Genomic DNA, 57,671 nt, shown 5'->3' with positions numbered 1-57,671 from the left:
ACGTTACTTGGTTTCTTTTATCGGTGGATTTCTAGTTTTATTTGGAGCAAGGTTGGCAGGGGGCTGTACCAGTGGACATATGATGAGCGGGATGATGCAGACTTCCTTGAGCGGTTATCTTTTCACGTTAGGCGCTTTCGCAACAGCAATTCCACTGGCAATCTTAATGTATGGCCGCAAATAAATGGAGGTATTTATGGATATATTACTTGCAATAATACTTGGTACACTATTTGGTTTTGTACTACATCGAATTGGTGCAGCCAACCCACAAAATATCATTAATATGCTGAGGTTGAAAGATTTTCATCTAATGAAAACAATTATATGGGGCATCTCGCTCAGCAGTGCTCTCCTTTTTTTGGGACTAACACTCGGTATCATTGATCCCACTCACCTGTCAGTTAAGTCCAGCTACTGGGGCGTCATAATTGGCGGTGGTATTCTTGGTCTTGGTTTTGCGATCGCTGGGTATTGCCCTGGTACCGGCCTTGCTGGTTTAGGGGATGGAAGAAAGGACGCAAGGTACTTTGTAGTCGGAGGACTATTCGGAGCCTTTGTTTATATGCTCGTTTTCGCAGGATTAAAAAACACTTTTTTAATGCAAAAAATAGCAGGAGGGAAAGCAACGCTTGCTGCGACAGGTAACCCGTCATTCATATCGTTAATTGAAAGTGTTCCAGGAGTAATTGTTGCTCTGGCTATTTCACTAATATTTTTTATATTTGCGTGGAAACTTCCTAATAAAACGGACAATGATAGCTAACCAACCAAGGTCACGATAACCTGTTGCGGGTTCAAGAAGGCCTGGCAACAATCTCCGTGTTATAGAGTCTGTGGCCAAACACCATTTTGACTACCAGATTAAGTAAGGTTTGGGCAGAGACTCTATAACCAAATTCGTCTTTTTGTTGTCCTGCACACCCACCATGTGTGTAGGACAAGAGCCTTGTGCGGTAACCGAAAAAATAAGACGATAATACAATAGGTTATTTTTGCGCTATTTTCTGACAACGAGCGAGCATACGGCGAAGGGTATCTTTGGATATTTTTAGCTCGCGGCAGGTGGCCATTTTGCGGCCATTATTTCTGGCCAGCGCATCTAAAACTGCCTGGCACTTAATTTCTTCTAATGTTCTGGGTGCATTTTCAGCCCGCTTTGATTGGTCTTGCAGATGTTCAGGCAAGTGCTCGACTTGAATAAATCCCCCAGGACAAAGAATAAAGGCATATTCAAGAATATTTTCCAACTCCCTGATATTGCCGGGAAATTTATAACGCATCAAAATAGCTAAAACATCTTCAGAAACACCCTGAATGTCCTTATCTTGAATAACATTAAACCGACGGATAAAATGGTTTATAAGTAAAGGTAAATCTTCCGGCCTCTCCCGCAAAGGAGGCAGCCTTAACTGGACAATATTTAAGCGATAATACAAATCCTGCCGGAAAGCCCCACTCTCGACCATCTGCTCCAGGTCTTTATTGGTAGCCGCAATTACCCTGGCATCAACCTTTATGCTTTCAGTCCCTCCCAGTGGTTCTATGGTCTTTTCCTGGAGAAAGCGCAGGAGCTTAACCTGCAGCGGAAGGGGTAAATCTCCGATTTCATCTAAAAAAATCGTTCCATCATGAGCCAGAACTAAACGACCCGGTTTATCTTTTTTAGCATCAGTAAAGGCACCTGCTTTGTACCCAAATAGTTCTGATTCCAGCAAATTTTCAGGTAAAGCCCCACAATTTACCGTGATCATGGGCCCATTTTTGCGTGTACTCAAATTGTGGATTGCCCTGGCAAAAAGTTCCTTGCCTGTGCCTGACTCGCCAGTAATAAGCACAGTAGAATTACTGCGGGCAACTTGCGGCAAAACGCGAAATATCTTAGCCAGGGCCTGACTTTTACCCACAATATCTTCAAAAGTGTACTTTTCCTCCACCTGCTGACGAAAAATATGGATGGCGGTCAGATCTCTGAATGTCTCTACCCCTCCAATTATCTCGCCCTTTTTATTATGCAGTGGTGCGGCACTGATGCTGATTGGAATCTTTTGTCCATCTGAACGAATAATAAAAATTGACTTGTTTGTGATATTCTTATTGTGCTTTAAGCAGTGCTTTAAGGCACACTGACCATCACAAATACTGGAACGAAACACCTCCCAGCATTTATGCCCCAGGGCATCTTCAGCCCGGATGCCTGTGATCTTAGTTGCAGCCGCATTAAAAAAGGTAATATTCCAGTCCAAATCAACAGTAAAAACCCCGTCAGCAATGCTGTCTAGGATTGCATCCAATGAAATATCTTTAGGAAGAGACATAAAAGTTAACGTTTCTTCTTTTTGTCCACCTCTTGTCTCAACCAATCGTACCACTTATCCAATCCTTCTCCTGTTCTGGCTGACACAGGGAAAATTTCAATATCTTTATTTAAACTTCTGGCAATATTACTGGCTCTCTCCAGACTAAAATCAACATAGGGCAGGAGATCAACTTTATTTAAGAGCATAACCTTGGATTCCGCAAAAATAAGCGGATATTTCTCAGGCTTATCATCACCTTCAGCCACGCTTAAAATGGTCACCTTGTAATCTTCACCCACACTAAACTCAGCAGGACAAACCAGATTACCCACATTTTCAATAAACAAAATATCTACACCATCCAAGTCCATTTTGTTTACTGCTTCCAAAACCATGGAACTGTCCAAGTGGCAGCCTCCATCAGTATTGATTTGCAGAGCCTGGGCCCCGGTAGCCGCTACTCTCTGGGCATCATTGTTGGTTTGAACATCTCCCTCGATGACAGCCATTTTAAACTCACCTTTTAAATCTGTTAAAGTTTTTTCCAACAGAGTGGTCTTGCCAGCGCCAGGCGAGCTCATTAAATTTAAGGCTAAAATTCTCCTCTGCAAAAAGGTTCGGCTTAACTCTTGGGCTATCAGTTCATTGGCCTCCAATATATTACGCACAACAGGGATTTGCATATTTTTCTCCTTTAATTTTTTAAATTTTACTACTCTGCTTCGATCTCTTCTATGTATAACTCCTTCCCGGAAATTATTTCATGCCCAAACTCTGTCTCGCAAAACGGGCAGGTCATAATCAGCAAATCGTCTTCTTGCGGACTAAACTCTTTACTGCAATTACGACATTTAGCACGCAATGGGACCTCTTCTGTTTCCAACTTTGCCCCTTCCATCCTCGTTCCAACTGTCATAACCTGAAAAGCTGTCTCCAGGGCCTCGGGCACAATGGCTGAAATCTGTCCATACTTTACCTTTACCTTTATCAATTTGGTCACATTATGTTTGTCCATTTCTTCTTTGATAATATCAACCAGGCTCTGAGCAATAGACATTTCATGCATTAACTAACTCCATTTAGATGATATTTGCGTAAATATTGACGTCTTTGCACGAAGTTTTCCTCACCCGTTTTGAACTCAGATTTAAAGCGGGTGCAAGTCAAAAATAATTTTTTTAGCAAAATTACGCCAGGGTAGCAGGACTAAATCCCGCCACTGACCTCACTTTAATCCTAAAAAATAAATTTTGCCTTTTTTATAAAAGAAAGTCTCTTTAATATGTAAATCTGAGCCTCTTGACAATAAGCTCTTTTCTTATCTGAAAATTTCTTGGTTTATAGTATTTTCGCCCAGGCACGACCCAGTCCTAAGGCTTGAAGCCGATATGTTTTTCACGTGTTGGAAGAAAATCATACCGTGCTCAACCAAAATTGTCGACTCCCAAAATATCACTATCAACTGCAATGGTCAAAAAAGCTATAACGTGAAAGATTATCTTTTCCTGACGCCAATGTTGGTGGCCTAAGCGAAAAAATTGCAAGCACAAACAAAGAAACTTGAAGGTGTTCATCTGTAGTCCAACAGAAAAAAATTAATTAGCGATGAGAGTCGCCCTTTGTATCCTTCCTCAACAACTCTACCATCCAGGGCTTCATAATACCATGCTGCATAAAAATTTTTGCATACATCCGTGGGCTTAATTTAGACGTCCACATATCCTTTTGTACTGCAAATCCAATAATTCCTAAATATAACAAAACCAAAATCAAAGGATAAATAATTGGCTTAATTTTATAAATACCAAGAAATGAAAGAGACAGACTGTGATTAGGACATTTTTCCATTGCATTTAGACAAGCTATACATCTTGTATTGTTAAGCAGTTTACTAGTATAAGGAGACAAGCCCATCGGGCATTCTTTATTACATAATTTACAGTTCGTGCAACTATCTTCCTTTTTTAGTCTCAAAAAGGAAAAAATATTAAATATTCCATAAAAAGCACCCAAAGGACAAAGATATCTACACCAAAATCGTGGAATAAAATATGAGAAAACTAATATTCCTACAATCACTCCTAAAGTTATGTTGTGCTTTCCATCAAAAGCATCAATCCAAAATTTATACAAGCTCACATCTTCAGGAAGAACAGTACTTTGATATATCATAGGCATTATCTGGCCTGGCAGGCGGACAATAAAATAAACTAAAGCTACTGTAGTGCCAAATTTGATTAAGTAAAGAAAATTTTCAAGTATAAATTTCAACTTGGGTGGCATGTTTATGTCAGGTACATTTTGGCCCACGATTTTTTCTCGAATAAATGTTAAACTATCTAAAAATGTGCCTACAGGGCATATCCACCCACAAAATCCCTTCATACAAAAAAGAGTAGTAATAATACCAGCTAAAATAAATATCATACCTGCAGGATGAATATGATCTACAAACCCTGTTTTAAACCACATTACTAAGCTGTAAAATCCACCAATTGGACAAAGAATCTCAATTATATCAGATCGTCCATGACCGGTATTAACAAAATAAATATACTTTATAATAGCAACAAACATAATTGCAAAAAATATCGCTCTAATAATAAAACGAGACTTCTTGATCATAAATAACACACCTCAAAAACGATCGCCCTGCAATTCCGCCAGAGGCGGAATTGCAGGGCGATTTAAGATTTAAGTTTTAATTTATTTTCCCGCTTGAGAGAAAATTACATACTTCGACTTTTTGCAGGTTCTTTACACTTCAATAAATGCATACCGAAATTTGTAAAAATCGTAATATAATTATATTTGAAAATTAAACTTTAACTTCCTTATTTTTTAACTCTCTTGTGACATTCTCCACAGGTAATAGGGCCTTTTTTCTCTTTTACATGACAACCTTTACATCGCTCATGGTAGGCCTTCATAAGTGGTGTGCCGCCATCACTGCTCTTTTGTTTATGACAATCCGAGCACTTTTGATCCTCTGATGATTCATCCGGGACAAGTTTGCCATCTCTATATACGTGATGACATACATTACAGTCCTCGATTCCGGCCTTTTCATTGTGGGCATCATGATCAAAAATAACTCCAGGTCTTTGTCTTGGCTGAAAGTCCTGTCCCAGCAAAAGAGGTTCTTCAACCTGTGAAAAGACAGGTCCTACAGAAAATACAATGCCCAGCAAGATAATCGCATAAAAAAAACTCTTTTTTGTCATCATTAACCTCATAATTAGACAGCGTTCGGTTTTTCCATACATTCGTAGATTATATCCCCCAGAAACTTAAGTTCCATACCAAGACCATAATGATGGATGATATCATCAAGCCCACCATGACAATTATGGCAAGGTGCAATAACTACCTTTACTCCGGTTGCCTTGAGTTGCTCAGCCTTGATCCTATTTCCTGTAATTCTGGTCATTTTAAATGGAGGGCCGCAATTGATCACCCCTCCCCCTGCACAACAGCAATAATTATGCTCCCTGTTCGGGTACATCTCTACAAAATCTTTACAGAAAGCCTTGACTACTTCTCTGGCTTTTTCATGCAAACCCATTCCCCGGACAATATTACAGGGGTCATGAAAGGTTACGGGTTCCTCAAATTTTTTGGCCACCTTTAGTTTCCCTTCATTAAGTAGTTCCCAGTAAAATTGAACAGCATGAATAATAGGTATAGGCATATCTTTCCAACCAAGCCAGCGATTTCCAGTATCATATACAGACCTGTAAGCATGACCACACTCACCCATGACTATCCGTTTTACCTTCAAGCGCATTGCAGTTTCAAAATGCAAACGTTTTAGCCTTCCCATGAGTTCGTAATCCCCCGTAAACATGGCCATATCGCTGTTGTCCCAGCCAGGTGTGGCAGGCATTGTCCAATCCACACCAGCCTCGTTCATGATTACTGCCGCCTGATAAATAAGCTGGGTACGAAACTTGGGCTCTGGTCCAATGACCGAGTATAAAACATCCGCTCCTTCCTTTTCTAAAGGGATACGCAAATTGGGAATCTCGTCCCTGGCTTCATCCTCTTGCCATTGGAGGCTATCTATCCATTCGTCATCTTTGACCCACATTTGATTCATGGTTGCCGAGTGACTGTGCGCTGTATCCTGAATATATTGAGGTGTTACTCCCAGGCGATGACAAATACGTCTCATAATGCTTATCATGTAAGCTATATCAATGCCGAATGGACAATACATAGAGCAGCGTTTACAGAGATTGCACTCGGTGTAGGCAATCCTGGCTGCCTTTAATATAGTACCTGTACTTACTTTTCCTTTATGCTTTAAAATCTCCCAGATGGTCTGCTTAACTTTTCCCACAGGAGAATATACAGGGTCTCTGTCATGAGAAAGAAAATAATGACAGGCTTCTGAGCAAAGGCCACAATGTACGCAAGTATTGATATATGCCTCAAGCCTTGCTCCTGTTTCCTTCTTTAAAACCTGGTTTATAACCTTCTCAATTCGCGCAGGAGTAAGTTTTCGAACACCGGCAATCAATCCTTCATCCACAATTTCCCGGCTTTTGTTGCTTGTTTCCTTATTCATAGCGTATTCGTCTCCTATTGTTTGTGTATGTTGTACATTTTTACAGCGGGATAGCTTGGCATCAGTTACTACCAATCCCGGGCATGTCTCACTCCCCCAAATTCAGATCCGGTATATGCCCTGACTAAAGGAGCAAAAACCATGTGTACAAGACGAGTAAAAGGAATGAGAGCCAAAAGTATTTCTCCCGAAAGAATATGCAAAATAAGCATCAATTGATAATCAAACCATTGATGATAAGCCAAAAAGCCAAATACAAATGGAGACGCAACTAAAACCAGTAAAAGATAATCTGAAGGTGAAGTAACAAATTTTACTTCCTTTATAATTATTCTGCGTACAGCAAAAAATAGACAACCAGCAATAACCACTACAGTCATTATGTCTGCGACTTTATCTGGAATAGTCCAAAAACTAATCCCAAAAAATTCTTCCCACAGTATTACGTGAGCAAGTAGAAAAATCGGAGCAACAAGTAAGCTTATGTGAAAAGAGAAGGATACAATAGTCATAATTGGATGCTTGCGCATATTTACTGAACCAAAAGGAATCATCCAATGCAGTATTGACCGTAAAGCGTATTTTAAATTAAAATAATTTAATACTACACCATCTCTTTTTTTTGCAGAGAGCGTTATATTTGCCAACCGGTATAAAATACCTAAAATAAATATTGACCAAGAAACCCAGGCCAAAGGTCCGGTAATAAAATTATAAATTCCGTGCATATCTTCCCCTTATTTTTTGATGTCTTCTACCGGAACAATAATACGGTAATATTTCTCACCCTTAACGGCTCTGATCATTAGCTTCTTGCTGTCCGGGCTGAAAACAGGTTCCCATACAGCATCAAAATCCTCATTGTACTCGATCCCATCAATAGCAATGGTATAACGCTTACCAAGTTCAACCTTAACTGCCACATGCTCACTATCAGGACTAAACACTGGCTTCCAAACCATATCATAGGCCTTATTCCAGACGTGATCATCTACAACAACAAACCATTTTTGACCATTTTTGCCCAAAGCAGCTATTCTCTTGCCGTTCGGACTGTAAACCATATCCGTAACAAGGTCATTAAATCGGCTCTTCCAGGGAATTCCATCCAGGGCCACTGTCCATTGTCCAAATTTAGGAGCTACTATAGCGGCAATTTGTTCCCCGTCAGGGCTGAATTGCTGATGCCAGAGTTGAACAAACTTTGCCTGCCATAAAATTTGTTCATCCAGAGCCAGCCCCCATTTACCGTCAATTCTAACAGGAGCAACGACTGACCTGTTTACAGGATTAAACCTTGGTTCCCACACGCAGGAAAAAGTCTTGGACCAGGGTTGTCCGTCCACTGCTATTGTATAGTCATAAAGTGTTGTTCTCACCTGGGCTGCAACATGCTTTCCCTTGGCATCAAAAGTAGGGGTCCAAGCATTGACAAAATTTCGTTCCCACGGTTTACCATCAACAGCCACAGTAAAGCATCCTTCCTGAAATTTAAAAATCTCTGCCTGTCCCAGAGAGATGGTCTGGACCACGGCAGCAGTCTTTTGTCCATCAGCGCTCAGAATAAACTGGTTGGCATTATCAAACATCTGTTCCCATGGTCTCCCATTTAAGACCACACCATATCGCATATCATTTTGCACTGCTGCGGCTATGCTCCCACTCTCCTCGCTAAACTTTGTGTCCCATATAAAGGAAAATCGCTCCTCCCATGGCGTTCCATCCACACAAATAGTATATTCTCCCATGTCTGAAATCAGCGCAGTTAGCCTTCCGTCAGGAGCATAGCGGAGGTACCATATCCTTTCATAAGTAGTACCCCAGAGATCATTATTTATGCATACATCGAACTCGTAGCTTCCAGTATTTACAACTGCAGCTATCTTTTCGCCATCAGGACTAACCTGCGGTTCCTCTGTCCACTCAAATTGCGCTGACCATTGCCCAAGGTCAGCGACAATTTTTTCCCCTGGTTCCCAATCCCATTCATGCGTCATAAATAGACCTCTTGCTTTTAAAATTTTAGAATTATTTTTAAATAGTACAAAACGAGACAAAGGCTGGTAGCCCTATAATATTTCCTATTGATTTTAAAGGGAAAATTTCTACCTTTCGTACTTTTCCAGACTTTCAGCCATTTCTTCAATAGCCCGGACAAAAGGAGATTCTGGGCAAGAAGAGTAGAGGTTTATAACAGCAGGTTCAAAATCCAAAATTTGCTCTTCTCTAGGTAAAATAACTACTGAGCTAAAATCGGTTTCTTTTTTTCCAAAGTGCGCTAGTAAATCCAGCGCTCGTTGTTTTGTCTTTTCCCCATCGATTCGGTTGAGCACAAGGTGAATATGCTTAATGCCAATGTCTCTGGCTAGGTCTGATGCATGGATGGCCACTGACATAGAGTTAAATGTCGCATCAGTAACTACTAAACATTGTGAAAATCCCTCGGCCAATGCACGCCCAAAATGCTCAACACCTGCCTGGGTATCCATAAGGATCAACTCATCTCGTCTAAGAGATACATGCTTGACCACAGCATCCAACAATGCATTTTCCGGACATAAACAGCCTGTGGCGGGTTTTCTTATTGTCCCCATGACTAGACAACTCAAGTTACTATTAAGGGAGACACCAAACCTATCCACGACATCTTCTACCGGAGGGTTTAATCTTAAAAATCCACCCCAACTTTCACCTGGCCTGGCTCCTGTCTTTTCTTCTATATAATCTGCATTTTGACTTAGTGGTACCAATTCCTTAACTTGGTTTGGCGGATAGCCTAAGGCAAAAGGCAAGTTCATCTGGGGATCTTCATCTACTGCAAGTACTTTATACCCTCGATTAATAAAAGCCTGAGAAAGTAAGGCGGTTGTGGTTGTTTTTCCTGCTCCGCCCTTTCCGGTAACAATTACTTTAAAACCAGAAGTGCCTTTCTCTTTCCTCAAAGATTTAATCTCATCCTTAAACTTTTTACTCACCTTACCTACCCCATAAGATAAAATTTAGGATGCGTCTACAAAAAATTATTTTTTGTAGACGCATCAGGATAATCAAAATTAAATATTCAATGCCTTCCTTTTATCCATAATAATCTCTTCCATTCTCTCAGCTGCCTTCACTGGATCCTCCTCGACAAAGAAATAACCACCAAGAAGATCTTTTATATCTTCTGTTAAAATTTTCACCACAGTCTCACTTCCTGTAATTGGCGGCATGGGCCAAAGATGCACTGGAATTCCAGAAGCAACGAAATATGTTCCTATTGAAACTGCTTTCTCTGCCATCCATTCAGGGGCTGACCCAACTAAAGGTAAATCAGAAATATCAACTTCTAAATAATCAGCAAGCCCACCAGCCAAAGACAGCATACGTGAACAATCAACACAGGAACCCATGTGCAAAACAGGGGGTATATTAAGTGCTTTGCAGACTTCTTTTAAACCTTCACCTGCCAGCTCCTGCGCTTCCAAACGCATCAGCCCCCCCTTGGCACAAGCAATAGCCCAACAGCCAGTGCCAATGACCAGAATATCTTTTTTAACTAACTCCTTAGCAATAGTTATATGATTGTAATCTTGTTTTATTTTTGGATTATTGCACCCAACAATACCAACTACACCTTTAATTTTGCCGCTGACTATTGCATCAACCAGGGGTTTAGGACTACCACCTAAAGCACTGATTATATTTTCAGTGGTGAATCCAACAACTGCTTCAGTTTTATATGCAGGTATTGATACTCTGTCTTTATCACGCTTAGGAAAAGCCTCTATGGCTGTTTTAACAATTTCTTTCGCCACTTCTGTGGCCTTGTCTTCCTCAAATTGAATATGTAGAGAACCTGGAAACTTAGCCTGCTCACTTGTTGAAATAAATTTTGTATGAAAACACTCAACTAAACGTCCCAGGGCAGGGAAAATACATTGTACATCGACAACCACAGCTTCCACTGCTCCAGTCATTACAGCTAGTTCTTGATGTAAAGTATTCCCAGCAGCAGGTATACCCTGACGCATTAATAGTTCGTTCCCGGTACAACACATACCTACAACGTTCACACCTTTAGCCCCATATTTTTGAGCCAACTTCTGCATCTCTTCTGATTGCGCTACTTCTACTATTTTCTCGGATAAAATAGGCTCATGTCCATGGGCAATAACATTGACATAATCCGGATCTATTACACCCAAATTAGCCATAATTTTCTTTACTGTGGGTGTACCAAAAAGGACATCCTGAATTTCGGTCCCAATAAGAGAACCACCCCAACCGTCAGCTAAAGCGGCACGCACACCTTGAATCAAAAGGGATACCGTATCATTATCTACACCCATAGTTGTTCTATGCATGATATCTACGACTTCTCTGTCAATACTGCGTGGCAATACTCCCATTTTCTTGCCTGTGTTTTCAGACAAAAACTTCTCTAAATTTTGCCAACGATCGAGCCTCTTCTTAGGGGCATAAGATAGAAGAAATTGTAGTGGGTCTTCATCTTGCTTACCATAATCCCTCATCGCTACTTCAGCTACCGCCTTGGCCAAAGCTTCAACATCTGCACCAGTATCAAGACCTAGCTTACTTGCAATGTTCCTTAGCTTATTCACATCCTTAATTTGATAATCTTTGTTTTTACCCTCAGCCACTTCTTTAAGGGTACCGGCTAAAGGCCGACCATGATCGGAATGAGCAGCAGAGCCTGCGGCAATAGCCCTGACCAAATTTCTGGCCACGATGATATCCGCTGTTGCCCCGCAAACGCCCTCAGGACTCTTCGGTGTAATCCGGCAAGGCCCCATGACACAATTTTTACAACACACCCCACTTACCCCGAACTTACAGTGAGGGGACTGCGCTTTTAGTCTTTCCCAAACCGTTTCGTAACCTTTCTCTTCTGCCAACTTCAACATTTCCTGTGCGGCCGGATCATAACTCCTTTCGGCATACATCCCCTTTTTTTCCATAACCTGACCTCCTTCTTTTTTTTTGATTTTAATACATAAATCAGGTTCTTACATGAAGGGGGTAAATAGATGAAAAGGATGAAAAGAACTATAGAGTGACAAAAGGAAATATTTGCGGACAAGATGAAACCGGGCCTTCTGGAAAAAATTTTACAAAACGAGCTCAAAACAAAAAAATAAAAAAAGTATCACCTTTTCAACTCACATAAAAAAATCGTGTCTTCAAAGCAATAAAAAAATTGCCACCTTTGCCTAGTCAACCGCACACCTACTAACTACTCACTACTCAACCAAAGTGCAGTCATCGGATGCATCCACCAGCATTTTAAAGGCTTAAAGAATACAAAAGGACTGTTTAGGTGGTTTACAATCATGCATTAGGCACGATTGCAGTGAATGAAATTTGGGGGTTAAGGGCTGAATTTTAGGGTTGGTAAACCATCTTGACGAAACTTGCGGAGAAGCAGAGCCTCGCGTGCCAAAGCTAAATATCCGGGACTATTTGCCATAATAACTATCTATAGTTTAAATTGGACGATTTTTTTTGCAGTTCAAACTTTGAGATTGCTTCGTCGCCTCGCTCACGCTCGCTCCTCGCAATGACAGGAGCGAGTTCGTCATTGCGAGGGCAGCGAAGCTGTCCGTGGCAATCTCACCCATCGGGTGAAAATCGCAAAACGTAGGTATAATTAAAAGACTATTTGTTTACCCAAAATATCCCATTATGCTCTGCCCGCAAGCAAGCTATAGTTGGGTCCAGACATTTGCACCAGCATGAAAGAATCTGGATTGAAAAAATTATGAAAATTTGTCCCCTGGCTACGGTTTGGTCACAGACTCTTAGGCATAAATCATTTTAGCCCGAACATGTTTAAAATAATATTGGTCTTAACCCTGCTTACTGGAAGGTAATAACCAGTTTTCATCAAAATCTGGTATTTATTTTTATCCTTTTCCAATTTTTCTATTTTGTTAACATTGACTATAAAACTTTTATGTATACGAACGAAGTCTTTAGAATCCAACTTTTTCTCAATTTTTCCAAGACTAAGAGGACTTAAATACTTTCTATCCTGATAAAAAATCTCTGTTTGGTTACCTATGGCTTTAAAAAAATCAATCTCTGGAACATCTAAAAGCAAAAAGTTATTGCCATCATATACAGGAAATTTTATTATTTTCTTTTCATCCATTAATATATCTGTCACATTATAAAGCAAAGCAATAAATATATCTCTACATTGACCATGTAGAAGAAATACCTTTATCAAAAAGACTAAATTCTTCTTGTGAGTCTCTTGATATATCTTTATAATATAGCTGTCACTCCTTGTATGGGTAACAGCCTCTTCAGTCATATCCTTTATTTGAGAAAATACTTTCGGGCTGTGTAGATTAGCCAAATTGTAAGATGTATCAGTGCGTTCAAAATCAAAATGAAAAAATTCTTGAATAGTTTTATTCACACAAATTATATTGTAATTCTCATCATAGACAACAATCCCAACGTTAAAGGTACGTTGCAGCATATCTAATGTCAAAGAGAGCATTAAATCTTATCTCCTGAGTTAAAAGAGTCTTTTGTTGCTTTTTAGCAATCCTAAAAAGGGCAAAAGATACCAATGTCCCCTTGAAATCTTGAAATCTGGACTTATGAAAATAGAGTCTGCGAAGGTATAGAACAAGTCTCTGGAACAGACGAAAAAGTGGCTGGTATGTAGTAAATGTAGGTTATATTCTAAATAAATTTTCTACCTAAATTATGCGTTTTTTGCAGTTTAAATTTTGAGATTGCTTTCTCGCTTCGCTAACGCTCGCTCCTCGCAATGACAGGCTAGCGCTAAGTCACTGCGAGGGCAGCGAAGCTGTCTGTGGCAATCTCACCCATTGGGAGAAAAACACCCTTTTAAAATGTCCTTTTATTCCAATATACTTAATATAAAACTCAATTAAAAATCGCACAACTTAGGTTCTATAAAAGCCTCACCTGCCCCCGAAATTTAGTATAATACCTTGAATTCATCACGCCTGTTTTTTGCCCAAGCTGTTTCATTATGACCGGGATCTGCAGGAAATTCTTCTCCATAGCTGACAATCTGCAGCCTATCAGACTCAACCCCCAGGAGAATTAAAAACTCGTAAGCTGCCCTGGCCCGTCTTTCCCCCAGAGCTAAATTATATTCTTCAGTCCCGCGTTCATCACAATGTCCTTCGATAACTAAGCGTAAATTTTTGTACTTCTTTAAAAGCTCTGCTTTTTGCTGTAAAATAGCTCTGGCTTCTGGCTTTAATTCGAATGAGTCAAAATCAAAGTAAATTTTGTTGGCTGAAATTGTTTCTACGGCCTGCTCAATAGCCTTTTTCTTTTCTGCTTCTTCCTTGGCTAACTGTTCTTCTGCCAGTTGCCGCTCTTTTAAGGCTTGTTCACGGGCTTTTCTGGCGGCATTGGCTCGACTTTCTTCTGCGCTAAGTCTGTTTTTTTGTGTACTCTCTACAACGCCATTAGGAGAAACCGAACCAATTTTTTGTTTGGCACAACCGCTTATAATAAAAACCGACAATGTCGCTAAAACAAACAAAAATAAAGTCTTCGATCTCATATATCCTCCTTTATCCAAGCTCCCTATTCAAAAACTCCCCAGCTTGGTGCTGTTGCCTCTCCCTGACCTGTTGGCAATAATCGGGGTTCATTACCACCCCGGGTTGTCAGATATAATTTATATTGCCCACTACGATTGGACGTAAAGACAATAAAATACCCGTCCGGACCAAAGGATGGGTCTTCATCATTTCCAGGTCCGAAACTAATCTGTTTCTCCATTCCGGTACGCAAGTCAAGAACAAAAATCCGGTGTCCTTCAGGTGTACGCCGGGAAAATGTAACCCAGTTCCCATCTGGACTGATACTGGGGCTAGTATTATATTTTCCCGCGTAAGTCACCCTTTCTATTCTATTCTCCTGAACATTCAGGAGAAAAATATGCGGATTTCCAAGCCTGGAAGAGACAAAGACCATTTTTTTCCCGGAAGAATCAAAACTGGGAGAAATATCAATAGCCCAGTTTTTAACCAGGGCTCGATCCAACTTCATGTCCCTTTGTACAAGATAAATGTCCGGATTTCCCTCAGGATCAATGCTTACGGCTATCTTTTGCTCAGGAGTAAACACCGGAGAAATACAGGTGTTGCCAGGGAGTTTATAACTCTTAACCTGTCCGGTCTGTCTGTCCCAGAGACCTAAAAAATGACGATCATTTTTTAGGAAAGTAAAAACAATTTTTTGCCCATCAAACGACCATGCCGGACTCATGGCCAGCCCACCAAGATTGGTAATTTGCTTTACTTCACCACTAAGTGGAAAGAGCAGACATATCTCCTTTTTACCCTCTTGCCTGCGAACAAAGGCCAGAGTAGATCGAAAAAATTTATCTTTGCCAGTTAAAACACGCATAAGCTCAGCACAGAACTTTTTGGCCACAAGGGGAAGCTGTTCTTTTGTCTGCACGAGATAGCCCTTGCCAAGAATAAGTTTTCGGGAAAACACCTCAAAGGCTCTGATCTCTACTGAGCCCAGAATTCCTGGCCTGTCATCCCATCCAATAGTTAGTAATAAATCAACCTTGGACAAACGAAATTTCTTAAAATCAATATCTTTCCCCTGAATACCAGCTATTTGTGCTCCTCCCAATATATCCTTACTTTGTGTCTGATGTAAAAAAGGCAAAAAAGAAAGATTGTTTTTGATCAGGTCTTGCACTCTGGTAGCAAAAGCAGGCGCAGTGCCATTGCCACCCTTCATCAGTGGATCTGCCAGAAAAATATTCAACTTTTCCTGCCCAGGTCCATAAATATCAACAACTAAAGTATCCTGAGCCCATGCTAGACCAAACCAAATCATAGTCAAAACAAAAAAGAACACTGACGTGACTTTAGACATGGCTAATACAGCTCCATCAAATTAAAATTTATAATCAATTTGTCTATGGTTTTGGCCGGAGGAGGCGGCAGTTCACCAGTTTCCTGCACTGCCTTGAGCACTGAAATGTCAAAATCTTTTCTCCCGGAAGGCTTAACAAGCCTTGACCGGATAATTTTGCCTCTCTCGTCAATTTCCACCTCCACCTGAGCCATTAAATTTTCCTCCACTCCAATCTTAGGAAATCGCCAGTTTTCTTTGATCTTTTCTTCCGCAATCCGGGCATAAATGGAACCTATCCCAGTGCTGCCACTACTTTTTCCCTGAGTCGAGCCAGCCTTGGTTTGCTCTACCTGTTGCCTTAGACCCGCTAATTCCTTGGCCAATATCATTTGTTCTGATCTCTGTTTTTCCCGGACATGTTTTTTAATACTGCCCAGGGCCTGGGCCAAAATCTCCTGGGGTGAAGGTTCCTTTTTCTTTTTAAGCGTAGTCTTTTTGGTCTTTTTTACCTTCTTGGAACTGATCTTCTTTTTTTTGTCCTTTGGTTTTGTTTTGGAGCTCTCCAGATTCCGCTGAGCCTTAATTTTTTTAACATTTGATGAAGACTTAGACTTCTTTTGCTTCAAAGATTTTTTTTCGGCCTTGACAGCTGACTTAGTGTCATTTTTTTTAATTTGTCCGGCAGACTTTTTTATCTCCTGCTTCACAGGAGCTGGAGGGAGCAGATTGATAAGTTCAACTTCATAAACAGGTCTACTTAGATCAATTCGTATTCTTTTGCCCCCCCCTGGAGAATAAAAGACCAGAAAAAAAATACCCAGATGAAGTAAAAAAGAACCTAACCAGCCCAAAAGGCGCATAATTTTTATTCCCTTTCCTCTTCAGCCACAACACCCAAACGCTTGATTCCAGCGGCTTTTATCCTAGACATAAGCTTGACCACCAGGCCGTAAGCAACATCTTTATCAGCCTGCAAATAAATCAATTTATTTTTATCCAGGACTATCTTTTTTAAATGTTTTTCCACCTCATCCAGTTTAACTTTGTATTCATCCAGGTAGATGGTGCCATCTTTCTTCAAAGTAACCACTAGATGTTCGCTATCTTCCGGAAGCGTCCGTACTGTCTTGGTCTGAGGAAGATCAACTTCCACCCCCTGGGTGAGCATAGGGGCAGTAACCATAAATATAACAAGAAGAACAAGCATAACATCCACAAAAGGAGTGACATTTATTTCAGATAAAAAACCTTTTTCCAGCGGATTAAAATCCATATTCCCTCCTATTAACTACTCACTCACCCTGCTCAACTACTCAACCAAATTAGTTTTCTCGTTTCATCCAGGGTAATTCCCTCTGAGCCCTGTTCAAAAAAGTACCCGCAAAATTTACCAGCTCAGTTTGAATCGCGTTTAACTGCCCCAAAAAATAATTATAAGCCATTGTAGCAGGGATGGCCACAGCAAGACCAATGGCCGTGGCTATCAAAGCCTCAGAAATCCCGGGGGCAACCGTGGCCAGGGAAGCTGACTTTTGCAGGCCAATAGAGTGAAATGAATGCATTATGCCCCACACCGTGCCAAAAAGACCGATAAACGGAGCAGAACTGCCACAAGTAGCCAAGAAAGGCAGGGAACCAGACAATACTTTGAGTTGCGAACTAACCCCCTGCTTTAACACTCTGCGTACATTGTCTTCAGCTACCCTGAACTTGAGATTGGGGTGCAGTTTAGTTTGTTCAAGCTTCTGTATTTCCAAAACAGCCCCGTACCCTATAGGATAAAGAGGAGAACCAGGGTTTTCCTTGAGTAATTTCATGCCTGTCACTAAATCGGAAGCAGTCTCAAAAAGACGTAAATGAGCTCTAATCCGTGACTTAAAACGACCAAAGGCAATAGCCTTGAAAATTATTATACTCCAGGTAGTTACAGACATAAATAACAAAATAACCATGACAACCTTAACCATCAAAGTAGCATTGGCAATCATGGTCCAAATGCCGGTCTGGGGCAAAAAATCCATTTACTATCCCTCCTCGCCCTACCCTGCAGGCTCAAAAACTTTGCAGGGTGTTTTTAATTTTTAAGTTTTAGACTCAACTTTCTGATACGATTAACATCCTCAAATTACTACACAATTGAAGAGTGCATTTTCTGAAATGCATTACAAACGGGTTGGGTAACACATCATGGCGAAGATTGCGGAAGTGCTGTGCATAGGGAGGTTATTCCACCGAACTTTCGAACCTCATCATAACAACAGAAAAGGCATTAAGTAACATTCTATTGACTAACCCCATTATGCACAGCCCGCAAGCAAGCCTTAGATGTGTCCAAGTCTTTATTAGCATTGAAGAAAATGCGCTCGCAAATTAACTCAGAAAGTTGAGTTTTAGATATTAATTTGTTTTAACATGTTGTTTTTATAAAAATTATATCACAAAAAAATCCCCGGAAAGCCAAACTACTTGCACGCACATCTTCACCCTTTCAGTTTATGATCAAATCAGCCATAAAGGGCAAGACCTCCTCGGCCGGTCCATCGATACGCACGTCAGAAAGCCCCGCATAATTGGTCGGGCCCAGGTTGACCTCAATTACCTTGCCACCATGCCTTTTGACTATATACGGCAAAGTATTGGCCGGAGCTACTTCACCTGAAGTCCCTACAATTACAAGCAAATCAGCCCTGTCAGCCAAGTCCTGACTCTGGATTAAAGCCTGCACAGGAATCTGCTCACCAAAAAAGACTACATCCGGCCTAACAACTCCACTGCACCTATGACATTTCCAGGGTATATCCCTAAAAGTCAATTGCAAGGCCTGGCCGGGATCAAACTCGGTATGGCACCCGTTGCAATAAAACTTCTGGCAACTGCCGTGAAACTCGATAACGTTTTTTGAGCCTGCTTGCTGATGCAAGTTATCGATATTTTGGGTAATAATAGCTTGCAAAAAACCTCTTTCCTCCAACCTGGCCAAGGCCTTGTGTGCTGCGTTGGGTTTAGCGCGGGCAAACATTTGCACCGCATCCAGCAAGAACTCCCACACACCTCTAGGGTTATTTTCCAGAGCCCAGTCAGAACAAACCGTCTGAGGGTCATATTTTGACCAAAGGCCTCCGGGGCTGCGAAAATCCGGTATACCACTGGGAACGGAGATCCCCGCTCCGGTCAAAGCAACAGGAAATCTGCACCCGGCCCACACACGAGCCCCCTGTTCAGCCAATCCTCGCCAATCCTTAACCATTTATTTTCTTTCTTATCTTCTCTCGCGCATAATCGACAAACTGTTTTGTTCAGCCAAAAGATAGTCACCTTCATCCATACCGGCGCCAAAAGCAATTTTTCTTCGAAGTTCCTGACTGACCAGATCCCCTGGTGCATGAGCATCGTTATTTATAACCAGGCTGGCCCCAAACTTCTTTGCCAGAGAAAAAACATGTCCATTGGTCAAGCTGTGACCTTTGCGCGTGGTTATTTCCAGGGCTACGCCGTTTTGGGCAGCCAACTTAACTTCTTCGGGAGTAATAAGGCCTGGATGGGCCAGAATATCGGCCCGGGCCTCTATTGCTGCCAGGTTGGTGCCCCTGGCTACAGGTTCAACTATGGTCTCGCCATGAACCACAACAATCTGGGCTCCTTTTTCTCTGGCAATATTTACAAGTTCGGGAATGAGGCTGGGCGGGACATGAGTCAGCTCCACACCGGCCAGAAGCTCAACATCTGCGTAAACTGAATATTTTCGGGCAAGCCTTAGCACATTTTCCAGAATTAGTTCCAGATTGGAATGATCTGCATGATCAGTAAAAGCAACACCCTTGTATCCGGCTACCTTGGCCCTGCGCACAAGTTCTGCCGGGATAAGCTCCCCATCACTAAAAGTTGTATGTGTATGTAAATCAATCATCACTTAACCCCGTAATTTGTGAATCAAGCCGCCTACAAAAGCCATTGAGGGCTCATCAAACAATTGGTTCAGCTTAACTATGCTTTCGCAGAAACCTCGATTCATGTTAAATATCCCGCTAACAACATTCATTTATGAGCCTGTGGCAAACCCTATTTTCATCGTTGATTGAATGTCTTGGTTTCTGAAATGCATTACAAATGGCTTGGGTAACACATCTTGGCGAAGCTTGCGTAAAAAACAGAGCATCGGGATGAATGGGCAAAATATTTTGCGACATTGAGCATAACTATCGATAATAAAAGAATATTTGTTTACCCAAAATATCCCATTATGCTCTGTCCGCAAGCAAGCCTTTTACCCGGTTGAATCCAGCGAAGCTGGGCTGGCTTTGCCAGTATTCAACAGGGGTAGATGGGTCCAATTCTTTGTACCAGCATGAAAGAAAGCAAGACTGGAATAAGCCATGAAAATTAATTGGTAAAAGGTTCGGCTGCAGGCTCTAATATGTGTTTACCAACATAAACAAGAGCTTCTATAGCTTCTATCCAAAAAATTAGCTTGACACAAGTTCACCAAACCGCCCATCTCGCCCTATCCCATCTCCCCTTTCTCCCATTCACCCATCCACTACTCACTATTTGACTTCATCCATCTTTCCTCCTATTTATCTCCCTCAAATAATTCATACATCGCAACTTTATATTTTTAGTTAATTTAGTTGATTGGTTTGTTGGTTAAATGGTTTATTTTGTGTACCAGGTTATCTCTTCACCATTCAACCATTCAGCCAGTTGACTGTTCAACCATTCACGCGCCTATCCACAAATTAATCAAAAGGGAGATGTTATGGACTTTAAAAAGATTGTTTTGCCCGATTCTGAGATACCACGTCAGTGGTATAATATTCTTGCAGATCTTCCCACACCCATGGACCCGCCGCTCCATCCGGGAACAGGGAAACCAGTCACTGCCGATGACCTGGCACCAATCTTCCCAATGAACCTTATTGAACAGGAAGTTAGCCAGGAGAGATTTATTGATATCCCTGAGCCTGTTCTGGAAAAATATGCAATGTGGCGTCCCTCGCCACTCTATAGGGCCAGGGCTCTTGAAAAAGCGTTAGATACCCCGGCCAGAATCTATTATAAGCACGAAGGAGTAAGCCCAGCCGGAAGCCACAAGCCCAACACCGCTATCCCTCAGGCCTATTACAACAAAGAAGCAGGGACTCAAAAAATATGTACCGAGACCGGTGCCGGACAATGGGGAAGCGCCCTTTCTTTTGCCTGTTCCCTGTTTGGACTGGAATGCGAAGTGTACATGGTCAAAATAAGTTACAACCAAAAACCCTATCGTCGTCTGATGATGGAGACCTGGGGAGCCAAATGCATTGCCAGCCCAAGTGACAAAACCAATGCCGGAAGGGAAATCTTGAAGGCTGATCCTGATTCACCGGGTAGCCTGGGGATCGCCATCAGCGAAGCTGTTGAAGCCGCTGTAACCGGTGAGGGGACCAAATACGCCCTGGGAAGTGTCTTGAACCATGTTCTGCTGCATCAAACCATTATCGGGTTAGAAGCCCAAAAGCAAATGGCCATGATCGAAGAATACCCGGATGTAGTCATCGGATGCGCCGGAGGGGGAAGTAACTTCGCAGGTTTAGCCATCCCGTATGTTCGCGATAAGATTCATGGAAAACAGGTAGAGATCCTGGCCGTAGAACCAGCTTCCTGTCCAACATTGACCAAAGGCCCTTATGCTTATGACTTTGGTGATACAGCCAAAACAACCCCTCTTCTGCCGATGCATACATTAGGGCATAATTTCATGCCTGCTCCACTCCATGCTGGCGGTCTCAGGTACCACGGAATGGCTCCTATTGTAAGTAAACTGGTTATTGATAACCTGGTAACTCCTGCCTCTGTACATCAATTGGAAACCTTTGCAGCCGGTGTAACCTGGGCCAGAAGCGAAGGATTTATCCCCGCCCCTGAAACCAACCATGCCATTGCCGCGGTAATTCAGGAGGCCAAAAAAGCCAGGGAAGAAGGAAAAGAAAAGGTAATCCTTTTTACCTGGAGTGGACATGGACTGGTTGATATGGCAGCATACGAAGCATATCTTTCAGGAAAACTTTCTAACTACGCAATGCCTGCTGAAGAAATTGAAAAGTCACTCAAAGAACTAGAAGGGCTGCCAAAACCGACTCAGAGAAAACATGGATGAATCAAGAAAAACAAGATAAACTTATAACACCGCCTGGGGATCATCTTGAAGTACGTTGTCCTCGGTTAGGGCATCAGGTTTCTTTTTCCTATTGCCGACGCGAAAACCAAGGGCTTCCGTGCTACAAGATGATCTCCTGCTGGCAAACTTACTTTCCGGTGGAGAGCTACCTGCGCCAGGAGCTTGACCAGGAAGAATGGCAAAAAACTTTTAACAGTCCGCCAAAACCAAAGATATTGAGCCTGGTCGAGTTGATAGAAAAGGCAAAAGAAAAATGAACATCATCATTGCCGGAGCAACAGGTGATATTGGAACATCTATTTCCAATCTGCTATCAAAAAACCACTCTTTGCTTCTTCTCTACAAAGATGAAAACAAAAGAGAAGACCTGGCAAGGAAGTTAGAGGGAAGGGATGTTAGTTTCCTTTCTATCCAAGAACTTTTTGCAAATGAAAAAATGGTTCTTCAAGCTTTTTCTTCTTTTACACCTCATGTTTTTATTAATGCCATAGGAGACGGTTTTTATGCCAAGGTAGAAGATGCAACCCTGGATTTGATAAATTCCTCCTATGAAGCAAATTTCAAAGTGCCTTTTTATCTTACACAACTCGCGTATAAGGTATTTTTAAAACAAAAACATGGTTATATTGTCTTTGTCAATTCTGTCTCAGGATTGGAAGGATTTCCTTATGGAGTTGCATATTGTCCTTTTAAATTTGCCTTAAGAGGACTTGCAGAGGTAATGTACAAGGAAGGTAAACGATATGGCATCAAGGTAAGCTCTATTTATCCCGGTATAGTTAAGACAAAACTTTTAAATAAGATGCCCTTTATTCCCAAAAAAGGAGTTTTGTATCCAGATGAAGTAGCACGTGCGGTTGATTATTTGCTGTGTCTGCCACTTGAAGCGGAAGTGAAAGAACTGGTTCTAAAAAACAGCTCTCTTACATGGAGGAACATCCGCTAGTTGCACTGATTTTTGAGAAGCCTTATTTTGTCATTGCAACTGCTGTTTGTTTTCTCTTTTCTTGTTCATATTCAGCAAAATTTTGTCATAATTAAGTAATCAAACCTGTGCAGTGGTAATAATCGAGAATCTGGCGGCAATCAGGAAAAAATTCTACTACGGATTCCCATATCCGCTCTACCCGTCTGCATTGGCCAGGCTTCTAAAGTCTCAAAACTATTTTTCATACCATCTATCTCCACCCTGAACACCTTACACTCCCCACTCACTCCACTCAACTACTCACCCAGCCAACCAAATTGCAGCTATCGGATGCGCCCCTAAAAAGTCGAACTTGCCTCCCAGTTAATCTATGAGTTGCCTTAATATTTGGCTAACTTGTTCAATTTTATATGGTTTGACCAAACATGCTTTGAATCCGTATTCGCTATAGTTAGCCATGACAGAGTCGTTCGAATAACCACTTGAGACAATAGCTTTTACTTGAGGATCAATCTCAAGCAACTTCCTAATTGCTTCCTTGCCTCCCATACCACCAGGTATTGTCAGATCCATAATGACTACATCAAAGGGCTTTCCAGCTTTCTTGGCCTTCTGGTATAACTCGATCATTTCCTCACCGTCCTTGGCAAGCTCCACTTCATATCCCAAACTACTAAATATTTCTTTACTAACTTCCCTGACCAACTCCTCATCATCCATTATTAAAATCTTGCCTTTTCCTGTTAACAGTTGCTCATCATCAAAGAGTGAAGTCATTTCTTTCTGAGAGGCCGGCAGATAAATCGTGAATGTCGTGCCAACACCTGGTGTTGATTCTACCATAATGTGACCATCATGTTTTTGGATAATTGAATAACATACGGCAAGCCCCAAACCGCTTCCCGATTCTTTTGTGGTGAAATAGGGATCGAATATCTTATCAAGATACTTTTCCGGTATTCCAATGCCATGATCCTGTATGGTTATCTTAACAAAATTTCCAGGGGGCAACGATGGGATGGTTCGCGAATCATTAATAAAATTTTCACATTTTATATTTATTGTTCCTCCATCCGGCATGGCATGCTTAGCGTTGAGGACAATATTCTGAATGACTTGACTAATCTGACCGGTATCGATGTCAACAGTCCAGAGTTCCTTGGGTATATCAAAACTACATTTAACATTGCTTCCCGCAAGTACAAAATTCGCTGAGTCTTTTATTAGCGTTGCTAAGGTTGCGGTTTCTTTGACGGGCTCTCCACCCTTTGCAAAAGTCAGCAGTTGCTGAGTTAATTGGCTGGCCCTGCGAGAAGCATTTTCTGTGGAGGTTAGCAGGCTATAGGCCTTGTCTTCCGTACTTAATTGAGTCTTGGCCAAACTTATATTGCCCATTAATGCGGTCAAAATATTATTAAAATCGTGGGCTATACCGCCTGCTAAAAGCGCAATGGACTCAAGTTTCTGACTCCTGAACATTTGCTCACGCATTTTTTTCTGGTCGGTAATATCGCGAAATACAAGAACCGCCCCCACAATTCGACCTTCGCTATCCCGAATCGGAGCGCCGCTGTCTGCTATGCTTCGTACAGTTCCATCGCGAGATATAAGTGCTGTATGATTAGCTAAGTCAGTAATTCTGTTCGTTTTAAACACCTTTTCAACCGGATTCTCACAAGGCTCCCCGGTCTTTTCATCAATAATATGAAAAACTTCATTAATGGGCTTGCCAACAGCCTCTTCTTGTGACCAGCCGGTCAAATCCTCAGCAACCTTATTGATCAAAACAATCTTACCATCAGTGTCTGTTGCAATAACTCCGTCTCCAATACTACGAAGGGTGACTGCCAGCCTTTCCTTTTCAGCCCCAAGCCTGTCCAGAGCCAAATTACGCTCTCTTATGTACCTTGAAAACTGTTTCATCACTAATAGCCAGACAGAAAGTGCTGTGAGTGTAAAGAGTATACTTAATAGTAAAACAACCTTTACAACCTTATTTTGTTGATTCAAACTTTGACTTTCTGCTAGCGCTAGTTTTTGCATGTACTCTTTCTTGCGTCTTTCTATTTGTCTGACGAGAATCTTAATAGCAGGATGAACTTTTTTCTCTACTTCATCCACCATCTTATCAAGATTCATCCCATGCTCTTTTAACATCAATATTTCAGTAACTGCCGATTCCAAATTTTCTATTTTGGCAAGTAATTCAATTGCCTCCCTTTTTTCTTCAAGACCTATGTCACTTTCATATTTTAAATGCTCTTCCCCGTATTTTTTTAATTCATTTAAACTTATTTCTACTGCTCTTTTGTTTTCATCATCTCCATGTATAACATAATCCATCAATAAATGAGATGTTTTGAAAGTCTCGCTTTTCATTTTAGACATTAACATGGCAGAGGGGACAATATCATTTTTCAAATCGATGAAAATCTTTCTTATTCTCTCACCGCTCCACAAAGCGTAAAAAGAAATCATGCATAACATGAGGAATATAGCCAGAAATCCAAGGTTAAGATAACGTCTCATGGTTAAACTTCCTTAGAGGTTTTTTGATTTTTAATTTAATCCCCTCCACTATTCGACTACTAATACCATATCTCTGACCTGATTGTTATGTAAAATTTTTTTTACTTTTCCAGAAGGTTTCTCTTTTCCTCGATTATTTTTGAGGGGGGGATAAGCGCTTCAATGGGCTGCTTAATTCCGTAAGCTTTGTCCATGAGTCTAAGCTTCTCAATGATGGTTTCAGTAACTTCGTGTCCTTTTTTTAAAAGCACCACTCCATTTAAAGCAACAATGTCTTCTAAAAGGACTACGAAAGGAAACAAGTCATCTATGTGGACCTTTCTGATTTTGTAATGTTGCTCCAATTGGAGCACTTCCAAAAAAGCCTTGAATACTTTTGGGTCGTATCTGCCCTTACGCTTCGCCATTTTATATATACTATCCCGCTTGGAATACCCCCTGGTTTCCAGGAGATCAAAGTCTAAAACCACCTTTAAAATTCTTGCTCCCAAAGGTATGTCGTCTCCGCGTACATGATCAAAGGGTACACCTTTTCCGTCATAGTGCTTTTCCTGATAGGCGATCATATCTGCAACCTTTTCCATACGCGGGATATTACGAAGAAGATCAGAGGCGATAAAGGGGTGCTGCATATATAGCTGTAATTCTTCTCCCTCTAGTCTCTCCCCAGTGCGCACTTTATCCAATACCCCTGGAGGCAAAATAATACACCCGATCTGAGATAATATAGCGCCAGTCTCATATAACCAGACATCTGTCTCGCCCAAGTGAATAGCTACATCGCGTACATAGCGTTTGATGCGGGAAGTTCGACCCAAGGCTTCTTCATTGGTGATACTCAAAATCTCTGTCAAAACATTGATAGTTCCGGTCAGAGTCTTTTCCATTATCTCCTTTTCTGCACGGACTAACCTATACTGCTTAATGGCTGCCTCCAAAGCTTTAATCAAGTTAGTCTTGCTACAAGGCTTGATCAGAAAACGAAACACCTGACCACTATTAATAGCATCTATAGCCACCTCCATATCTCCATGCCCTGTAAGCATAATGCGGACCGTTTCAGGATAAAACTCTTTGATCCTGGTTAGAAACTCAATACCATCCATCTTGGGCATTTTTAAATCAGCCACCACAACGGCAAATGGACCGAAATCATTAAACATTTTCAACCCCTGAATCGGGCCGACAGCAGTTTCTACCTGAAATTGCCGCTGCAAAGACCGACGAAACCCATCCAGAATGTTGACGTCATCATCAACAAAAAGGATTTTCTCCTTATTCACCTACTTTCTCCTTTACCAACAAGTCTCGCCAACTAATGAATTTATCCTGTATGCCGAATTTTTCTATCAAGTCTTTATCAACAGGGCAGACAGGGCCAACTACATTCATCGGTGATTTTAGATGTTCCAGACGATCAGCAATATGAACCAAAGACAGGCAATCCAACCGGGAAGAATAAGCTGCCATTGGATTATGGTGAAAGGCCGCCGCCCTAACCATTTCTTCTGGAAGCCCCCATATATTTAACAGATAAGCCCCGATTTCAGCATGCGAAACGCCAAAAACATCCAGTTCAGCCAGATACAAACACAGCCTTTTTTCTTCAGCAAAGTTTACTGCTTCTTCATATTCTTTCGGCATGTTCTGAGCTAAGATCAAAACACCACAATCGTGAAACAGGCCGGCAAAAAAAGCAATCTCTTGAACATCCTTGGGTAGATTTTCAAATTTACATAAAGAAGAAACCATACTAGCCACTTCCAGACTATGCTTAACCTGACTTTTCAAAGAAAACTTTCCGATTTTAAGTTTTTCCAGCTTATTGAAAATATGCATTCCTAAAACAAGGAATCTTATAGTATCCAACCCCAAATAAACTACAGCTTGTTCAATACTAGAAACTTTTCTTACCAAAGCGAAAAAAGCGGAATTGACCATCTGCAAAACTTTAGCAGACATGGCTACATCTTTAGAAATAATATCACCAATACTCTTAGGCGTAGCTTTATCCGAGCGAATTTCTTCCTTTAGTTGGATATAAATATCTGGCAGGCTGGGTAATGACTTAACTCGGCCTACTACATCAAGTAAGCTCTTGTCCTTAAACAGATTCCTCAAGGCCATGCATCTCTGGATAACATTTTTAAGTTTATCTGGAGAGCAGGGCTTAGTCAGGAACTGATGAGTCACGGGCACTGTTTGCATAATCATTTCTTTATCTGAGTGACCGGACAAAATGATGCGTACTACTCGAGGCTGAATTTTGCTGATCCTGGTCAACAAATCTGCCCCGCTCATGACCGGCATACGCATATCCGCGACAACCACATCAAAACTCTTCTCCTTGACCAAAGACAGGGCCTCGGCCGAATTATCAACAAAAGTCATATCCCATTCTTTGCGCATGGGATAGAGCATCCGCCTCAACCCGCTTAATACATTGGGCTCATCATCAACAAATAAAATTTTTATTTTGTTCATTGACTAACTCTGAAGAATCTTCATGGATTTGTTTACGAAACCTCAGTCCTTGTCCCTCCACTTATGGAATTGTAAGCGGGGACATTTAACTAATAAATTGTTGAAAATAGTTAGTAAAAAATGCTGAAGCCAACCAAATTTTTAAAAAACTAAAGTCCAGAATTTCATGCATCTATCCATCTACTGGCAACTCTATAATAAATGTGCTCCCCTCACCAGGCTCAGACTGAACTTTAATAGAGCCGTTATGTTTGTCTACAATAATAGAATGGGCAATGGCCAATCCCTGACCTGTACCCTTGCCTACTTCTTTAGTTGTAAAAAACGGTTCAAAAATCCTATGCCTTATCTCTTCCGGAATTCCACATCCTGTATCAGCGATTTGAATCTGGATACGATCCTTTAAATTACGAGTGGTAATCTTAATTAGACCTCGCTCCTGATCGGAGACAGATTCGCCCAGCTTCTCCTTAATTGCATCAGCCGCATTGACAATCATATTTAAAAGAACCTGATTTATTTCAGCAGGGTAACAAAGTACCTGAGGCAAATCCGGGTCAAGAGCTATTTCCATATCAGCTGCATATTTCCAAAGGTTGCGGGACACTTCACGGGCATTCTCAATGGCTTTGTTCAAATCCATATAGACTTTCTCCTCTGTACCCGGATGGGCAAATTGCTTCATGGATGAAACGATTCTGGCAATGCGACCCATACCCTCCAGGCTTTGAACCAAGGCCTTAGGGACCTCTTCTAAAAAAAAATCCACATCATTTTCCTCTAGAACCTGGTACATCTTCTCAATTACTTCCTGAGGCAACTTGTCCTTATAGGCCACAAAGTTATACACTAAAAAGTCAATGGTGTTTTTGATGGGGAGAAAAGAATCTTGTAAAAAATGCAGGTTATCACTGACGTACTGAGCAGGAGTGTTGATTTCATGGGCAATGCCAGCAGCCAACTGCCCAATGGCCTCCAGCTTTTGGGCCTGGGCCAGCTGTCCTTGCATAATTTTAAATTCAGTAATGTCATTGCCTACCAACAAAAGCATTCGCTCTTTCGGGTCAGGCGAATCCAAAAATTCAATGACCTTGAAGTCCATAAATCCAGTGCTTCCATCAGGTCGACTATATCTAATTTCTTTTTGTAGATTAGATCTATTTTGCAGATAATCCTCGACTGAAATGCCGATTGTCTCCTTCCACTCCATTCTGGAAGTCAGGCCAACTATGGATTGGCCAAGGACCTCCTCTTTCCGTAATCCAAAAAATTTCTCGGCCATGAGATTCCAGTGCATAACTTTGTGTCTCTCATCTAGAGCGATGATGACAAAAGGCAATTTCTCAAAATATGTTTCAATTTTATGCTGGCCTTTATCCATGCTTCTCCCCCTCGCTTATTTCTCTGCAACAATTTTTGTTCCTGTTTTCGTTATTCAAGCGGATAAATATCAAACAATTGGCTTATCTTAACAAGTTCCGGAGTTAAGGCAATGATCAAAAAAATTTCTTCGTCTGTCTTAGAACTACCATTTCATTATCGCCCAACTATTTCTCTCTTCAAGTAGTTTGTATACAAAGTTGATAGTTTTACACTCTTAAAAATTTTGTTATAATATTAATATATTATTTAATTTTTTACAAATATCTTTTGAAGCTTTCAATAAACTTTTTTTATCCTTGATTTTTCTTTTTGTCCAAGTCAGTATAAGAAAATAAAATGAATTTACTTGACTCTGTTATTTAAAGACTCTTTTTAACTAATCTTTCCAATATTCATGGGGATATGGAGGGCCAATGCAAGCAAAAGTCTTATTCGTGGATGATGAAGAGCAGGTCTTAGAAGGGATTAAGAGAAGCCTCCATAAAGAGCCTATCGAACTCTATTTTGCCCGGTCCGCTTCCCAGGCCCTGGATATTTTGGCCAGGGAGAATATTGACCTGATTATCACCGACGAAAAAATGCCTCATATGTCTGGTAGTGAATTATTGAAAATAGTTCGGGAGAAATACCCTAGAAGCATCCGGATTATGCTCACCGGGCATGCTGATGTGCGAGCCGCCCAAAAGGCTATCAACGATGGTAAAATCTACAACTTTCTGTCCAAGCCCATCGGTAAAGATAAACTTCTAGCTATCATTTACCAAGCCCTGACCCAGAAAGAAATCGAAAATAAGAAAACTAGCTTATCCCAACAGGCTGTTCATTTGGTTAACTGGGAGTGGAATCCAAAAAACAATGAAATCAAATGGAGCAACAATTTTCCCCAGCTTTTTGGTTTTACCCCGGCTACCCATACCGGCCATTACCGGCAACTCTTTACCACCGTCAACTCCCTGGACCGCCCTTTTCTGGTCGATGCCATAAAAAAATGTCTTCAAAACAAACAGAGCATTGAAGTTGAGCACCGTATCGAAACAAAAGATGAAATCAAATGGCTCTCCCAGCTTATTGACGTTGTTTGCAATCCCCAGGGGGAAGTCATCAAGATTATGGGCATTGCCAGGGATATCACCGAACAAAAAAAGCAAGCCCAAAAACTGAAAACAACCCTGAAAAAACTTCAAGACACTCTGGAAAAAACAGTTCTATCACTGGCCGCAATGGTAGAAAGAAGAGATCCTTACACTGCAGGACACCAGCAAAAAGTGGCTGCCATTGCTACAGCCATCGCCCAGGAGATGGAACTAGATGATGACCTGGTTCAAAATATTCATCTAGCAGGTCTTTTGCACGACATCGGCAAAAACTCTATCCCCCTAGAATACTTATCCAAACCAGAACATTTGACTCCTCTCGAGATGGAAATCATCAAAACGCACCCCCAGGAAGGGTATGAAATCATCAAAGAGATCCCTTTTACCGGTCCTGTAGCCCAGATAGTCCTGCAGCACCATGAACGTCTTGACGGAACTGGCTATCCGCAAGGTTTGCAGGAAAAAGAAATTCATATTGGCGCCAAAATTATCGCCGTAGCTGATGTATATGAAACCATAACCTCACAACGCTCCTATCATCCGGCCTTAAAAAATAAAGATGCTGCGCAGGAATTGATAGAAGGACGGAATAAACTCTATGATCCAAGGTCTGTGGATGCATTGTTAAAACTTATTCAGGAAGGCAAAATTAAAGACTAGGCTTGCTGCTTCTTTTCCGCATACATATTATCATCTGCTACTTTCAAAAAATCTTTGATCTCCTGTCCGGGAACATATTGGGCAAGACCAACAGAGACAGAAACTGTGAGGTTAGTTGGCTGTCCACAAAGCTTCTCAATACTGATATCTTTGATGGACTTTTGGACTCGCAACTTTAAAAGCTGAGCTCGTTCAATATCTGTATCAGGCAATAAAATCAAAAATTCGTCTCCGGCCAGTCGAACAAAAATATCGTACTTGCGGATCACTGCTTGTATCCTTTGGGCCACCTCTATAAGTACCTTGTCTCCAATGTTGTGCCCTAAATTGTCGTTGATCGACTTGAATCCATCCAAATCCAGAAACAGGAGGCAAACCGGAAAACCTCGTCGAGTGGCAAAGTCCAAAATGCGAGGAGCATGGCGGTGGAAATACTCACGATTATGAATGCCGGTTAGAGTATCTATCACTTTTTCCCGATCAAGTTTCTCGTGCTCACGCACAGACAAAAGAGTACAGCTAAAAATATAACAAAAATGTTCTAAAAAGTCCGTGGCTTTTTCCGGCGAGTACCTGGCAATATCTTTGTCGCCGAGAGCCAGCACTCCTGTTATATTTTCCGGATTGTACTTGTCTTTAAGTACATATATAAAACAGGAACCTTCTTTAAGCTGTTCCTTTTTTTGTCCGTTCAACTCAGGCCAAAAAAAAGAGAAATGTTTAACTTTGGCTATACATCCCATGTAATAACTGTCTCCCAAAGATATGGAAGGCAGATTTAAAAGTTGACTCTGAATATCCTCTTGAGGATAAACACAAATTTTATCAGGAACAAAGGTAGCAAAGTACTCGGAGCTTAAAATTAGACCTACAGCGTCAAGGGCAAGATACTCTTTTATTTGGGCTAAAATATTCGGAAGCTCTTTTAAAGAACGCATTTTCTGGACTAACTCGATATCACGCTTGAAACGTAAAAAAGTCTTTAGCCCGGCCTGATAATTAGCCAAAACTTGACGCAAAGTTAGATTTAATTCTCTATTTTTCTTGCTTAAATCCTGGACATGAAGCCTTAGCCTGTTGTTTTCCTCAAGCAAAAAATCAAGTTTTTTATTCTGCTGCTTTATTTTCTGGATCAACAGGATTAGCTCTTGCTTAAACCTAGCCGAATTCTTACTTTGGCTATATATTTCCAAGCTTAAGGCTATACTTTCAATATCTTTTAAGTCCATAGTCCAAATAACTGGGTACCAGGGAAAATTAAAACATTAATTTACATCCCTAGTTTCTTATCAAATAATATTTAAAATGACAAAAAAAAAGGCTTCAGGTATTACCTGAAGCCTTTTTGATCTTTATGGTGCCGGGGGCGAGACTCGAACTCGCACGGGCTAATGCCCGGAGGATTTTGAGTCCTCTGCGTCTACCAATTTCACCACCCCGGCGAAAGGAGATAATCTTTTATCCATCTCTTAAGATGTCGTCAAGAACTTTATTCACTTTTTTACATTTTGACCAATTATCCTTCCTGTGGCAAAAAAAAGGGCGGGAGGAACAATATGCTCAACGAAAAATTTTTAGAAGAACTAGAGGAATACCTTAAATCCGGCCGGCTGGAGGAAGATTTTGAATACTCGGCCGAAGACAGACGTTATGAGATACTGGATTATCTGGAACGGCTTATGGACGTTGCAGAATTGGCCGACGAAGTAGCCACCAGGCTTATTTTTAAAAACTCTCAGTTGGGACAATTATTTAATTCCAACGCCCAAAAATAACGCTTCTTTTTTTGAACCTCATAGGAAAAAGTTTTTTTTACTTGCCACGGAGCCAACTGGTCACTCTCTGGCGCGGCAGTATTGGCCATGACAACCACAATACCATGATCCGGCATAAGCTTCCTGGCCAGAGGCAGCAACTTTGGCCAAGGCATGAATGCCCTACTTATTATGAGGTCTGGGGGCAGAAGTTCTTCTGGCACTTCCTGCGCGCGCATACCAAGCACAAAAGTTTTCGGTAGTGACAAGTGGCTTAAAGCGTTACGCATAAATACGGCCCTTTTATTTCTGACCTCTATTAAGTAATATTCTCCAGTATTCCAGACTATACGTAAAGGGATGCCTGGAAGACCTGCCCCGGCTCCAAGGTCAAAAGTCCTGGGGCTATTTTTTAATGATAAAGAAAGTAAAAAGTCTTTTAAGTACAAACTATCCACAATTAAAGTTCTGAAAATTTCAACCCAATCTTTTGGTCCTACCAGGTTAATAACCTTGTTCCACTTGATGAGCAGAGATAAAAAAGAGTATAATTTTTTAATCTGCTCTGCGTCCAAACCGAAACCTGCCCGATCAAGTTCTTTAGATAACTCTTGAATTAAAATTTGTTTCATATACCCTCCACTCCCATTTCCTCTTTTCCCCGTTTCTCCGTTTCCCGATTTTTCCCAACACCACACTCTCGACTTTTAGGCCGGGTAGGAGTAAAAAGGTTAATTTATTTCTTAAGGAGGTAGATAAATGCCTGAAAATAAACAACTGGCCATACTTTTCCCAGGACAAGGCTCCCAAGAGCCTGGCATGGGTAGAGACCTTGCTGAATACTGGTCCGATGCCATGAATCTGTGGAAACTGGGCGAAAAAATCTCCGGCTTCCCTTTACGCGAGATTTTTTGGGATGGCGAGGCAAAAGACATGGCCCAGACCAAATACTTGCAGCCAGCCCTGACCATTGTCAACTTAAGCCTTTGGCTCTTTATTAAGGATAAACTAAGTCCTTCGCCGCTTTTTATGGCTGGACACAGCCTGGGCGAATTTTCCGCCCTATGTGCCAGTAAAGTCTTAAATATTGAAGACACTCTAAAACTGGTTTCATTGCGCGGCAGGCTAATGGCAGAGGCCGGTCAGGATGGAAACGGACAAATGGCTGCCATCTTGAAACTAAACCAGGAGACCGTGGAAGAGCTAGTCAAGGAAACACGACAGGAAACAGGCCAGGAAATCCTGGTAGCCAACTACAATACCCCGGCCCAATTTGTAGTCAGTGGACATGCAGAACCCATTAATTTGATTGTAAAAAAAGCCAAAACACAAAAAGGAAGGGGCGTGCTTCTTCCTGTGAGCGGAGCATTTCACAGCCCAATGATGGAAGGAGCGGCTAAAGAGTTAGCCAAATTCATGGCCAAATTTGAATGGCATGCCCCGAAGGTGCCTATTTATTTTAACGCAACAGGACAAAAAGAGCTTGACCCGGCAAAGATAAAAGAAATCATGGCCCGCCAGATGACCTCATCTGTTTATTGGATACAAATTATTCGGGCCATTTTCTCTGATGGTGGCAATCAATTTTTGGAAATAGGACCCAAGGGAGTCTTGTCACGCATGGTCGGCCAAATTTTGGCTGACGACAAGGACAAAATTGAGGTTATATCCATTGCGACTCTAGAGGATACCCAAAAAATTTAGCAAAAAAGGACAGTCTAAAAAATGCGTGCCAAAAAATACATTCAAGATAAACTCAAACAAATTATTACTACCAAGGGACTTAGCTGGCCCGAAAAAGTCAGCTTGGAGCCGCCCAAAGAAAAAAAGTTTGGAGATCTGGCGACTAATATAGCCCTGGTTACCAGCAAACAAGTGGGACAAAATCCCAGGCAGTGGGCGGAAAGCTTAAAAGATGAACTTTTAAAGCTTTGCCCGGACCTGGAAAAAATAGAGGTGGCCGGTCCTGGCTTTTTAAACTTTTTCTTTAAAACAAGTTTCTGGCATGAGGTTGTCAAAAAGGTTTTTGAACAAAAAGACACTTATGGCTCCTCTAATTTAGGCCAAGGCAAAAAAGTTCAGATTGAATATGTCTCAGCCAATCCTACCGGCCCTTTGCACATTGGTCATGGCCGAGGCGCAGCCCTTGGTGATTCTTTGACCCGGATCATGCGCTTTACGGGTTTCGATGTCCACACCGAGTATTATCTAAATGATGCTGGCCGCCAGATGCGTCTGCTGGGCTTGTCAGTATGGGTCAGATACCAACAGCTCTGCGGCCGCTCGGTTTCCCTTCCTGATGAATGCTATAAAGGGGAATACATAAAAGATATCGCCAAAGAAATTTTGGCCCGATATAACCATGACCTTTTATCCAAATCCGAGCAAGAGGCCATAACCTTGTGTCAGGAAGCGGCCATGCACTCTATTCTGGAAGGGATCAAAAAAGATCTGGAAAACTTTCGGGTGGAACACCAGGTCTGGTTTTCTGAAAAAAGCCTGGTGGAACAGGGTGAGGTAGAAAGCACCCTTGACTATCTAAAAAATAAAGGCCTTGCCTATGAGCAAGATGGCGCATTGTGGTTTAAATCAACCCAGTTTGGAGATGACAAAGACCGCGTCTTAAAAAAATCAGATGGACTTTTAACATACTTTGCTTCAGACATTGCCTACCATAAAAACAAATTTGATCGTGGTTTTGAGCTGGTCGTGGATATCTGGGGAGCAGACCATCACGGCTATGTCCCCAGGATGAAGGCTGCCGTGCAGGCCCTGGGCAAGGACGAGGAGAGCTTACAGGTTATCCTGGTTCAACTGGTAAACTTGCTTCGAGAAGGCGAGCCTGTAGCCATGTCCACCCGTGCCGGAGAGTTTGTTACTTTGTCTGAAGTTTGTGAAGAAGTAGGAGTTGATGCGGCCAGATTCATCTTTTTAACCCGCAAGAGTGATAGCCATCTGGATTTTGATCTGGAAGTGGTCAAGAAAAAATCTCTGGACAACCCGGTGTATTATGTTCAATACGCCCATGCACGCATTTGCTCTTTGATGCTCAAGGCCAAAGAAAGAGACATCAACATTGACCAGAGCCTGAATGACTTGCTTCCACTCTTAAACACGGAAGAAGACATGGCAATTTTAAAACACTTGGACCAGTTTTCCGACATTCTGACTACTTGCGCCAGGACTTTAAGCCCTCACCATTTAAGCTATTACTTACAAGAACTTGCCGGGCTATTACATCGTTATTATACGGTTCATCCGGTGCTCAATGCCCGGGACAATCTGCTCATTCAAGCCAGGATGCTCCTCTTTCAGGCAGTTGCCCAGGTACTCAAAAACGGCTTAACCCTTCTGGGAGTCGATGCTCCACAAAGGATGTAGTTTGTTCTGAAAATACCGGATATCGAAACCAGAAACAAATACTGATTGCCAAATGACCAAAATTCTAAATCAGAAACTGAATCCTTGAACTTTGTACAGGCAAATAAAAGTTAAGCAACATAAACATCGCGCGGTGGCTGAAAAAAAGAAGTTGGGAAAATGGGAAGTTTTAGGAGACTTAAGAAGTTTCAATTTCATCCTTATCCTCCAAACTTCTTAACTTCCCGGTTTCTTAACTTCCTTTTAAGCGGGGATGCTTAATGGCCAAAAAATCTAAAAAGAAGACCGCTAAAAATAAGTTTAAGCTAGACATTACACTGTCAGGTCTTATCTACCTGGGAATATTTATAATTCTGGCCATGGTATGGGCCTTCATCCTCGGCGTTTACATTGGACGCGGCTACAACCCGGAAGATGTTGTCCCGGAAATTGCCAAGATCTTGCCGGAAACAAAATCCGAGTCCAGGCAGAATGTTCCAAAACAAGGAACCCTTAGACCAGAGCAATTAGAATTTTATGAAAAACTGAAACATCTACCCGAACCCGAACTTAAAAAAGATACAGCTATCAAGTCAGAAGTAAAACGCAAATCCTCAGCGCAAAGCCCAAAAAACATAAATAAATCAGGTACGAAACAAAATTTCTTTTCGTATACATTTCAGGTAGCTGCCTTTAAGACCTTAAAACAGGCAAAAAAAATGCAAAAAAATCTGGTTGCGCAAGGATTTATTTCTTCTGTCACCAAAGCATTTGCTGCTGATCAGCCCTGGTTCAGAGTTTTTGTTCACTTTCAAGGGACACCCGAGCAAGTGGTTCAATTCAAAAACAAGTTGAAAAAAATTGGTATTAAACAGCCTATCCTGAAAAGGAAAAAGCCATCATAAGGAGGAAAAAATTAATGTTTCCCAACACCTTTGTTCCGACTAAAGCATTTTTCACCACCGGAATCGGACGACACAAAAACAAACTACAGTCATTTGAATTGGCTCTGCGCGATGCAGGTATTGAGAAACAAAACCTTGTCTATGTTTCCAGCATTTATCCACCTAAATGCAAGTTAATCTCTGTGGAAGAAGGAGTGAAGCATCTGGCTTCAGGGCAAATTACTTTTTGTGTGATGGCCAGAAATGCCACCAATGAAAGGGGCAGGTTAGTTGGTTCGGCCGTAGGCATGGCTTTTCCCGCTGATGAAAGCCATTACGGTTATATTTCTGAACACACTGCCTTTGGGGCAGATGAAAAAGAGATCGGCGACTTTGCTGAAGATCTGGCTTCAACCATGCTAGCGACCACATTAGGCATAGAGTTTGACCCGGAAACCGACTATGATGAACGTCGAGAAATCTATCTAATGAGCGGCAAAATCATTGATTCTGCTTCAGCCCCATGTGTCACTACCGGTGTAGCTGGCATGTGGACAACGACTATTTCCGCGGTAGTGTTTATTCCATAAATAAATACAAACAAAAACAGGATGCAGGGATATTAAAAACTCAGGGGCAGGCCTTTGTGCCTGCCCCTATAAACTAAACCCAATAAAATAAATGTACTCTAATTTCTTCGATCTTGATGGCGAGCCAAAAAAAGGTCTGCCTGTTTATGTCTGGCCTGTACCATATCAAGGCACAGTCAGCTTTGGCTACGGAACCAAAGATGGCCCGGAGGCCATCTTAAAGGCCAGCTACCAAATAGAAACCTATGATCCCAGGTTAGATGTGGACTTAGGAGAGTTATGTCATTTTATTACTCTACCTTTTCAACGAACTAATGTGGCCGGACCTGAATATTTATACCGGGACATGGATATCTTCCTAAGCCGGTTTGATCCCAAAAAGGACTTTTTCCTCACCCTGGGAGGGGAACATTCCATTTCCTTTCCCCTGTTTAAATTTTATACCAAAGCCTTTCAGGACCTTGTAATCCTACAAATTGATGCACATGCTGATCTGCGGCAGGAGTACGAAGGAAGCAGGTTCTCCCACGCCTGTATCATGGCCAGGGCAAGGGAACTGGGGCTTAGGATAATCCAGATTGGCATCCGCAGTTTATGTCAGGAAGAAGCTGAGTATATAAAAGAGCAAAATAGTAAAAATTTACTTACCTTTTTCCCCTGGGACCTGCCAACACCTGAAGATGCAGCAATGCTCTGCCGTAAATTTATAGGCCATAGCCCGATTTACATCAGCTTTGATGTCGATGGCCTGGACCCGGCCATTATGCCCGGAACAGGCACCCCAGAGCCAGGGGGAATAGATTACAACTGGCTGAATGAATTCTGGCTTAAATTCTGGCCAGGACCCAGATTAGTTGGTATGGATATTTGTGAGCTAGCTCCCATGCCCGGCAATGTTGTTTCAGAATCAGTGGCTGTTAAATGTATTTTCAAAATTTTAACCAATTATTTAAAAAATGCATAAAAAAGAAGACTTCAGGGAAATAAACCAATTAAGTGATCCAAAAGAGTTTGGCTTAAAACCGCTCGAGACTTTAGACCCGGATGAGATTAAGGATTTCGACCAGTTGCTCACTGCCATGTCCAAAACTGCCTTTGGAGGTCGCAATCTCGGTGAGGCATTAGATGTTTTAGAGGCAATGGTAACTGACCCTGACTGTCTAGTTGTTGCCACCTTTTCCGGGGCAATGACCGTGGCCAAAATGGGCAAAATTATCTGTAAAATGATCGACGAGGGATGGATTAATATTGTCGTCTCCACAGGAGCCCTTATGGCCCATGGTTTTATTGAGTCCATTGGCCTGAAGCATTACAAGTATGAATTTGGCCGCATGAATGACACAGAATTATTTAAGTGCGGCTTTAACCGTGTTTACGATACCTTGGAACCGGAAATTAATTTCCTGCATGCTGAAGACGTCATTCATAAGGTCATGGAATCTATCAAGGACGGGGAGGTTTTGAGTTCGGAATCAGTCTGTCGTAAAATCGGTCAGTATCTGGCTGAAAACATAGAAGGCCCAGGAATCTTGAAAAGTGCCTTTAAAAAGGACGTCCCGGTTTATATCCCTGCTTTTACAGATTCAGAACTGGCCCTGGATATGGCTACTCACCTCCTGCGCAAGTCCCCGGAGGCAGTGAAAAATATTGACCATACGACCTTTTCTTTCCAGTTTAACCCGTTTCTGGACTTACTTAGTTATACCAAACGTATCTGCGCAGCTAAACGCATTGGTATTTTTACCATTGGTGGAGGAGTTCCCCGGAATTGGGCACAGCAAGTCGGGCCTTTCGTGGAAATTACCAGTCAACGCATTAAAGATATCGAGCTGCCAGTACGCAGATTTCATTATGGCCTGCGTATCTGTCCAGAACCAGCCCACTGGGGCGGTTTATCAGGCTGCACATACGAGGAAGGCATCTCCTGGGGCAAATTTGTCCCTCCTGAGCATGGAGGAAAATTTGCCGAGGTTCTCTGCGATGCCACCATTGCCTGGCCTATCCTGATTAAAGGTCTACAGGACAGATTGAAGAAAAAGACAAAATAACCTGTTTTGGACAATTTAATAGTTAGAATTGAAAAGCTTATCTGGCGAGGACGCGGCCTGGCCAGGTTGGACTCTGGGCAGGTGATTCTTGTTGATCCCCCTGTCCTGCCAGATGAACTTGTTCAAGTAAAAATCTTCAAAAAAAACAGAGACTTCTTGCAGGGAAAAGTCCACAAGATTATTGAGCCCTCCCCTATCCGCCGCTTACATCCCTGCAAACACGGTCACCAATGCGGGGGATGTACCTTTGGCGTCGCCCCGAACTCTCAAATTTTAAAAATAAAAAAGCAGATTTTAATTGATGCCTTAACCAGGAATTTAAAAAAAAGTTTAAACACCGACCTCCTGGACAAGATAGAGCTAATCCCCTCCCGCAAATCCTGGCGTTATCGCTTTCGCAGTCAGATTTATGTACACCAAAAAAAGCCCCACTTTAAAAAACTTGGTTCCAATGAACTGGTCAGGCTGAGTGATTGTCTTCTCTTGGCCACTCCCTTGGGCCGGGGCTTGGACAAACTAGCCTCTCACATGCCCAATGGCCGGTTTATTGTGGCTGCAAGTCCCGAAGATGGCCGAATTGCCTGGCAGGGTCAAAAAACGCTGCTTGACTTCTCACTGCCTGAATTCAACATAACATTACAACTCCCTCCTCATATCTTCTTTCAGGCCCATTGGTTACAGAACCAAGCCCTGGTTTCGCTAGTTGTCGAGGAATTGAGACACTATACCAGAATTGCAGATTTATATGCCGGGGCCGGCAATTTTTCTCTACCTCTGGCCCGGTCAGGGCAGATGGTTTTGGCTGTCGAGGAATGTCAAGATGCTGTCCGGGCCGGGGAATTAAACGCCAGAAAGCTTGGTTTAGACCTTGTAAAATTCAGAGCCCATGATTTGAGAAAAAAAGCTCCCTGGGAAAAAGTGAAAAACTTTGATCCTCAAGCGGTTATTATAGATCCCCCGCGCACTGGCTCCCCTGACTTATGGAAAAAGATAGATTATCTGGCAAATGTAGAAAAGATGGTCTGGATATCCTGTGATGTGGTCAATACCTGCCGCGACATGAAGAGATTTTTAAATCAGGGCTGGCAACTGGGCAGGATATACCTTGTTGATATGTTCCCACAGACATGGCATATGGAAGTAGTTTTTGTTCTTGTTCGTGAAGGCCGGTAACCATTAAAAACCTAGCCCCGAGACGAGCCTCGAACTTCGCATAACCCATCACTATCTCTATACTTCCCTAAGAGAGCCTATGACCAAACCTTTTTATCAACTTAATTTCCATGACTTATTCAAGTCTTGGTTTCTTTCATGCTGGTACAAAGACTTGGACTCATCTACCCATGTTGAATACTGGCAAAGCCAGCCCAGCTTCGCTGGATTCAACTGGGTAAAAGGCTTGCTTGCGGACAGAGCATAATGGGATACTTTGGGTGAACGAATAGCCTTTTAATTATAGCTAAGTTTAGCGATTTTCACTCAATGGGTGATGAGATTGCCACGGACAGCTTCGCTGCCCTCGCAATGACAATCTCGCCCCTGTCATTGCGAGTGGAACAAAGTGTAGCGAAGCAATCTCAAAGTTTGAACTGCAAAAAAATCGCACAATTTAAACAATAGGATGCGCCTACAAAAAGGGACTTTTTGCAGGCAATGTTGAATTTTGAATGATAAATGTTAAATCATTTAAATAGGTTACAGAGCGAAGTCGTTTGTCAGAACTGTAAAGTTTTAATTATTGCAGTTGCATCCTATAGACTATAGATAGTTATGGTGATCATAGCAAAGTGTTCAGCCCATTTCTCCCGATGCTCTGGTTTTCCGCAAGCTTCGCCAAGATGAATTACCCAAGCCGTTTGTAATGCATTTCTGAAACAAAGACTTTCAATCAGCGTAAAATGGGGTTTGGCCGACCTCTAAAAGTTGAATTATAAATTTTGCGGGAGAGGCGAACCTTGACCCTTAGGCCATAATTGGGCTGCAAGCATTCCTGTAAACATAAGCGTGCATCCCAGAATAGCCCGGGAGGTTAACTGTTCATCCAGAATAATCCATCCGGAAATTGCAGCAAACACGGATTCTAAACTTAAAATAATCGAGGCATGGGCCGGTGGCGCGTCTTTCTGAGCCACTACTTGCAGAGTATAGGCTACACCGGCAGACATAAATCCCCCATATAAAATAGGAAGCAACCCATCCATTATTCCTTGCCAGGAAATATCTTCGACAAAAACAGCGACCATTAAACTCAAGATGGAATTTACACCAAACTGCACGGATGATAGTTTGATGCAATCTACCCTAGGGGCCAGCCATCCAATTACCAAAACATGCAGAGCAAAAAACACGGCGCAAAGTAAAACCAGAAAATCACCATAGGAAATGGTCAGCTCATTGGTAATTGACAGGAAATAAAGACCAACGACAGCAAGAAATGCCCCTATCCAGACTCCAGGACTAGGCCTTTGCTTCCAGAACAGTCCCAGAATAGGCACAATAACCACGTACAGCCCGGTAATGAATCCGGCCTTGCCTGCTGTGGTGTAGATTATCCCTACTTGCTGCAGCGTACTGCCTGCAAACAATAAGACTCCTGCTATAAAACCCGCTTTTAATACCGTTGTCAGATCGGAAGGCTGTGAAATGGTGGGGCCGAGTCTTTTCTTTTCTCTAAACCAAATCAACGGCAAGAGGCTTATGGAGCCAAGTCCAAAACGAATACCATTAAACAAAAAAGGGCCAATATGGTCCATGCCCACTCTCTGAGCAACAAACGCTGCGCCCCAGATCATGGCCGCTAAAAAAAGTAAAAAATCTGCCTTGTATGTCCTCAGAGCCTGTTTTGCCACCAAATTCTCCTTTTGAAAAAACTAAAGAGAATAATTTTGCTTGAAAGACAATTTTCAGTCAATTCTTTTTGAACTTTTCAAAATTTGACAAAGCGCAGCCCTTAATTTTAAACAATTTTTAACGTCTTTTTAACGCCTTTGAAGTTTTAGGTTAATCTTCTCATCTTTAATGATTAATACTTGGGGATTTAAGTTTTTAAACTTCAAAAAACAAAACTGTGGGAGCAAACATGATTCTCATCAATGAACACTACTTAAAATTGAAATCTTCTTATCTCTTTGCTGATATTGCCCGCCGGGTGACTTCTTTTCAGGAAAAACATCCGGACATGGAAATCATTAAGCTGGGTATAGGCGACGTAACCCTCCCCCTGCCCAAGGCCTGCCTTGAGGCCATGCACAAGGCAGTAGATGAAATGGGCAAAAGCGAAACCTTTCGTGGTTACGGGCCTGAACAGGGTTATGCTTTTTTGCGGGAAAAGATTGCTGAATTTGATTTTCAAGCCAGGGGAGCACAAATTGAACCTGATGAAATCTTCATTAGTGACGGCGCTAAATGCGATACTGGCAATTTCCAAGAACTCTTTGCCCAGAACATTACCATAGCAGTACCAGACCCTGTGTATCCTGTTTATGTTGACACCAATGTCATGGCCGGTCGTACAGGTAGTTTTACAAATGGCCGCTATGAAGGGCTTGTCTACCTGGAATCAACAAAGGAAAATAATTTTATCCCGGAACTACCCAAAACACCTGTAGACCTCATTTATCTTTGCTTCCCCAACAACCCCACCGGAGCAACCATCACCAAAGAAGAGTTGAAAAAGTGGGTTGACTACGCCCATGAACACAAGGCCCTTATTCTCTTTGATGCTGCCTATGAGGCCTTTATTCGCGATGAGGACCTGCCTCATTCCATCTATGAAATTGATGGGGCCAAAGAGGTAGCCATAGAGTTTCGCAGCTACTCCAAGACTGCCGGTTTTACCGGAACCCGGTGTGCCTACACAGTTGTTCCCAAAGCCTGCATGGCCTACGATCAAAGCGGCAAAAAACACCCTGTGCATGAACTCTGGAATCGCAGGCATACCACCAAATTTAACGGGGTATCTTATCCGGTCCAAAAAGCGGCTGAGGCTGTGTATAGCCCGGAAGGTCAGGAGCAGGTTAAAACAAATATTGACTATTACCTGGAAAATGCCAGGAAAATCCGCACCCAAATGCAAAAGCTAGGCTTTACCTGTGTAGGTGGAGAAAATTCACCCTATGTCTGGATTGATGGTCAAATGGACTCTTGGGAATTTTTTGACCTGCTTTTAAATAAAGCTGGTGTTGTTTGCACTCCAGGTGCTGGTTTTGGCAAATGTGGCCAGGGTTTTATCCGCATCAGCGCTTTTAACAGCCATGAAAATGTGGAAGAGGCTATGCGCAGGATTGAAAAAGCACTGGGTTGAGCAGTTTAAACTGATTGATGTGGTCAAGAGAAGATTAATTTGAATGGATATGAATAAAATTTTTTCTTGACCGAAGAACTAGACTCGTTTATAAGCCTAACTCTCTTGTGGTGAGTGTAGCTCAGGTGGTAGAGCCCCTGGTTGTGGCCCAGGTGGTCGCAGGTTCAAGTCCTGTCACTCACCCCAAATGAATTCAAAGGCTTACGATAAAAAATCGTAAGCCTTTTTTGTTGCCTGATTTTTCAGGAAAAAGCTATTGATGCTTGTTTTCTGCATAAACCTGCCTGTAACAGTCTAGATAGCCTTCAAACTTCCCTTCCTGAATAGCTTTTCTCGCACCAAAGACAAGATTGAGGAAAAACTGTAAGTTATGAATAGTATTTAGGCGGTAAGATAAAAGCTCCCTGGCTATATACAAATGACGAAGATAGGCTCGTGAAAAATTACGGCAGGTATAGCAGTTACAATTAGGGTCCAGAGGAGATTCATCCTCTCTGTATTCCGCCTTTTTTATATTTATTTTGCCTAGACTGGTAAATAAAGTGCCATTACGGGCGTTACGGGTCGGTAAAACACAATCGAACATATCAATGCCTGCATTTATGCCTTCTAAAATATCCAGAGGCTTGCCCACTCCCATCAAGTATCTTGGCTTGTCTTCGGGAAGCAAAGGTGCTGTGTAGTACATAAGATCCAGCAATTCCTCTTTGCTCTCGCCAACGCTCAGGCCCCCAATGGCAAATCCTTCAAACGGGATATCAATAAGTTGTTTGGCACTCTCTCTGCGCAAATCTTTAAAAAAACCGCCCTGGACAATGCCAAACATTAGCTGCTTACCACTACCCTCAGGATAGGCCTGACGGCAACGTTTGGCCCACTCTGTGGTCAGCTTCAAAGACTTTTTTGTATAATCGTAATCAGCTCCATAAGGAACACATTCATCCAGAACCATCATTATATCTGAACCAAGATTTTTCTGGATAGAAATGACCTTTTCCGGCGTAAAAAAATGTTTAGAGCCATCAATATGGGAAGAAAACTCAACTCCGTCCGGGGTAAGTCGCCTTAGCGCAGAGAGACTGAAGACCTGAAAGCCTCCCGAATCAGTAAGTATTGGTTTATTCCAGCGCATAAACTTATGCAGTCCGCCTAAACGGGCAATGAGTTCATCGCCAGGGCGCAAATAAAGATGATAAGTATTGCCCAAAATAATCTGGGCGCAAATATCCTCCAAGTCATCGGGCCCAAGACTCTTAACCGTGCCCAGGGTTCCCACAGGCATAAATATCGGCGTTTCAACTTCTCCATGAGCAGTCATAAGTTTGCCTGCTCTGGCCATCCCGTCCTGATGCTCTATTGTAAACTGACCAATTTTCATTGCTAAACCTATTATGAGTTTGTTCTATAGAGTCTGTGGCCAAACCCTATTTTAACCGTTGATTGAAAGTCTTGGTTTCTGAAATGCATTACAAACGACTTGAAAAAATAAAGCTACCCCCCTAGCCCTAACTTCGGACAGATATCACTTAATTCACACTCACCGCACTTTTGTTGTCTGGCAGTGCATATTTCCCGGCCAAACAAGACCAGGACATGATTAACCAGACCCCAATCTTTTTTGGGAAACAAAACCATTAAATCCTTTTCAATAATGTTTGGATTTTTAGATGTCGTCAGTCCGAGGCGAAAACTCAACCTCTTCACATGGGTGTCTACGGCAATGCCTTCATTTTTTCCAAAAGCATTAGACAAGACAATATTTGCTGTTTTTCTTGCCACTCCGGGGAGAGTTACAAGTTCTTCCATGGTCTCCGGAACCTGCCCATTAAATTCCGTGCATATTTTTTGGGCCGCTGCCACCAGATTTTTGGCCTTGTTCCGATAAAAACCGGTACTCCTGATTACGGCTTCGACATCGGCTAAATCAGCCTGAGCCAACGCCTTTACATCCGGCCATTTGCGAAAAAATTCAGGAGTGACCTGATTTACTCGTTGATCAGTACACTGCGCAGCCAGCACCGTGGCCACTAAAAGTTGCCATGGATTAGCCCAGTTCAATGCTGTTTTAGGGGCTGGATAACGCTTTCTTAATCTTTGTAAGATTACAATTGCCCGTTCTTTTTTATTCATCGGTCGCTATTACCTTTCTAAATCTATATAACCCACTGTCAAACAATTTAATTTAACCAATTTTCCCCAATCCATCAAACTTGGATTTTAGGCAATTATTTGTTAATCTAAAAAAAACCAAGGAGGAGATTATGCTTGCGATTCTGGACTACCGCGCCGGCAATTTAACCAGTGTCAAAAGGGCTCTGGACTTTTTACAAATACCCTGCGAGATCACCAACGATCCAAACAAATTGCATCAAGCCCAGGGAATAATCTTCCCTGGAGTCGGGGCTGCAGGTTCAGCCATGCAAAACTTGCAAAAAAATAATCTGGATCAGGTATTAAAAGATCTGGTCCAGAAAAATAAACCCTTACTCGGAATATGCCTGGGTTGTCAGATCATCCTTGAATACAGCCCGGAAAACAACACTGACACTTTAGGGATTATCCCGGGAAAGTGTGCCAAGTTTAATCCTGATCTAACCGATGACCAAGGTCTACCCATAAATATTCCCCACATGGGCTGGAATAAAGTCCAGCTGGAAAAAGATTGCCTGCTTCTTAAAGGCGTTGACAAGGATGCTGAATTTTATTTTGTGCACAGTTATTATCCGGTACCAGAACCGGAATTTGTCATTGGAACCACGATTTACGGACAGAAATTCTGCTCAATACACGGCCGAGACGGACTTTGGGCTGTTCAATTCCACCCTGAAAAGAGCGGTCGGCCCGGTTTAAAAATCTTGCAAAATTTCTATAATTTCTGCCAGGAGATAAATAATGCTTAGTAAAAGAGTCATACCCTGTCTGGATGTTCGAGACGGCAAGCTAACAAAGGGCATAAAATTCAAAGGCAATGTGGATATCGGCGATCCCGTTGAAACAGCCAGGATTTATTATGAACAAGGGGCCGATGAAATCGTCTTTTACGATATAACCGCATCTCATGAAGGGCGCGGCATTATGCTCAAGGTGGTGGAACAGGTAGCCTCCCAGATCTTTATCCCCTTTTCAGTGGGCGGAGGTATTAGTTCGGTGGAAGATATGCGCGCTGTTCTTCTTGCGGGTGCGGAAAAAATTTCTGTTAATTCCGCAGCTGTTAAGAATCCAAAAATCATAGCTGATGGTGCCGATGCTTTTGGTTCTCAATGCATTGTTGTAGGCATGGATGTGTTGCGGGTCAATAAATCCGAACAAATCCCCTCCGGATATGAAATTGTTATCCACGGTGGAAGAAAACCTATGGGCATAGACGCCCTGTGGTGGGCACAGGAGGTAGAAAGGCTTGGGGCTGGCGAACTCTGCATTAATTCCATTGATGCAGATGGAACCAAAGACGGTTATGAACTGAATCTCACCCGGTTAATAGCAGAAAATGTGCGCATCCCTGTCATCGCCTCTGGCGGAGCTGGTAACCCGCAACATATGGTTGACGCCGTGACCAAAGGCAGGGCTTCCGCAGCACTGATCGCCTCTATTGTTCATTACGGTGAATACACCATTCCTGAGATTAAAAAGTACATGCATGACCAAGGGGTCAAGGTGAGGATGGTCTGGTAATGGGAAAGATTATTGTCGAATCAATGACCCACTGCGAAGCCGAAGTAGTAACCAAAGAGATCCCCAGAACCGATGATTATGAAAAAAGGATAAAAACGATCCTGGAAACCATGCGCATGAACAAGTTCCAGGCCGTGGTCTGGGACGGGGAGACTTATTTAGGAGGGACATGGTACGATCCCGTTCGGCAAAAATGGACAGCCGAGTATAAAGACTATCTTTGGCAAGACGCCAGTGAATTCCAGAATGATTAAAAAAAGGGCGGCCAGCAAGCCGCCCTTTCTATTTCCAGATACCTTTCTAGAGCTTGTACCCGAACCTTTTTATCAACTTAATTTCCATAGTTTATTCTAGTCTTGGTTTCTTTCATGCTGGTACAAAGACTTGAACCCATCTAAAGCATGCTTGCGGACAGAGCATAATGGGATATTTTGGGTAAACAAGCATGCTTTTTATTATCGATAGTTATGGTCAACATCACAAAATATTTAGCCCATTTCTCCCGATGCTCTGTTTTTCCGCAAGCTTCGCCAAGGTGGCTTACCCAAGCCGTTTGTAATGCATTTCAGAAACCAAGACTTTCAATCAGCGCTTATAAAACAGGGTTAGCCACAGACTTTACAGCTACTCTTTATCATAGGTTCCGCTTCTGCCGCCACTTTTGTGCACCAATTGGCATCTTTCAATGACTATATCTTTTTGCACTGCCTTGCACATATCATAAATGGTCATGCAAGCTACCTGTGCAGCGACCAGGGCTTCCATTTCCACTCCTGTGCTCGCGGTCGTTCTTGCCTCTGCTTCTACCCGAATCAAACTTTCTTGATCATCTATTTCAAAACGGACATCCACATAACTTAAAAAAAGAGGATGGCACAAAGGAATAAGCTCTGCAGTCTTCTTGGCCGCCATAATCCCGGCTATTTTGGCCGTTGTCAGGACATCGCCTTTAGGCAGGGCATTATCTTTTAATAAAGCCATAGTTTCAGGAGAAACGCGGACAAAGCTCTCCACAATAGCCTTACGCATAGTTTCGGGCTTGTGCCCTACATCGACCATTGTAACCTGTCCGTTCTGGTCAATATGAGTCAATTTTTTCGACATTTTTAATCTGTGAATGCTCTTGAGATTTTCGGATTTCAGGCAAAACGTGCAAGGCCTTGAAGTTCTTATTGCACTCAACCTTTAGTTATCAGTATCGCCTATCACTTTTTTAAAGAAACTTTTTACCTTGCTCCCCACCTTTTCCTGCTCCAAACGCTCAAATTCGCGTAAAAGCTCTACTTGCTTCTTGGTCAAGCGGGTAGGAGTTTTGACTATAACCTCAACTAACAAATCACCATGTTGAGTACTTCCCAGGTAAGGCAGTCCCAACCCTTTGAGCTTAAAAATCTTTCCGCTTTGTGTGCCCTTGGGAATTTCCATTGGAACGGGTTCATCCAAAGTGGGCACCTCAACCTTGGCTCCCAGGGCAGCCTGGACAAAACTGATTTCCACTTGAGTAATTAAATCCTGGCCATGACGTTTAAAAACATCATCTTCCTGAACATAAATAACCACATAGAGATCGCCAGGAGGACCTCCATGCTCTCCAGGTTCACCTTCACCGCGCAGACGCAATCGGCTACCATTGTCTACCCCTGCAGGAACCCGGACCTTGATCTTCTTTTTGACATTAACAATCCCTCTTCCACGGCATTTACTACAAGGGTGACTAATTATAGTCCCCTGTCCATGACAAACAGGGCATGGCATGGATACTCGAAAGAAACCTTGTGAACGATAAACCTGCCCCGACCCCTGGCAATGGGCACAGGTTTCCACCCTGTGTCCGGGCTCAGCCCCTGTTCCTTGACAGCGGTCACATGTTTCCCGTTTAGGGATGTTTAAATCTACCTCCGTACCCTTGGCTGCCTCGCGAAAAGAAATTGTCAAATTATAACGCAGGTCAGCACCAGATCGAGGCCTTGGGCCGGATTGGCTCGAGCCAAAGCCGAAAAACTCCGAGAATATGTCACTAAAAGTGGAGAATATATCCTCAGCAGAATGAAAGCCCTGAAAGCCGTTATCACTTACCCCTTCATGACCAAATTGGTCATAACGGGCTCTCTTTTCCGGATCACGCAAGACTTCATAGGCCTCGGCTGCCTCTTTAAAAAGAGCTTCTGCCTGAGGATCATCAGGATTTCTATCCGGATGGTATTTAAAGGCTAATTTTCGATAGGCTTTTTTTATCTCTTCATAAGAGGCACTTCGCGATACCCCCAAAACTTCATAATAATCCCTTTTGGCCATATTTAGTCAACCTTAATCCCTGCCTTTTCAATGGAATTGGATGGCAAAATCTTTCCGGCTGCAATTTCACGCAAAGAAGTAACTATTTCCTTGTTTTTGCTTTCAACAAGAGGCTTATAACCCTCTCTATATTGCTTAACTCTTTTGATAGCCATCTGTACTAAAAGAAATCTGTTGTTTACCTGCTGCAAGCAATCTTCTACTGTAATTCTAGCCATATTTACCTCACCTGATTTAATAGTGTTATGTTTTAATTTTTCACCAGTTGGTTATTATATGTTTAGTTTTATAGATTTTAAGCTATAAAAACAACCCACTCGCCTCACTATTCCACCTTTGTCTTTAAATCCTCAAGCAAGCTACTGTCTACTACATAGTAGCTGCTCTGCCCTGCAACCTGCACCCAGCACCTGTCCGCAGGCAAAGCGGAATCTTCATAAAAATAGACTTTGACCAAATCTTTATCTTGCTTGTCTTTGACTGCCCAGATCACAATTCTTGAGGCTGTTGAGGGAAGTTGAGACTTAGGGTCTTGTTCATATTTTAGGTCACTAAGGCGCCACAGATAAAGCCCCATACCAGGAACTTCTTGATCACTATCTTTATGTTTCCAGACACCATTCACTTTATATAACTGAACATTCTTTCCGGAAATGACCAAATCCATTTTGTGAGCCTGGCCAGTATCCAGATGAATAATACTGCGGTCCTTAAGCAAAAAAGAGGTTTTATTTAGGTTATCATGCTGTGCTTGGTCAAGAACAAAATACCACTTATTTTGGTCAACCTGGGCTAAATATTTTTCCTTGGCCTTGAAAATTTTTATTTTTAAAGGAGTTTCGCCACCCCGATGAAATACTTCCAATGTAAATTGGAGCTTTGCTTGATCCTTTTTAAAATCAAGGCTTTGAGCACGCATTGATCCAAGCTCAAAGAAAAGAGACGTGGCTTCAGAGGATGATACCTTATACCTCGTTATCTCCTCAGGGGCATTAAATGTAAATTCACCGTCTTTTTTCAACACATCCCATCGGGTAGAGTTATTTTCTAAAAGTCGGACCCTTGTTATTTGCTCATCATCAAAAGGTAAAAGTTTTAGCTCGTAATATGTATCGCTTCCTGCTCCCACCTTGTCAGCATAAGCCGCATTCATCAAAAGGAGCTCCCCGGGATATGAGGAAGATAAAGCATAGACACCATCCTCAGAAGGATTTTTGTCCCCTACCTGCACAGACCATTTTTCCTGAGCATAAATAACTAATTGTTTGGGCTTGTCCAGTCCAAACTCGCCAACCTTGTCCTTATCCAGAGAACCCAAAAAACGCTTAGGCGAATTGACCTGCAAGAAATCAATCAGGGCATCAACCTTTGTTTGATCAGCATATGGCCTGATATTTTGACCCTTTTCCTTGACACGCCATTTATCCTTGTCTTTTACGAGTTCGAATTGATCAAATTGTATTTTAACAATATCAAACTTTTTAAAATCCGGCCAATTCGCTTTTTGCTCATCCTTTTTTTCCGGCCACAAAAATACACCGGCCCAGATAAAAGCAAGCAATATGATTAGAAAAACCAGCCGTTTCATTCCTCTCCCCTTAAACATTTAATTCGACATCAAGCATTCAAGATTCTCAACATTTTCTTCTCTTCATACCCACATAAACAGCCATCAATACACATAACAAAGGTAAAACTACAAGAGGAACCCAGGTAATAAGGCGCTGTTGCCATACATTTAAAAAGAGCAATGAATTGGCCAACTTTGGCTTGGAAATGGCCAGGGTATCCTCCTTTTCCCTAAGCCAGTTCAAAGAGTTGCGGGCCAGATCCATATTCCCGGACAGCCCAATAAACTGGTTGGTTAGAAAATCATTATCACCAAAGACTACCACCCTGGACTTTAAAGTAGCATTTGAGTCCTTTTCCTGAAACTCGTTTTCATAAACAACAGCCAGCCATAATGGCCCCTGAATGTCCTTGCCCGGATCAAAACGAGCCTGTCCTTTTTTCAGGCTGACCAAATCTGTCTCCAACCAGGCGCTCCCTGTACTGCGGCCCAAAGGAATTATCTGGTATTTAGCCTGTGCTTCAGCTTCTTCCTCAAAGGCCGTACAGGTGGGGAAGATAGTCATCAAATTAAAATCTTCGGTAATTTTATGGTAGGGATAATCCTGAACCAAAGGACTCAGATAGTCGCCCACAATCAGTTTGCTCATCGGATCCAAAATCAAGCCGGAAAGGCGTTTCAAGTGTAGATTGTCTTTAATCCACAGATCCAGATTAGTCTCTGTTTCTGCATTTAAGGCCAGAAACAGCCTCCCACCTGTATTCAAATAATCAGTCAAAAGAGCCAGTTCATGCTTTAAAAAATCTTTCTGTGGCCCAATGATTACCAGAGCTGACGCATCTTCAGGAACTTTTTTCTCCCTGGCCAAAAGTAGCTTCTCAAGCTCAACTCCCTGATTCTTTAAAACATCCTTTAGTTGAGTAATGCTCTTTTCTCCAAAACCTGAAAAAGGTACTTCACCATGACCCTGAACAAAGTAAAATTTGGCCTTTTCCGGATTGGACACCCTGATCAGTCCATTGGTCAATTTTTCTTCATCAGGAAATAGTATCTTCTCCTGCCTGTTCTCACTTAATAGAATCACTTCTCCTGTTTGGCGTACTTTGAATTCCTTAGCCCTAAAAGGGGACCTGTCCGGATCCACAAACTCAAAGCTAAAATTAGCGCTTTCTTTAGCATACAACTTTAAAAGATCTTCCAAGTTTTTACGCTCGGCTTCTCCGGGACGATAAAAACAAAGTACTTTAACCGGTCTTTCCAAGTGTTTAAGCACTTTAACAGTCTGCTTGGAAAGAGAGTAGCGCTTGTTTTTAGTTGTATCATATTGCAGGTCAGCCTTGTTAGCTAAAACATTCAGGCCTACCAGCACTGCCAGGCCTACAATTATAGTCCCGGATAATTGCCCAAACTTCTTCCAGGTCATCTTTTTACTCCTTATCTTCTCCTAACTTCTTGGCTCCCCATCTTCTTGTCTTCTCAGCTTCTTATCTTCTCATCTTCCCCTCACGCTCTCCATCTCTGGTTTTCCAAGCTGAGCATGGTCAATCCCACAAAAGCCAAAATAAATGTAAAATAATAAGTAAGATCAGGTACAGACAACACGCCTTTGGTAAAGGAATCAAAATGACTGAGTAAAGACAAAGCCTCAACAACTGGTTTAAAAAATTCAGGGACAAGTTCCTTTACCCAGGACAGAAGCCAGAGTAAAAGCAAGGCTCCAAAACTCAGCGTAGCCGAAACAATCTGATTCTCAGTCAAAGAGGAAATAAAGATTCCAATACTGGCAAAGCTCAGGGCAAGAAGCAAAAGCCCAAAATATCCAGTCACCGTGGGTAAGAGTTCAGGCTGGGCATATACAAAGAGAAAAGCCGGCCCTACTCCGCTCAAAACAAGAGCAATGGTCAAAAAACCAGCAACGGCCAGAAGCTTACCCAGCACAATTTGATATTCCTGAACAGGATAACTGAGCAAAAGTTCAAACGTACCCATGCGCTTTTCCTCACTAAAAGCACGCATGGTCAAAAGAGGTATAAAAAAGAGTAGAATTACTCCCGCATTTTGCAAAAAAGGACGAATCACCCATTCCTGGGGAGTAAAATTCTCCACCCCCGGATTTTGCATAACCTGCAAACTAAAAAGTTGGAATTGCCCTACAAGGGATACAAAAAAATAACCGGAGATAAATAAAAAGCAGCCCAAAACAATGTAGGCCAGTGGAGAACGAAACAAAATCATCCAATCTTTCCGAGCCAGAGTTAGAGTGTGCATTAGGCTTCTCCTTGTTTATACACTAAATTGACAAAGGCCTGCTCCAGGCTCAAATCCACAGGCCTAAATTCCAGGATCTTACCCTTTAGTCCATAAACAAAGTCCGATAGATCAGCCCGAATATCCTTACCTGGTTCTGCCTGAACATGAATTATAACCTCATCTTTAGAAGTCTGTATATCAAATTGATGTACACCTTTAAGAGCCGAAAGCCTTTCTTTGAGTTCATCCATGTTTAGTGTCTCAAAACCGACCCGCAACAGATGTCTGCCCCGACCAGCCCTTTGAACCAGATTATCGACGTTGTCATCAGCCAATATACGACCTTTATTTATTATAATAACCCGATCACAAATTAGCTCCACTTCCGGCAAAATATGGGTGCTTAAAAGAATAGTCCTCTCTTTTCCCAGTTCCCGAATCAGCTCTCTGATCTCTCGAATCTGCCCTGGATCCAGGCCCACGGTTGGTTCATCTAAAATTAAAAGCTTTGGATTTCCCAGTATGGCTTGAGCTAGACCTACCCTTTGCCGGTAACCTTTAGAAAGATGAGCGATAAGCTTATTTTTAACCGGGGTTAATCCACACTTTCCCATTACTTCTTGAACGTCTTTGTCAACATGGGCGCAAGACTTAATTCTAGCCACCCATTGCAAGTACTCAATAACTTTAAGCTCAGGATAAATGGGAGCGGTTTCCGGTAAATAACCCAAGTTTTTACGTAGCAATAGAGGAGCCTTCTGAATATTCTGACCATCAAATATCACCTGACCTGAGGAAGGAACAAGATATCCGGTCAAAATACGCATCGTACTGGACTTACCCGCCCCGTTTGGTCCCAAAAAGCCCAAGATCTCGCCCTGGTTTAAGTGGAAGTTTAAATTATGAAGAACCTGATTGCGTCCATAAAAAAGATTCAAGTCTTTAACCTGAAGCATAGGTCACACCCCAGCAGTCACTTAAAAGGTTGCTAAAATACTTGATTTCTCGTCTGAACCGACAAAATGTTTATGGCGGCAAAGACATATGAAGAAAAAGTTGATGAGCTGAATAGTTATAAGTATAATTGACATTTTTTGGCTGTCAAGGAGACCATAATGAACACAGATCTAGCGTGCTCCTACTTGGCTCTACTCAAGCCGGCGGTCTATGAGCTTGTAGCCAACCCTTTTTATAAACTTAATTTCCATGGTTTATTCTAGTCTTGATTTCTTTCATGCTGGTACAAAGACTTGGACCCATCTAAAGCTTGCTTGCGGACAGAGCATAATGGGATATTTTGGGTAAACAAGCATGCTTTTTATTATCGATAGTTATGGTCAACATCACAAAATATTTAGCCCATTTCTCCCGATGCTCTGTTTTTCCGCAAGCTTCGCCAAGATGGCTTACCCAAGCCGTTTGTAATGCATTTCAGAAACCAAGACTTTCAATCAGCGGTTAAAATGGGGTTTGGCCACAGACTCCTATACCCACTTCCTGATAAATCTCAGCAATAGCCTTATGAACATAGCTACGGAGTTCGCTAATGCTCAGACCGGGAATAAAAATCGCTTCTTTTGGACAGGCTCCTTCACAGACCCCACATCCATGACATTTTTTTGCTTGGATGAAGATGACTTTTTTACCTGGCCTTTTTTTGTTATTCACAAGTTCCAGCGCGCCTGTAGGACAGATATCTACGCAAATTGCACAACCATCACACCTGTCGCGGTCCAGATGCGCTACTACCCTGGAATCTGGAAACTCTTTTTCATTAACAACAAACATAATAACTTCCTCGTCGAAGATAGATAAAAAATAAAGAAATTATGTCACAACGATCCAAACTTAACTATGCTCAAAAAGTTTGTCTAGGCCGATGCGGAAAATTAATGCAAAAAACTGGGATGATTTGGCCCGGAGCACGCATAGGTGTAGCCTTGTCCGGCGGTGTAGACAGTTGGACCATGTTAAAAGTGCTTCTTCTAAGACAGAGAATTGTCCCTTTTTTTTTCGAAATAATGGTACTGCATTTAAATCCGGGCTTTGAGCCAGAAAACCATGCTCCCCTTTTAGAGTGGTTAAAAAAACACCAACTTCCAGCTCATATAGAAGTGACTGATTTCGGTCTATTTGCTCACTCAAGCAAAAACCGCAAAAAGTCTCCCTGTTTTTTATGTGCCTGGAATAGACGGAAACGTTTGTTCCAACTATGTGCTGAATATAACCTGACTCACCTTGCCCTGGGGCATAATTCTGATGACCTCGTGACCACCTTTTTTATGAATTTATTTCAAACCGGACGGGTGGAGGGACTTTCTCCCAATGAAAAATTCTTTTCCGGTCGGCTCAGAGTTATCCGCCCTATGCTCCTGGTTGAAAAAAAATATATCCGCCAAGCTGCCAACAAGTGGAATTTGCCTGTATGGGACAATCCATGCCCCTCGGCCCAGTCCACTAAAAGGTCGGAAATTACGGCCATGATTTCCGAATTAACCAAAGACAACAAAACGATTAAAAAAAATATTTTCAATGCCTTAAAAAAATGGCAACTTGACTTTTATCTATAGTTCAACTACCGAAAATGAGTGATTGTGACCTGAGAATCAGATAACGGTCAACTACTTAACCACAAACAAATCAGTACAACTAAATACTATCGTTTAAACTAAACTAAACCAATCGCGCCAAATCATGCTTTTCCAAAAATATCAAATAGTTGTTTTTAAAGAAAAACAAGGTTGTTGCCGTAAATTTCGTCTCAGGGGTTGGACCACCATCTTTATTCTTTTGCTTATAATCGTCCTGGTGGGAACAAATATCTACCTGTGGAAAAATTTCCAAAAATTCCGTTCTATTGAAAAACAACTTACTCTATCCAAGACTCTGGTTCAGAAACAAAAAGTCCAGCTTTTGACTTTTGCCAATAAAATAAAGAGATTGGAAACTGATCTTTCCCGGATCAAAGAGTTTGATACCAAGCTTCGAGTAATGATGAACCTGGAACCAGAACAGGTTTCGCTCAACTCTCTGGGCGGTGCACCAGACAAAGGATTTCCCAATACCTATTTTCCTCTATATCGCCAGGAACTTTTGACGCGTAAGATGCATAATTTTTTAGACCAACTTAGTACTGAAGCCCGTCTGGAGGAAATCAGGCAACAAGAACTACTCGAAACTATACGCAGCCAAAAAAATATCCTGGCCGCCACCCCTTCTATCTGGCCCACTCAGGGCTGGATTTCCTCTGAGTTTGGTTACCGCATTTCCCCTTTTACAGGTCGAAGGGAATTCCACAAAGGCCTTGATATCTCCGGACCAGTGGGTACGCCCATCTATGCACCTGCAGATGGCAAAGTTGTTTTTACAGGTAAAGATGGCAGCTACGGTATTTCTTTAGTTATTGACCACGGCTTAGGCATAACCACCCGATATGCTCACCTATCACGTTATGTAGTCAAAAAAAAGCAAAAGGTGACCAGGGGAGAAATCATAGCCTATATGGGGAATTCGGGTCGCAGTACCGGTCCCCATTTGCATTATGAAGTCCGTCTGAACGGCATGCCTGTCAACCCATTACGCTATATATTAAATTAAAGCTTCATACTTTCTGACACGATTAACATCCTCAAATTACTACACAATTGAAGAGTGCATTTTCTGAAATGCATTACAAACGGGTTGGGTAACACATCTTGGCGAAGATTGCGGAAGTGCTGTGCATAGGGAGGTTATTCCATCGAACTTTCGAAACCCATCATAACAACAGAAAAGGCATTAAGTAACATTTTATTGACTAACCCCATTATGCACAGCCCGCAAGCAAGCCTTAGATGTGTCCAAGTCTTTGTTAGCATTGAAGAAAATGCGCTCGCAAATTAACTCAGCAACTGTGTTTTTTGTCAATAGTTAATGGTTAAAATTTATTGGTTAGTTTATTTTGTTTTCAAGAACAATTTT

At 42.0% G+C, this 57,671-nt stretch carries 55 protein-coding genes and 2 tRNA genes (1 of these 57 running past the window's edge); 21 read left to right on the top strand and 36 right to left on the bottom strand.

Annotated elements, in window-relative coordinates; all coding sequences use genetic code 11:
* Positions 1–184, top strand: partial view of a YeeE/YedE thiosulfate transporter family protein gene (locus KFV02_RS07990; protein ID WP_252381022.1) — the end only. The gene continues 383 nt to the left of window position 1, outside the view; 184 of the gene's 567 nt are visible here — the last part of the coding sequence; the start codon falls outside the window, past its left edge; the stop codon is at positions 182–184.
* A gap of 12 nt (positions 185–196) precedes the next feature.
* Positions 197–766, top strand: coding sequence for a YeeE/YedE thiosulfate transporter family protein (locus KFV02_RS07985; RefSeq protein WP_252381021.1), 570 nt, complete (start codon positions 197–199; stop codon positions 764–766).
* 223 nt (positions 767–989) lie between these two features.
* Here KFV02_RS07985 and KFV02_RS07980 read toward each other — a convergent pair whose 3' ends face one another.
* From KFV02_RS07980 to KFV02_RS07895, 18 genes are all read right to left on the bottom strand, one after another.
* A complete protein-coding gene (locus KFV02_RS07980; RefSeq protein WP_252381024.1) occupies positions 990–2,318 on the bottom strand; it encodes a sigma-54 interaction domain-containing protein in 1,329 nt (442 codons plus the stop codon).
* Positions 2,319–2,323: 5 nt separating this feature from the next.
* The gene (gene hypB / locus KFV02_RS07975; RefSeq protein WP_252381020.1) at positions 2,324–2,983 is read right to left on the bottom strand and encodes a hydrogenase nickel incorporation protein HypB; all 660 of its coding nucleotides are present in this window, start codon (positions 2,981–2,983) and stop codon (positions 2,324–2,326) included.
* 29 nt (positions 2,984–3,012) lie between these two features.
* Positions 3,013–3,366, bottom strand: a complete 354-nt coding sequence (gene hypA / locus KFV02_RS07970) for a hydrogenase maturation nickel metallochaperone HypA (protein WP_252381019.1) — start codon at positions 3,364–3,366, stop codon at positions 3,013–3,015.
* Between the two features lie 533 nt (positions 3,367–3,899).
* On the bottom strand, positions 3,900–4,925 hold the full coding sequence (locus KFV02_RS07965) for a 4Fe-4S binding protein (protein ID WP_252381018.1): 1,026 nt from the start codon (positions 4,923–4,925) through the stop codon (positions 3,900–3,902).
* 209 nt (positions 4,926–5,134) lie between these two features.
* Positions 5,135–5,527, bottom strand: coding sequence for an acidic tetraheme cytochrome c3 TmcA (gene tmcA / locus KFV02_RS07960; RefSeq protein WP_252381017.1), 393 nt, complete (start codon positions 5,525–5,527; stop codon positions 5,135–5,137).
* Positions 5,528–5,538: 11 nt separating this feature from the next.
* Positions 5,539–6,870: an electron transfer complex ferredoxin TmcB gene (tmcB, locus tag KFV02_RS07955; RefSeq protein ID WP_252381016.1), complete on the bottom strand. Its 1,332-nt coding sequence runs from the start codon at positions 6,868–6,870 to the stop codon at positions 5,539–5,541.
* A 68-nt stretch (positions 6,871–6,938) separates the two neighbouring features.
* Positions 6,939–7,598 carry a TmcC family electron transfer complex membrane anchor subunit gene (gene tmcC / locus KFV02_RS07950; protein ID WP_252381015.1) on the bottom strand — a complete coding sequence of 220 codons (660 nt, stop codon included), beginning with the start codon at positions 7,596–7,598 and terminating at the stop codon, positions 6,939–6,941.
* Positions 7,599–7,607: 9 nt separating this feature from the next.
* The gene (gene tmcD / locus KFV02_RS07945) at positions 7,608–8,867 is read right to left on the bottom strand and encodes an electron transfer complex subunit TmcD (protein ID WP_252381014.1); all 1,260 of its coding nucleotides are present in this window, start codon (positions 8,865–8,867) and stop codon (positions 7,608–7,610) included.
* Positions 8,868–8,975: 108 nt separating this feature from the next.
* Positions 8,976–9,845 (bottom strand): ATP-binding protein, encoded by an 870-nt coding sequence (locus KFV02_RS07940; RefSeq protein WP_252381013.1) that lies wholly within the window; start codon positions 9,843–9,845, stop codon positions 8,976–8,978.
* Between the two features lie 78 nt (positions 9,846–9,923).
* On the bottom strand, positions 9,924–11,831 hold the full coding sequence (gene cooS / locus KFV02_RS07935) for an anaerobic carbon-monoxide dehydrogenase catalytic subunit (RefSeq protein WP_252381012.1): 1,908 nt from the start codon (positions 11,829–11,831) through the stop codon (positions 9,924–9,926).
* An 851-nt stretch (positions 11,832–12,682) separates the two neighbouring features.
* The gene (locus KFV02_RS07930) at positions 12,683–13,381 is read right to left on the bottom strand and encodes a LytR/AlgR family response regulator transcription factor (RefSeq protein ID WP_252381011.1); all 699 of its coding nucleotides are present in this window, start codon (positions 13,379–13,381) and stop codon (positions 12,683–12,685) included.
* Between the two features lie 450 nt (positions 13,382–13,831).
* A complete protein-coding gene (gene pal / locus KFV02_RS07925) occupies positions 13,832–14,431 on the bottom strand; it encodes a peptidoglycan-associated lipoprotein Pal (RefSeq protein WP_252381010.1) in 600 nt (199 codons plus the stop codon).
* A 23-nt stretch (positions 14,432–14,454) separates the two neighbouring features.
* Positions 14,455–15,768, bottom strand: a complete 1,314-nt coding sequence (locus KFV02_RS07920) for a hypothetical protein (protein ID WP_252381009.1) — start codon at positions 15,766–15,768, stop codon at positions 14,455–14,457.
* A 2-nt stretch (positions 15,769–15,770) separates the two neighbouring features.
* Entirely contained in the window at positions 15,771–16,610 is an 840-nt protein-coding gene (locus tag KFV02_RS07915) for an energy transducer TonB (protein WP_252381008.1), read from the bottom strand.
* A gap of 5 nt (positions 16,611–16,615) precedes the next feature.
* A complete protein-coding gene (tolR, locus tag KFV02_RS07910) occupies positions 16,616–17,023 on the bottom strand; it encodes a protein TolR (protein ID WP_252381007.1) in 408 nt (135 codons plus the stop codon).
* Between the two features lie 49 nt (positions 17,024–17,072).
* Positions 17,073–17,771 carry a MotA/TolQ/ExbB proton channel family protein gene (locus KFV02_RS07905; RefSeq protein WP_252381006.1) on the bottom strand — a complete coding sequence of 233 codons (699 nt, stop codon included), beginning with the start codon at positions 17,769–17,771 and terminating at the stop codon, positions 17,073–17,075.
* Between the two features lie 467 nt (positions 17,772–18,238).
* Positions 18,239–18,997, bottom strand: coding sequence for an SIR2 family NAD-dependent protein deacylase (locus KFV02_RS07900; protein WP_252381005.1), 759 nt, complete (start codon positions 18,995–18,997; stop codon positions 18,239–18,241).
* Positions 18,998–19,009: 12 nt separating this feature from the next.
* On the bottom strand, positions 19,010–19,657 hold the full coding sequence (locus KFV02_RS07895; protein ID WP_252381004.1) for a histidinol phosphate phosphatase domain-containing protein: 648 nt from the start codon (positions 19,655–19,657) through the stop codon (positions 19,010–19,012).
* Positions 19,658–20,506: 849 nt separating this feature from the next.
* Between KFV02_RS07895 and KFV02_RS07890 the strand changes: the two genes are divergently transcribed.
* From KFV02_RS07890 to KFV02_RS07880, 3 genes are read left to right on the top strand one after another with little or no spacing between them, the layout of a single operon-like run.
* On the top strand, positions 20,507–21,886 hold the full coding sequence (locus tag KFV02_RS07890) for a TrpB-like pyridoxal phosphate-dependent enzyme (protein WP_252381003.1): 1,380 nt from the start codon (positions 20,507–20,509) through the stop codon (positions 21,884–21,886).
* Positions 21,883–22,164, top strand: coding sequence for a hypothetical protein (locus KFV02_RS07885; RefSeq protein WP_252381002.1), 282 nt, complete (start codon positions 21,883–21,885; stop codon positions 22,162–22,164). The genes KFV02_RS07890 and KFV02_RS07885 overlap by 4 nt, the downstream gene beginning before the upstream one ends.
* A complete protein-coding gene (locus tag KFV02_RS07880; protein ID WP_252381001.1) occupies positions 22,161–22,853 on the top strand; it encodes an SDR family oxidoreductase in 693 nt (230 codons plus the stop codon). The genes KFV02_RS07885 and KFV02_RS07880 overlap by 4 nt, the downstream gene beginning before the upstream one ends.
* A gap of 345 nt (positions 22,854–23,198) precedes the next feature.
* On the opposite strand, the gene KFV02_RS07875 is transcribed toward KFV02_RS07880, so the two are convergent.
* The 4 genes from KFV02_RS07875 to KFV02_RS07860 form a co-directional block, all read right to left on the bottom strand.
* On the bottom strand, positions 23,199–25,313 hold the full coding sequence (locus tag KFV02_RS07875) for an ATP-binding protein (RefSeq protein WP_252381000.1): 2,115 nt from the start codon (positions 25,311–25,313) through the stop codon (positions 23,199–23,201).
* Between the two features lie 152 nt (positions 25,314–25,465).
* Positions 25,466–26,647, bottom strand: a complete 1,182-nt coding sequence (locus KFV02_RS07870; RefSeq protein ID WP_252380999.1) for an HD domain-containing phosphohydrolase — start codon at positions 26,645–26,647, stop codon at positions 25,466–25,468.
* Positions 26,640–27,848, bottom strand: coding sequence for a response regulator (locus tag KFV02_RS07865; RefSeq protein WP_252380998.1), 1,209 nt, complete (start codon positions 27,846–27,848; stop codon positions 26,640–26,642). The genes KFV02_RS07870 and KFV02_RS07865 overlap by 8 nt, the downstream gene beginning before the upstream one ends.
* 172 nt (positions 27,849–28,020) lie before the next feature.
* On the bottom strand, positions 28,021–29,229 hold the full coding sequence (locus tag KFV02_RS07860; RefSeq protein WP_252380997.1) for an ATP-binding protein: 1,209 nt from the start codon (positions 29,227–29,229) through the stop codon (positions 28,021–28,023).
* Positions 29,230–29,644: 415 nt separating this feature from the next.
* On the opposite strand from KFV02_RS07860, the gene KFV02_RS07855 reads away from it, so the two are divergent.
* Positions 29,645–30,985: an HD domain-containing phosphohydrolase gene (locus KFV02_RS07855; RefSeq protein ID WP_252380996.1), complete on the top strand. Its 1,341-nt coding sequence runs from the start codon at positions 29,645–29,647 to the stop codon at positions 30,983–30,985.
* Here the strand turns inward: KFV02_RS07855 and KFV02_RS07850 are convergent.
* Together KFV02_RS07850 and KFV02_RS07845 are read right to left on the bottom strand one after the other, a co-directional pair.
* The gene (locus tag KFV02_RS07850; RefSeq protein WP_252380995.1) at positions 30,982–32,214 is read right to left on the bottom strand and encodes a GGDEF domain-containing protein; all 1,233 of its coding nucleotides are present in this window, start codon (positions 32,212–32,214) and stop codon (positions 30,982–30,984) included. The two genes, KFV02_RS07855 and KFV02_RS07850, sit on opposite strands and share 4 nt — an antisense overlap.
* A gap of 126 nt (positions 32,215–32,340) precedes the next feature.
* Positions 32,341–32,427: transfer RNA gene (locus KFV02_RS07845), tRNA-Leu, on the bottom strand.
* A gap of 114 nt (positions 32,428–32,541) precedes the next feature.
* Between KFV02_RS07845 and KFV02_RS07840 the strand changes: the two genes are divergently transcribed.
* Complete coding sequence (locus KFV02_RS07840) at positions 32,542–32,760, top strand: hypothetical protein (protein WP_252380994.1); 219 nt, start codon at positions 32,542–32,544, stop codon at positions 32,758–32,760.
* On the opposite strand, the gene KFV02_RS07835 is transcribed toward KFV02_RS07840, so the two are convergent.
* Positions 32,721–33,371 carry a 16S rRNA (guanine(527)-N(7))-methyltransferase RsmG gene (locus KFV02_RS07835; protein ID WP_252380993.1) on the bottom strand — a complete coding sequence of 217 codons (651 nt, stop codon included), beginning with the start codon at positions 33,369–33,371 and terminating at the stop codon, positions 32,721–32,723. The genes KFV02_RS07840 and KFV02_RS07835 overlap by 40 nt on opposite strands.
* A 127-nt stretch (positions 33,372–33,498) precedes the next feature.
* Between KFV02_RS07835 and KFV02_RS07830 the strand changes: the two genes are divergently transcribed.
* From KFV02_RS07830 to KFV02_RS07800, 7 genes are all read left to right on the top strand, one after another.
* Positions 33,499–34,443, top strand: coding sequence for an ACP S-malonyltransferase (locus KFV02_RS07830; RefSeq protein ID WP_252380992.1), 945 nt, complete (start codon positions 33,499–33,501; stop codon positions 34,441–34,443).
* 21 nt (positions 34,444–34,464) lie between these two features.
* Positions 34,465–36,120, top strand: a complete 1,656-nt coding sequence (argS, locus tag KFV02_RS07825; protein WP_252380991.1) for an arginine--tRNA ligase — start codon at positions 34,465–34,467, stop codon at positions 36,118–36,120.
* Positions 36,121–36,380: 260 nt separating this feature from the next.
* The gene (locus KFV02_RS07820; RefSeq protein WP_252380990.1) at positions 36,381–37,004 is read left to right on the top strand and encodes an SPOR domain-containing protein; all 624 of its coding nucleotides are present in this window, start codon (positions 36,381–36,383) and stop codon (positions 37,002–37,004) included.
* 14 nt (positions 37,005–37,018) lie between these two features.
* Positions 37,019–37,573, top strand: a complete 555-nt coding sequence (locus tag KFV02_RS07815; protein WP_252380989.1) for a pyruvoyl-dependent arginine decarboxylase — start codon at positions 37,019–37,021, stop codon at positions 37,571–37,573.
* Positions 37,574–37,664: 91 nt separating this feature from the next.
* A complete protein-coding gene (gene speB, locus KFV02_RS07810) occupies positions 37,665–38,537 on the top strand; it encodes an agmatinase (protein ID WP_252380988.1) in 873 nt (290 codons plus the stop codon).
* Positions 38,530–39,621: a deoxyhypusine synthase family protein gene (locus tag KFV02_RS07805; protein ID WP_252380987.1), complete on the top strand. Its 1,092-nt coding sequence runs from the start codon at positions 38,530–38,532 to the stop codon at positions 39,619–39,621. Before speB ends, KFV02_RS07805 begins: the two co-directional genes overlap by 8 nt.
* 6 nt (positions 39,622–39,627) lie before the next feature.
* Positions 39,628–40,794 (top strand): class I SAM-dependent RNA methyltransferase, encoded by a 1,167-nt coding sequence (locus KFV02_RS07800; RefSeq protein WP_252380986.1) that lies wholly within the window; start codon positions 39,628–39,630, stop codon positions 40,792–40,794.
* Between the two features lie 755 nt (positions 40,795–41,549).
* Here the strand turns inward: KFV02_RS07800 and KFV02_RS07795 are convergent.
* Positions 41,550–42,470, bottom strand: a complete 921-nt coding sequence (locus tag KFV02_RS07795; RefSeq protein ID WP_252380985.1) for a DMT family transporter — start codon at positions 42,468–42,470, stop codon at positions 41,550–41,552.
* 230 nt (positions 42,471–42,700) lie between these two features.
* Here KFV02_RS07795 and KFV02_RS07790 point away from each other — a divergent pair, with 230 nt between their 5' ends.
* Together KFV02_RS07790 and KFV02_RS07785 are read left to right on the top strand one after the other, a co-directional pair.
* Entirely contained in the window at positions 42,701–43,924 is a 1,224-nt protein-coding gene (locus KFV02_RS07790; RefSeq protein ID WP_252380984.1) for an LL-diaminopimelate aminotransferase, read from the top strand.
* A 110-nt stretch (positions 43,925–44,034) separates the two neighbouring features.
* Positions 44,035–44,110 (top strand) — tRNA-His (locus KFV02_RS07785).
* A gap of 67 nt (positions 44,111–44,177) precedes the next feature.
* On the opposite strand, the gene tgt is transcribed toward KFV02_RS07785, so the two are convergent.
* Together tgt and nth are read right to left on the bottom strand one after the other, a co-directional pair.
* Positions 44,178–45,302, bottom strand: coding sequence for a tRNA guanosine(34) transglycosylase Tgt (gene tgt, locus KFV02_RS07780; protein ID WP_252380983.1), 1,125 nt, complete (start codon positions 45,300–45,302; stop codon positions 44,178–44,180).
* A 113-nt stretch (positions 45,303–45,415) separates the two neighbouring features.
* Positions 45,416–46,054 carry an endonuclease III gene (gene nth, locus KFV02_RS07775; protein ID WP_252380982.1) on the bottom strand — a complete coding sequence of 213 codons (639 nt, stop codon included), beginning with the start codon at positions 46,052–46,054 and terminating at the stop codon, positions 45,416–45,418.
* A 131-nt stretch (positions 46,055–46,185) separates the two neighbouring features.
* Here nth and hisH point away from each other — a divergent pair, with 131 nt between their 5' ends.
* The 3 genes from hisH to KFV02_RS07760 are packed head-to-tail and all read left to right on the top strand — an operon-like array spanning position 46,186 to position 47,850.
* Positions 46,186–46,824 (top strand): imidazole glycerol phosphate synthase subunit HisH, encoded by a 639-nt coding sequence (gene hisH / locus KFV02_RS07770; protein ID WP_252380981.1) that lies wholly within the window; start codon positions 46,186–46,188, stop codon positions 46,822–46,824.
* The gene (gene hisF, locus KFV02_RS07765) at positions 46,817–47,596 is read left to right on the top strand and encodes an imidazole glycerol phosphate synthase subunit HisF (RefSeq protein ID WP_252380980.1); all 780 of its coding nucleotides are present in this window, start codon (positions 46,817–46,819) and stop codon (positions 47,594–47,596) included. Before hisH ends, hisF begins: the two co-directional genes overlap by 8 nt.
* Positions 47,596–47,850, top strand: coding sequence for a hypothetical protein (locus KFV02_RS07760; RefSeq protein ID WP_252380979.1), 255 nt, complete (start codon positions 47,596–47,598; stop codon positions 47,848–47,850). The genes hisF and KFV02_RS07760 overlap by 1 nt, the downstream gene beginning before the upstream one ends.
* A 370-nt stretch (positions 47,851–48,220) precedes the next feature.
* On the opposite strand, the gene moaC is transcribed toward KFV02_RS07760, so the two are convergent.
* The 8 genes from moaC to KFV02_RS07720 all read right to left on the bottom strand — a co-directional run bounded on the left by moaC (position 48,221) and on the right by KFV02_RS07720 (position 55,499).
* Positions 48,221–48,700 (bottom strand): cyclic pyranopterin monophosphate synthase MoaC, encoded by a 480-nt coding sequence (gene moaC / locus KFV02_RS07755; protein ID WP_252380978.1) that lies wholly within the window; start codon positions 48,698–48,700, stop codon positions 48,221–48,223.
* 81 nt (positions 48,701–48,781) lie between these two features.
* Positions 48,782–49,891: a molecular chaperone DnaJ gene (gene dnaJ, locus KFV02_RS07750; protein ID WP_252380977.1), complete on the bottom strand. Its 1,110-nt coding sequence runs from the start codon at positions 49,889–49,891 to the stop codon at positions 48,782–48,784.
* Positions 49,892–49,893: 2 nt separating this feature from the next.
* Positions 49,894–50,109: a DNA-directed RNA polymerase subunit omega gene (rpoZ, locus tag KFV02_RS07745; protein WP_252380976.1), complete on the bottom strand. Its 216-nt coding sequence runs from the start codon at positions 50,107–50,109 to the stop codon at positions 49,894–49,896.
* A gap of 107 nt (positions 50,110–50,216) precedes the next feature.
* Positions 50,217–51,479, bottom strand: a complete 1,263-nt coding sequence (locus KFV02_RS07740) for a DUF4340 domain-containing protein (RefSeq protein ID WP_252380975.1) — start codon at positions 51,477–51,479, stop codon at positions 50,217–50,219.
* Positions 51,480–51,525: 46 nt separating this feature from the next.
* Positions 51,526–52,884: a GldG family protein gene (locus KFV02_RS07735; RefSeq protein ID WP_252380974.1), complete on the bottom strand. Its 1,359-nt coding sequence runs from the start codon at positions 52,882–52,884 to the stop codon at positions 51,526–51,528.
* A gap of 80 nt (positions 52,885–52,964) precedes the next feature.
* Entirely contained in the window at positions 52,965–53,729 is a 765-nt protein-coding gene (locus KFV02_RS07730) for an ABC transporter permease (protein ID WP_252380973.1), read from the bottom strand.
* On the bottom strand, positions 53,729–54,667 hold the full coding sequence (locus tag KFV02_RS07725; RefSeq protein WP_252380972.1) for an ABC transporter ATP-binding protein: 939 nt from the start codon (positions 54,665–54,667) through the stop codon (positions 53,729–53,731). The genes KFV02_RS07730 and KFV02_RS07725 overlap by 1 nt, the downstream gene beginning before the upstream one ends.
* Positions 54,668–55,169: 502 nt before the next feature.
* Entirely contained in the window at positions 55,170–55,499 is a 330-nt protein-coding gene (locus KFV02_RS07720) for a 4Fe-4S binding protein (RefSeq protein WP_252380971.1), read from the bottom strand.
* A gap of 41 nt (positions 55,500–55,540) precedes the next feature.
* Between KFV02_RS07720 and KFV02_RS07715 the strand changes: the two genes are divergently transcribed.
* Both KFV02_RS07715 and KFV02_RS07710 read left to right on the top strand, forming a co-directional pair.
* The gene (locus KFV02_RS07715; RefSeq protein WP_434800288.1) at positions 55,541–56,281 is read left to right on the top strand and encodes a tRNA lysidine(34) synthetase; all 741 of its coding nucleotides are present in this window, start codon (positions 55,541–55,543) and stop codon (positions 56,279–56,281) included.
* Between the two features lie 124 nt (positions 56,282–56,405).
* On the top strand, positions 56,406–57,308 hold the full coding sequence (locus tag KFV02_RS07710) for a M23 family metallopeptidase (RefSeq protein ID WP_252380969.1): 903 nt from the start codon (positions 56,406–56,408) through the stop codon (positions 57,306–57,308).
* Positions 57,309–57,671 lie beyond the last annotated feature (363 nt).

Source organism: Desulfovulcanus ferrireducens (assembly GCF_018704065.1).
In the GTDB taxonomy this organism is placed as follows: Bacteria; Desulfobacterota; Desulfovibrionia; order Desulfovibrionales; family Desulfonatronovibrionaceae; genus Desulfovulcanus; species Desulfovulcanus ferrireducens.
The sequence above is the reverse complement of the archived record's forward strand: the minus strand, read 5'-3'. Positions and strand labels throughout refer to the sequence as shown.

What these genes read in the sequence shown, in the direction of transcription:
- KFV02_RS07985 (WP_252381021.1), top strand. Translation starts at nt 197, where the DNA reads ATGGATATATTACTTGCAATAATACTTGGTACACTATTTGGTTTTGTA.
- KFV02_RS07980 (WP_252381024.1), bottom strand. Translation starts at nt 2,318, where the DNA reads ATGTCTCTTCCTAAAGATATTTCATTGGATGCAATCCTAGACAGCATT.
- hypB (WP_252381020.1), bottom strand. Translation starts at nt 2,983, where the DNA reads ATGCAAATCCCTGTTGTGCGTAATATATTGGAGGCCAATGAACTGATA.
- hypA (WP_252381019.1), bottom strand. Translation starts at nt 3,366, where the DNA reads ATGCATGAAATGTCTATTGCTCAGAGCCTGGTTGATATTATCAAAGAA.
- KFV02_RS07965 (WP_252381018.1), bottom strand. Translation starts at nt 4,925, where the DNA reads ATGATCAAGAAGTCTCGTTTTATTATTAGAGCGATATTTTTTGCAATT.
- tmcA (WP_252381017.1), bottom strand. Translation starts at nt 5,527, where the DNA reads ATGATGACAAAAAAGAGTTTTTTTTATGCGATTATCTTGCTGGGCATT.
- tmcB (WP_252381016.1), bottom strand. Translation starts at nt 6,870, where the DNA reads ATGAATAAGGAAACAAGCAACAAAAGCCGGGAAATTGTGGATGAAGGA.
- tmcC (WP_252381015.1), bottom strand. Translation starts at nt 7,598, where the DNA reads ATGCACGGAATTTATAATTTTATTACCGGACCTTTGGCCTGGGTTTCT.
- tmcD (WP_252381014.1), bottom strand. Translation starts at nt 8,867, where the DNA reads ATGACGCATGAATGGGATTGGGAACCAGGGGAAAAAATTGTCGCTGAC.
- cooS (WP_252381012.1), bottom strand. Translation starts at nt 11,831, where the DNA reads ATGGAAAAAAAGGGGATGTATGCCGAAAGGAGTTATGATCCGGCCGCA.
- KFV02_RS07930 (WP_252381011.1), bottom strand. Translation starts at nt 13,381, where the DNA reads ATGCTCTCTTTGACATTAGATATGCTGCAACGTACCTTTAACGTTGGG.
- pal (WP_252381010.1), bottom strand. Translation starts at nt 14,431, where the DNA reads ATGAGATCGAAGACTTTATTTTTGTTTGTTTTAGCGACATTGTCGGTT.
- KFV02_RS07920 (WP_252381009.1), bottom strand. Translation starts at nt 15,768, where the DNA reads ATGTCTAAAGTCACGTCAGTGTTCTTTTTTGTTTTGACTATGATTTGG.
- KFV02_RS07915 (WP_252381008.1), bottom strand. Translation starts at nt 16,610, where the DNA reads ATGCGCCTTTTGGGCTGGTTAGGTTCTTTTTTACTTCATCTGGGTATT.
- tolR (WP_252381007.1), bottom strand. Translation starts at nt 17,023, where the DNA reads ATGGATTTTAATCCGCTGGAAAAAGGTTTTTTATCTGAAATAAATGTC.
- KFV02_RS07905 (WP_252381006.1), bottom strand. Translation starts at nt 17,771, where the DNA reads ATGGATTTTTTGCCCCAGACCGGCATTTGGACCATGATTGCCAATGCT.
- KFV02_RS07900 (WP_252381005.1), bottom strand. Translation starts at nt 18,997, where the DNA reads ATGGTTAAGGATTGGCGAGGATTGGCTGAACAGGGGGCTCGTGTGTGG.
- KFV02_RS07895 (WP_252381004.1), bottom strand. Translation starts at nt 19,657, where the DNA reads ATGATTGATTTACATACACATACAACTTTTAGTGATGGGGAGCTTATC.
- KFV02_RS07890 (WP_252381003.1), top strand. Translation starts at nt 20,507, where the DNA reads ATGGACTTTAAAAAGATTGTTTTGCCCGATTCTGAGATACCACGTCAG.
- KFV02_RS07885 (WP_252381002.1), top strand. Translation starts at nt 21,883, where the DNA reads ATGAATCAAGAAAAACAAGATAAACTTATAACACCGCCTGGGGATCAT.
- KFV02_RS07880 (WP_252381001.1), top strand. Translation starts at nt 22,161, where the DNA reads ATGAACATCATCATTGCCGGAGCAACAGGTGATATTGGAACATCTATT.
- KFV02_RS07875 (WP_252381000.1), bottom strand. Translation starts at nt 25,313, where the DNA reads ATGATTTCTTTTTACGCTTTGTGGAGCGGTGAGAGAATAAGAAAGATT.
- KFV02_RS07865 (WP_252380998.1), bottom strand. Translation starts at nt 27,848, where the DNA reads ATGAACAAAATAAAAATTTTATTTGTTGATGATGAGCCCAATGTATTA.
- KFV02_RS07860 (WP_252380997.1), bottom strand. Translation starts at nt 29,229, where the DNA reads ATGGATAAAGGCCAGCATAAAATTGAAACATATTTTGAGAAATTGCCT.
- KFV02_RS07855 (WP_252380996.1), top strand. Translation starts at nt 29,645, where the DNA reads ATGCAAGCAAAAGTCTTATTCGTGGATGATGAAGAGCAGGTCTTAGAA.
- KFV02_RS07850 (WP_252380995.1), bottom strand. Translation starts at nt 32,214, where the DNA reads ATGGACTTAAAAGATATTGAAAGTATAGCCTTAAGCTTGGAAATATAT.
- KFV02_RS07840 (WP_252380994.1), top strand. Translation starts at nt 32,542, where the DNA reads ATGCTCAACGAAAAATTTTTAGAAGAACTAGAGGAATACCTTAAATCC.
- KFV02_RS07835 (WP_252380993.1), bottom strand. Translation starts at nt 33,371, where the DNA reads ATGAAACAAATTTTAATTCAAGAGTTATCTAAAGAACTTGATCGGGCA.
- KFV02_RS07830 (WP_252380992.1), top strand. Translation starts at nt 33,499, where the DNA reads ATGCCTGAAAATAAACAACTGGCCATACTTTTCCCAGGACAAGGCTCC.
- argS (WP_252380991.1), top strand. Translation starts at nt 34,465, where the DNA reads ATGCGTGCCAAAAAATACATTCAAGATAAACTCAAACAAATTATTACT.
- KFV02_RS07820 (WP_252380990.1), top strand. Translation starts at nt 36,381, where the DNA reads ATGGCCAAAAAATCTAAAAAGAAGACCGCTAAAAATAAGTTTAAGCTA.
- KFV02_RS07815 (WP_252380989.1), top strand. Translation starts at nt 37,019, where the DNA reads ATGTTTCCCAACACCTTTGTTCCGACTAAAGCATTTTTCACCACCGGA.
- speB (WP_252380988.1), top strand. Translation starts at nt 37,665, where the DNA reads ATGTACTCTAATTTCTTCGATCTTGATGGCGAGCCAAAAAAAGGTCTG.
- KFV02_RS07805 (WP_252380987.1), top strand. Translation starts at nt 38,530, where the DNA reads ATGCATAAAAAAGAAGACTTCAGGGAAATAAACCAATTAAGTGATCCA.
- KFV02_RS07790 (WP_252380984.1), top strand. Translation starts at nt 42,701, where the DNA reads ATGATTCTCATCAATGAACACTACTTAAAATTGAAATCTTCTTATCTC.
- tgt (WP_252380983.1), bottom strand. Translation starts at nt 45,302, where the DNA reads ATGAAAATTGGTCAGTTTACAATAGAGCATCAGGACGGGATGGCCAGA.
- nth (WP_252380982.1), bottom strand. Translation starts at nt 46,054, where the DNA reads ATGAATAAAAAAGAACGGGCAATTGTAATCTTACAAAGATTAAGAAAG.
- hisH (WP_252380981.1), top strand. Translation starts at nt 46,186, where the DNA reads ATGCTTGCGATTCTGGACTACCGCGCCGGCAATTTAACCAGTGTCAAA.
- hisF (WP_252380980.1), top strand. Translation starts at nt 46,817, where the DNA reads ATGCTTAGTAAAAGAGTCATACCCTGTCTGGATGTTCGAGACGGCAAG.
- KFV02_RS07760 (WP_252380979.1), top strand. Translation starts at nt 47,596, where the DNA reads ATGGGAAAGATTATTGTCGAATCAATGACCCACTGCGAAGCCGAAGTA.
- moaC (WP_252380978.1), bottom strand. Translation starts at nt 48,700, where the DNA reads ATGTCGAAAAAATTGACTCATATTGACCAGAACGGACAGGTTACAATG.
- dnaJ (WP_252380977.1), bottom strand. Translation starts at nt 49,891, where the DNA reads ATGGCCAAAAGGGATTATTATGAAGTTTTGGGGGTATCGCGAAGTGCC.
- rpoZ (WP_252380976.1), bottom strand. Translation starts at nt 50,109, where the DNA reads ATGGCTAGAATTACAGTAGAAGATTGCTTGCAGCAGGTAAACAACAGA.
- KFV02_RS07740 (WP_252380975.1), bottom strand. Translation starts at nt 51,479, where the DNA reads ATGAAACGGCTGGTTTTTCTAATCATATTGCTTGCTTTTATCTGGGCC.
- KFV02_RS07735 (WP_252380974.1), bottom strand. Translation starts at nt 52,884, where the DNA reads ATGACCTGGAAGAAGTTTGGGCAATTATCCGGGACTATAATTGTAGGC.
- KFV02_RS07730 (WP_252380973.1), bottom strand. Translation starts at nt 53,729, where the DNA reads ATGCACACTCTAACTCTGGCTCGGAAAGATTGGATGATTTTGTTTCGT.
- KFV02_RS07725 (WP_252380972.1), bottom strand. Translation starts at nt 54,667, where the DNA reads ATGCTTCAGGTTAAAGACTTGAATCTTTTTTATGGACGCAATCAGGTT.
- KFV02_RS07720 (WP_252380971.1), bottom strand. Translation starts at nt 55,499, where the DNA reads ATGTTTGTTGTTAATGAAAAAGAGTTTCCAGATTCCAGGGTAGTAGCG.
- KFV02_RS07715 (WP_434800288.1), top strand. Translation starts at nt 55,541, where the DNA reads ATGTCACAACGATCCAAACTTAACTATGCTCAAAAAGTTTGTCTAGGC.
- KFV02_RS07710 (WP_252380969.1), top strand. Translation starts at nt 56,406, where the DNA reads ATGCTTTTCCAAAAATATCAAATAGTTGTTTTTAAAGAAAAACAAGGT.